The sequence below is a fragment of the Kribbella qitaiheensis genome, assembly GCF_014217565.1.
GTDB lineage: Bacteria > Actinomycetota > Actinomycetes > Propionibacteriales > Kribbellaceae > Kribbella > Kribbella qitaiheensis_A.
The window spans coordinates 741795-799465 of the sequence record NZ_CP043661.1; the positions used below are offsets into that span (position 1 = coordinate 741795).

General features: G+C 68.5%; 47 protein-coding genes and 2 pseudogenes (1 of these 49 only partly in view). 30 read left to right on the forward strand and 19 right to left on the reverse strand.

Going from position 1 to position 57671, the window contains the following annotated elements; all coding sequences use genetic code 11:
- The first annotated feature begins 398 nt into the window (after positions 1–398).
- Positions 399–1514, forward strand: a complete 1116-nt coding sequence (locus F1D05_RS03190; RefSeq protein WP_185445924.1) for a glycoside hydrolase — start codon at positions 399–401, stop codon at positions 1512–1514.
- A 90-nt stretch (positions 1515–1604) separates the two neighbouring features.
- Positions 1605–2240, forward strand: coding sequence for a tetratricopeptide repeat protein (locus F1D05_RS03195; RefSeq protein WP_185445925.1), 636 nt, complete (start codon positions 1605–1607; stop codon positions 2238–2240).
- 146 nt (positions 2241–2386) lie between these two features.
- Here F1D05_RS03195 and F1D05_RS03200 read toward each other — a convergent pair whose 3' ends face one another.
- Complete coding sequence (locus F1D05_RS03200; protein ID WP_185445926.1) at positions 2387–3046, reverse strand: MBL fold metallo-hydrolase; 660 nt, start codon at positions 3044–3046, stop codon at positions 2387–2389.
- Between the two features lie 37 nt (positions 3047–3083).
- Entirely contained in the window at positions 3084–3791 is a 708-nt protein-coding gene (locus F1D05_RS03205; RefSeq protein ID WP_185445927.1) for a maleylpyruvate isomerase family mycothiol-dependent enzyme, read from the reverse strand.
- A gap of 180 nt (positions 3792–3971) precedes the next feature.
- Here F1D05_RS03205 and uvrA point away from each other — a divergent pair, with 180 nt between their 5' ends.
- From uvrA to F1D05_RS03250, 9 genes are all read left to right on the forward strand, one after another.
- Complete coding sequence (uvrA, locus tag F1D05_RS03210; protein ID WP_343066568.1) at positions 3972–8039, forward strand: excinuclease ABC subunit UvrA; 4068 nt, start codon at positions 3972–3974, stop codon at positions 8037–8039.
- A 96-nt stretch (positions 8040–8135) separates the two neighbouring features.
- Complete coding sequence (locus F1D05_RS03220; RefSeq protein ID WP_185445928.1) at positions 8136–8489, forward strand: hypothetical protein; 354 nt, start codon at positions 8136–8138, stop codon at positions 8487–8489.
- A gap of 115 nt (positions 8490–8604) precedes the next feature.
- Positions 8605–8925 (forward strand): hypothetical protein, encoded by a 321-nt coding sequence (locus F1D05_RS03225; RefSeq protein WP_185445929.1) that lies wholly within the window; start codon positions 8605–8607, stop codon positions 8923–8925.
- A 17-nt stretch (positions 8926–8942) separates the two neighbouring features.
- Positions 8943–9251 (forward strand): hypothetical protein, encoded by a 309-nt coding sequence (locus tag F1D05_RS03230; RefSeq protein ID WP_185445930.1) that lies wholly within the window; start codon positions 8943–8945, stop codon positions 9249–9251.
- Positions 9252–9429: 178 nt separating this feature from the next.
- Positions 9430–9846, forward strand: a complete 417-nt coding sequence (locus F1D05_RS03235) for a DUF6507 family protein (RefSeq protein WP_185445931.1) — start codon at positions 9430–9432, stop codon at positions 9844–9846.
- 15 nt (positions 9847–9861) lie between these two features.
- Positions 9862–11037, forward strand: coding sequence for a hypothetical protein (locus F1D05_RS39655; protein ID WP_246486389.1), 1176 nt, complete (start codon positions 9862–9864; stop codon positions 11035–11037).
- A 1174-nt stretch (positions 11038–12211) separates the two neighbouring features.
- Positions 12212–15211 carry a toxin glutamine deamidase domain-containing protein gene (locus tag F1D05_RS03240; protein ID WP_246486821.1) on the forward strand — a complete coding sequence of 1000 codons (3000 nt, stop codon included), beginning with the start codon at positions 12212–12214 and terminating at the stop codon, positions 15209–15211.
- Positions 15211–15684, forward strand: coding sequence for a hypothetical protein (locus F1D05_RS03245; protein ID WP_185445933.1), 474 nt, complete (start codon positions 15211–15213; stop codon positions 15682–15684). Before F1D05_RS03240 ends, F1D05_RS03245 begins: the two co-directional genes overlap by 1 nt.
- 15 nt (positions 15685–15699) lie before the next feature.
- Positions 15700–16044 (forward strand): hypothetical protein, encoded by a 345-nt coding sequence (locus F1D05_RS03250; protein ID WP_185445934.1) that lies wholly within the window; start codon positions 15700–15702, stop codon positions 16042–16044.
- Between the two features lie 23 nt (positions 16045–16067).
- On the opposite strand, the gene F1D05_RS03255 is transcribed toward F1D05_RS03250, so the two are convergent.
- Positions 16068–16958 carry a hypothetical protein gene (locus F1D05_RS03255; protein WP_185445935.1) on the reverse strand — a complete coding sequence of 297 codons (891 nt, stop codon included), beginning with the start codon at positions 16956–16958 and terminating at the stop codon, positions 16068–16070.
- Between the two features lie 101 nt (positions 16959–17059).
- Between F1D05_RS03255 and eccCa the strand changes: the two genes are divergently transcribed.
- The 6 genes from eccCa to F1D05_RS03285 all read left to right on the forward strand — a co-directional run bounded on the left by eccCa (position 17060) and on the right by F1D05_RS03285 (position 26184).
- Positions 17060–21088 carry a type VII secretion protein EccCa gene (gene eccCa, locus F1D05_RS03260; RefSeq protein WP_185445936.1) on the forward strand — a complete coding sequence of 1343 codons (4029 nt, stop codon included), beginning with the start codon at positions 17060–17062 and terminating at the stop codon, positions 21086–21088.
- The gene (locus F1D05_RS03265) at positions 21085–21498 is read left to right on the forward strand and encodes a hypothetical protein (RefSeq protein ID WP_185445937.1); all 414 of its coding nucleotides are present in this window, start codon (positions 21085–21087) and stop codon (positions 21496–21498) included. Before eccCa ends, F1D05_RS03265 begins: the two co-directional genes overlap by 4 nt.
- Positions 21491–22543: a DUF6177 family protein gene (locus F1D05_RS03270; RefSeq protein ID WP_185445938.1), complete on the forward strand. Its 1053-nt coding sequence runs from the start codon at positions 21491–21493 to the stop codon at positions 22541–22543. Before F1D05_RS03265 ends, F1D05_RS03270 begins: the two co-directional genes overlap by 8 nt.
- Positions 22544–22583: 40 nt before the next feature.
- On the forward strand, positions 22584–23909 hold the full coding sequence (gene eccD / locus F1D05_RS03275; RefSeq protein ID WP_185445939.1) for a type VII secretion integral membrane protein EccD: 1326 nt from the start codon (positions 22584–22586) through the stop codon (positions 23907–23909).
- A gap of 9 nt (positions 23910–23918) precedes the next feature.
- Positions 23919–25544 carry a MinD/ParA family ATP-binding protein gene (locus F1D05_RS03280; RefSeq protein ID WP_185445940.1) on the forward strand — a complete coding sequence of 542 codons (1626 nt, stop codon included), beginning with the start codon at positions 23919–23921 and terminating at the stop codon, positions 25542–25544.
- Between the two features lie 118 nt (positions 25545–25662).
- Positions 25663–26184, forward strand: a complete 522-nt coding sequence (locus tag F1D05_RS03285; protein WP_185445941.1) for a Rieske (2Fe-2S) protein — start codon at positions 25663–25665, stop codon at positions 26182–26184.
- A gap of 60 nt (positions 26185–26244) precedes the next feature.
- On the opposite strand, the gene F1D05_RS03290 is transcribed toward F1D05_RS03285, so the two are convergent.
- Positions 26245–27489: a S8 family peptidase gene (locus tag F1D05_RS03290; RefSeq protein ID WP_246486390.1), complete on the reverse strand. Its 1245-nt coding sequence runs from the start codon at positions 27487–27489 to the stop codon at positions 26245–26247.
- 318 nt (positions 27490–27807) lie between these two features.
- Between F1D05_RS03290 and uvrC the strand changes: the two genes are divergently transcribed.
- Genes uvrC through F1D05_RS03305 form a run of 3 tightly spaced genes read left to right on the forward strand, consistent with a single transcriptional unit; the run spans position 27808 to position 31684 of the window.
- A complete protein-coding gene (gene uvrC, locus F1D05_RS03295; RefSeq protein ID WP_185445943.1) occupies positions 27808–29847 on the forward strand; it encodes an excinuclease ABC subunit UvrC in 2040 nt (679 codons plus the stop codon).
- Between the two features lie 21 nt (positions 29848–29868).
- A complete protein-coding gene (rapZ, locus tag F1D05_RS03300) occupies positions 29869–30735 on the forward strand; it encodes an RNase adapter RapZ (RefSeq protein WP_185445944.1) in 867 nt (288 codons plus the stop codon).
- A gap of 7 nt (positions 30736–30742) precedes the next feature.
- Positions 30743–31684: a gluconeogenesis factor YvcK family protein gene (locus F1D05_RS03305; protein WP_185445945.1), complete on the forward strand. Its 942-nt coding sequence runs from the start codon at positions 30743–30745 to the stop codon at positions 31682–31684.
- Position 31685: 1 nt separating this feature from the next.
- On the opposite strand, the gene F1D05_RS03310 is transcribed toward F1D05_RS03305, so the two are convergent.
- Positions 31686–32789, reverse strand: coding sequence for an RNA polymerase sigma factor (locus F1D05_RS03310; RefSeq protein WP_185445946.1), 1104 nt, complete (start codon positions 32787–32789; stop codon positions 31686–31688).
- 223 nt (positions 32790–33012) lie between these two features.
- Here F1D05_RS03310 and whiA point away from each other — a divergent pair, with 223 nt between their 5' ends.
- The 6 genes and pseudogenes from whiA to F1D05_RS03340 all read left to right on the forward strand — a co-directional run bounded on the left by whiA (position 33013) and on the right by F1D05_RS03340 (position 37857).
- A complete protein-coding gene (gene whiA / locus F1D05_RS03315; RefSeq protein WP_132191256.1) occupies positions 33013–33996 on the forward strand; it encodes a DNA-binding protein WhiA in 984 nt (327 codons plus the stop codon).
- A 124-nt stretch (positions 33997–34120) separates the two neighbouring features.
- Positions 34121–35125: a type I glyceraldehyde-3-phosphate dehydrogenase gene (gene gap, locus F1D05_RS03320; RefSeq protein ID WP_185445947.1), complete on the forward strand. Its 1005-nt coding sequence runs from the start codon at positions 34121–34123 to the stop codon at positions 35123–35125.
- 108 nt (positions 35126–35233) lie between these two features.
- Positions 35234–36437 (forward strand): annotated as a pseudogene (locus tag F1D05_RS03325) (phosphoglycerate kinase).
- A 7-nt stretch (positions 36438–36444) separates the two neighbouring features.
- The gene (tpiA, locus tag F1D05_RS03330) at positions 36445–37251 is read left to right on the forward strand and encodes a triose-phosphate isomerase (RefSeq protein ID WP_185445948.1); all 807 of its coding nucleotides are present in this window, start codon (positions 36445–36447) and stop codon (positions 37249–37251) included.
- Positions 37248–37481, forward strand: a complete 234-nt coding sequence (gene secG / locus F1D05_RS03335) for a preprotein translocase subunit SecG (RefSeq protein WP_077013974.1) — start codon at positions 37248–37250, stop codon at positions 37479–37481. Before tpiA ends, secG begins: the two co-directional genes overlap by 4 nt.
- 16 nt (positions 37482–37497) lie before the next feature.
- Positions 37498–37857, forward strand: a complete 360-nt coding sequence (locus F1D05_RS03340) for an RNA polymerase-binding protein RbpA (protein WP_133983682.1) — start codon at positions 37498–37500, stop codon at positions 37855–37857.
- 90 nt (positions 37858–37947) lie between these two features.
- Here the strand turns inward: F1D05_RS03340 and F1D05_RS03345 are convergent, their stop codons facing one another.
- The 8 genes and pseudogenes from F1D05_RS03345 to tkt all read right to left on the reverse strand — a co-directional run bounded on the left by F1D05_RS03345 (position 37948) and on the right by tkt (position 48343).
- The gene (locus F1D05_RS03345) at positions 37948–38754 is read right to left on the reverse strand and encodes an isocitrate lyase/PEP mutase family protein (RefSeq protein ID WP_185445949.1); all 807 of its coding nucleotides are present in this window, start codon (positions 38752–38754) and stop codon (positions 37948–37950) included.
- A gap of 48 nt (positions 38755–38802) precedes the next feature.
- Complete coding sequence (locus F1D05_RS03350) at positions 38803–39705, reverse strand: hypothetical protein (protein WP_185445950.1); 903 nt, start codon at positions 39703–39705, stop codon at positions 38803–38805.
- 82 nt (positions 39706–39787) lie between these two features.
- A complete protein-coding gene (gene pgl, locus F1D05_RS03355) occupies positions 39788–40363 on the reverse strand; it encodes a 6-phosphogluconolactonase (protein WP_281388902.1) in 576 nt (191 codons plus the stop codon).
- 156 nt (positions 40364–40519) lie between these two features.
- On the reverse strand, positions 40520–41728 hold the full coding sequence (locus tag F1D05_RS03360) for a glucose-6-phosphate dehydrogenase assembly protein OpcA (protein ID WP_185445951.1): 1209 nt from the start codon (positions 41726–41728) through the stop codon (positions 40520–40522).
- Positions 41725–43275 carry a glucose-6-phosphate dehydrogenase gene (zwf, locus tag F1D05_RS03365; protein ID WP_185445952.1) on the reverse strand — a complete coding sequence of 517 codons (1551 nt, stop codon included), beginning with the start codon at positions 43273–43275 and terminating at the stop codon, positions 41725–41727. The genes F1D05_RS03360 and zwf overlap by 4 nt, the downstream gene beginning before the upstream one ends.
- 115 nt (positions 43276–43390) lie before the next feature.
- Positions 43391–45004, reverse strand: a complete 1614-nt coding sequence (locus F1D05_RS03370; protein ID WP_185445953.1) for a glucose-6-phosphate isomerase — start codon at positions 45002–45004, stop codon at positions 43391–43393.
- Entirely contained in the window at positions 45001–46122 is a 1122-nt protein-coding gene (tal, locus tag F1D05_RS38635) for a transaldolase (RefSeq protein ID WP_206686293.1), read from the reverse strand. The genes F1D05_RS03370 and tal overlap by 4 nt, the downstream gene beginning before the upstream one ends.
- Before the next feature lie 35 nt (positions 46123–46157).
- Positions 46158–48343 (reverse strand): annotated as a pseudogene (gene tkt / locus F1D05_RS38640) (transketolase).
- Between the two features lie 317 nt (positions 48344–48660).
- Between tkt and F1D05_RS03380 the strand changes: the two are divergent.
- Positions 48661–49650 carry a heme o synthase gene (locus F1D05_RS03380; RefSeq protein WP_428994994.1) on the forward strand — a complete coding sequence of 330 codons (990 nt, stop codon included), beginning with the start codon at positions 48661–48663 and terminating at the stop codon, positions 49648–49650.
- Between the two features lie 299 nt (positions 49651–49949).
- Positions 49950–51038 carry a ScyD/ScyE family protein gene (locus F1D05_RS03385; protein ID WP_185445954.1) on the forward strand — a complete coding sequence of 363 codons (1089 nt, stop codon included), beginning with the start codon at positions 49950–49952 and terminating at the stop codon, positions 51036–51038.
- A 556-nt stretch (positions 51039–51594) separates the two neighbouring features.
- Here F1D05_RS03385 and F1D05_RS03390 read toward each other — a convergent pair.
- The 6 genes from F1D05_RS03390 to F1D05_RS03415 all read right to left on the reverse strand — a co-directional run bounded on the left by F1D05_RS03390 (position 51595) and on the right by F1D05_RS03415 (position 56026).
- On the reverse strand, positions 51595–52176 hold the full coding sequence (locus F1D05_RS03390; RefSeq protein WP_185445955.1) for a dihydrofolate reductase family protein: 582 nt from the start codon (positions 52174–52176) through the stop codon (positions 51595–51597).
- A gap of 66 nt (positions 52177–52242) precedes the next feature.
- A complete protein-coding gene (locus tag F1D05_RS03395) occupies positions 52243–53082 on the reverse strand; it encodes an AraC family transcriptional regulator (RefSeq protein WP_246486391.1) in 840 nt (279 codons plus the stop codon).
- Positions 53083–53226: 144 nt separating this feature from the next.
- The gene (locus F1D05_RS03400) at positions 53227–53547 is read right to left on the reverse strand and encodes a hypothetical protein (protein ID WP_246486392.1); all 321 of its coding nucleotides are present in this window, start codon (positions 53545–53547) and stop codon (positions 53227–53229) included.
- Between the two features lie 7 nt (positions 53548–53554).
- Positions 53555–54481, reverse strand: coding sequence for a COX15/CtaA family protein (locus F1D05_RS03405; protein ID WP_185445956.1), 927 nt, complete (start codon positions 54479–54481; stop codon positions 53555–53557).
- 25 nt (positions 54482–54506) lie between these two features.
- Positions 54507–55286 (reverse strand): ABC transporter permease, encoded by a 780-nt coding sequence (locus F1D05_RS03410; protein ID WP_185445957.1) that lies wholly within the window; start codon positions 55284–55286, stop codon positions 54507–54509.
- Entirely contained in the window at positions 55283–56026 is a 744-nt protein-coding gene (locus F1D05_RS03415; protein ID WP_185445958.1) for an ABC transporter ATP-binding protein, read from the reverse strand. Before F1D05_RS03415 ends, F1D05_RS03410 begins: the two co-directional genes overlap by 4 nt.
- 127 nt (positions 56027–56153) lie before the next feature.
- Between F1D05_RS03415 and F1D05_RS03420 the strand changes: the two genes are divergently transcribed.
- Positions 56154–56891, forward strand: a complete 738-nt coding sequence (locus tag F1D05_RS03420) for a helix-turn-helix transcriptional regulator (RefSeq protein ID WP_428994995.1) — start codon at positions 56154–56156, stop codon at positions 56889–56891.
- Positions 56888–57671: the 5' portion of a Fe-S cluster assembly protein SufB gene (gene sufB / locus F1D05_RS03425; protein ID WP_185445959.1), read on the forward strand. Its footprint extends 629 nt past the window's final position; the window shows 784 of its 1413 coding nt (coding positions 1–784); the start codon lies at positions 56888–56890; the stop codon falls past the right edge of the window. Before F1D05_RS03420 ends, sufB begins: the two co-directional genes overlap by 4 nt.

The following is a 57671-nucleotide window of genomic DNA, read 5'->3' on the forward strand; positions in this document are numbered from 1 at the left end:
CTACTGTCACTGTTAGCAGTTGCCCCACTCTGAAGACCGCCCCCTTTGGAGGAATGCCATGCGTCGTCGCACTGTCCTCGGCTCACTCGTCGCAGCCCCGTTCGCCGGCGCCGTACTGGCCGAGCCGGCGGCCGCGGATGTGACCACCACGATCGACCCACGGACGGACTGGGGTGCCTGGGAAGGCTGGGGCACCTCGCTGTGCTGGTGGGGCAAGGCGCACGGCAACCGTGACGATCTGGCCGATATCTTCTTCACCCGCAACACCGTTCAGTACCAGGGGCAGGCCCTACCCGGCCTCGGCCTGAACATCGCCCGCTACAACGCCGGCGCCTGCTCGACGAAGCCGATCAACGGTGAGTCGATGGTCCGCTCACCCAACATCGGCGACGCGCCAGATGGACGGCTACTGGCTCGATTGGTCCAGCTCCGACCCGTCGTCGGCCAGCTGGAACTGGTACGTCGACAGCGCGCAGCGCAACCTGATGTGGAAGGCCCGCGACCGCGGCGTGAACCGGATCGAGCTGTTCTCGAACTCCCCGATGTGGTGGATGTGCCAGAACCACAACCCGTCGGGCGCGGCCGGCGGTGGCGACAACCTGCAGACCTGGAATCAGCAGCAGCACGCGGTCTACCTCGCCACCGTCGCCCGCTACGCCCACGACCACTGGGGCGTCGACTTCGCATCGGTCGAGCCTTTCAACGAGCCGGACGGTTCGTGGTGGAAGGCCGACGGCAGTCAGGAAGGCTGCCACTTCGAGTCCTCGACCCAGCGGCCGGTGATCAACTACCTGCGATCCGAGCTGAACGCCCGCGATCTCGGCTGGATGCCGATCGCCGCGTCGGACTCCTGGGGCTACGACTCGGCGCTCTCGACCTGGAACAGCTTCGACAGCACCACTCGCGGCAACGTCGCCCGGATCAACGTGCACGGCTACCAGCAAGGCGGTGGCCGCCGAGACCTCCTGTACGCCGCCGCACAGGCAGCCGGGCGACCGATCTGGAACTCGGAGTACGGCGAGGACGACGCGAGCGGGATGAAGGCAGCGAGCAACCTCAACCTGGATTTCCGCTGGTTGCACCCGAAGGCCTGGGTCTACTGGCAGGTGGTTGGCGGCGGCGGCTGGGGACTGATCCAGGATGTCGGCAACGGGACGACGGGACCGGTCAACACGAAGTACTTCGTACTGGCGCAGTACCTGCGACACATCCGGCCGGGCATGCGGATCATTGACGGCGGCAACGGCAACACCGTCGCGGCGTACGACGCGGCCGCGCGGAAGCTCGTCGTCGTCGCGACCAACTACGGCACCGGGCAGTGGCTGAACTTCGACCTCTCGAAGTTCGGTCATCCCTCGACGGACGGAGCCGCGGTGGCGAGGTGGGCGACCGTCACCGGCGGCACCGAGCGATATCAGGCGCATGCGGACACGATTGTCAGCGGCAACCGCTTCTGGTCCTGGTTCGAGCCGAACACGATCCAGACCTTCGAGGTAAAGGACGTATCAATTTGATCGCGCGATCGCGTTGCGTACCGGCTCGGTGATCCGGACACCGACCTAGGATCGCCGCGACGGGGCCGAGCGGATCACGAAGGAGGCAGAGTGGACGACCGGGTCGTGCGGGCGCGCGAACTGTACGAGCAGGCCATTTTTGCCGGGACCGAAGGCGTTCTCGCCAAGGCCGATGCCGAGCTCGACGCCGTCGAGGCGGATCTGGCACTGGCCCGCGGGCGGGTGTTGCACGGGCGATTCGTTGCCTGCGACAAGGAAGATCCGGCCGAGCTGCCTTTGTTTCAGCGATCCGCCGAGCTCTATCGCAAGCTGGGAGACCAGCGCGGCGAGGCCGAGGCCCTCTTCTGGATCGGCTGCTTCTACCAAGTGGTGTGGAAGGACGACGACGGTGCCGTCGACGCGCTGACCCGATCAGCCGACCTGGCCCGCGAATCCGGTGACAAGCTGACCCTCTCGTACGCGCTCCGCCACCTCGGCATCGCCGCGCATCAGGCCGGCCAACTCGATGCCGCCCGGAGCCAGCTCGAAGAGTCGACCGCCCTCCGCCGCGAGCTCAACTTCCTCCCAGGCGTGGCCGCGAACCTGGTCGGCCTCACCTACATAGCCGCCGCCCAAGGCCGCACTGCCGACGCCCAAACCCACGCCGAGGAAGCCACCACCCTCGCCAAAACCGACGGCGCGACAAAAATCCTCACCCAAATCACCGAAGCCCGCAGTCACCTCTAGCCCATGCCGGCTGGGCACGCGAAGTACGAGAACCCACGCCGGGCCGGGCCCCGCAGGACGGGCTGCCGGGCCGGGCCCCGCAGGACGGGCTGCCGGGCCGGGCCCCGCAGGACGGGCTGCCGGGCCGGCGGTCGTGAGCTGCGGACTTACCAGCCGCGTCCGCGCCACTCGGGGAGGCTCGGGCGTTCGGTGCCGAGGGTGGTGTCGGCGCCGTGGCCGGGGTAGACCCAGGTCTCGTCCGGGAGCCGGTCGAAGAGCTTGGTCTCGACGTCGTTGATGAGTGACTCGAAGTTCTTCTTGTCGCCACGGGTGTTGCCGACGCCGCCCGGGAACAGCGAGTCGCCGGTGAACAGGTGCGGCGCGCCGGTCGGGTCGTCGTACAGCAGCGCGATCGAGCCCGGGGTGTGCCCGGCGAGGTGGATCACCTCGAGACCGAGCCGGCCGACCTTGATCCGGTCACCGTCGCCGACCGTCTCATCGGTCTGCACCGGGATGCCCTCGGCGTCCTCCCGGCCCGCGACCGTGGTCGCACCGGTCTTGGCGACCACCTGGGCCAGCGCCTGCCAGTGGTCACCGTGCTGGTGCGTGGTGATGACCCGGGTGATGCCGCCGGAGCCGATCACCGTCAGCAGCGTGTCGGCGTCGTTGGCCGCGTCGATCAGGACCTGCTCGTCGGTCTGCCGGCAGCGCAGCAGGTACGCGTTGTTGTTCATCGGACCCACGGCGACCTTGGAGATCATCAGCTGGGCCAGCTCGTGCGTCTGCACCGGCCCGCCGACGTGGACGTTGCCGTGATACTCCGTCATGCGTTCTCCCATGTCGCTAGCCCGTTCAGTCCTGCCGTCAGCCCCACGCCGGTACGCCGGGAAGCGCGCCGTCCGCCGAGAGCGTGCTCCCGTCGTCGCGACCAAGCACCCAGCTCAGCAGGGCCGCGCTGCCGCCAGTGACGATCCTTGCACCAGCCGGACGCGCAGGCGACGTCCACTCGCTGTCGGAGCTCCGCAGCACGACCGGTATGTCGTCCGGCCACCGCGTGGTCACGTAGGTGAGCAGCACCTCGCGCAGCTCGGCCGGCACGTCGTCGAAGGAGTACCCGATCCCCAGATCGACGTGGTGGACCTCTACCTCGTTCAGGCGCGCCACCACGATCTGGTCCGCAGTACGGACGACTCCGCTCGGCCAGGAGATCTCTGTGAGCCACGCCACTTCGGGCAGGTCCTCGAACCGCTCCCGTAGCCGGGCCTCCGCCGCCACGACATCCTCCACCTGCACTGCGAGGGGCCGCGCGGCCCCAGCGGCGATGTCGTCCTCACGGGCTTCCACGGATGCGTACATTGGTTTGCGGATCCCCGTCAGGGCCCAGTCGCACAAGTTCACCAGCGCGTCGGCGTTCCGGGCGAGGTGGGTCAGCACGTGGCCCACCGTCCAGCCGGGCAGTAGCGACGGCCGGCTCACGTCGGCGTCCGTCAGCCGGGCGAGAGCGTCCAGCAGGCGCCGATCGGCGGAAGGTAACTCCGCCAGCAGGCGGCTCGTTTGCTCGGAGGGAACCATGGGCTGAGAGTATCGAATATGCTTTCGAAAGAGGTCGTGGATCCGGTCCGGATCGCTGATGGAAGTTTTTGTCGGTGGGCCTCGTTAGCATGACCGGGCATGCCCCAGGTGTCGGTTCCGGAAGCCTCCGCGAGGCGTCCGGCCGCCCAGAAACCCTCGAGAACCGCTGAGAGTGAGCTTGTGTCTGACCGTCTGATCGTGCGTGGAGCGCGTGAGCACAACCTGAAAGACGTCTCGCTCGATCTGCCGCGCGACGCCATGATCGTCTTCACCGGGCTGTCCGGGTCCGGCAAGTCCAGCCTGGCCTTCGACACCATCTTCGCCGAGGGCCAGCGGCGCTACGTGGAGTCGCTGTCGGCGTACGCACGGCAGTTCCTCGGGCAGATGGACAAACCGGACGTCGACTTCATCGAGGGCCTGTCGCCGGCCGTCTCGATCGACCAGAAGTCCACCTCGAAGAACCCGCGCTCCACCGTCGGCACGATCACCGAGGTGTACGACTACCTCCGGCTGCTGTTCGCCCGCGCGGGCCGGCCGCACTGCCCGGAGTGTGGCGAGCCGATCGCCAAGCAGACCCCGCAGCAGATCGTCGACCGGGTGCTGGACCTGGACGAGGGCACCCGGTTCCAGGTGCTCGCGCCGGTGGTCCGCGGCCGCAAGGGGGAGTATCTGGACCTCTTCCGGCAGCTGACCGGCCAGGGCTTCAGCCGGGCCCGGGTGGACGGCGAGACGATCCAGCTGACCGACCCGCCGAAGCTGGACAAGCAGAAGAAGCACACCATCGACGTCGTGATCGACCGGCTCGCGGTGAAGGGCTCCGCGAAGCAGCGGCTGACCGACTCGGTCGAGACGGCGCTCGGGTTGTCCAGCGGCATCGTCACGCTCGACTTCGTCGACCTGCCCGAGAACGACCCGCATCGCGAGCGCCGGTTCTCCGAGAAGCTCGCCTGCCCGAACGACCACCCGCTCGCGATCGACGAGCTGGAGCCGCGGTCGTTCTCGTTCAACTCGCCGTACGGCGCCTGCCCGGTCTGCTCGGGTCTCGGCACCCGGATGGAGGTGGACCCGGAGCTGCTCGTCCCGGACCCGTCGAAGTCCCTCGACGAGGGCGCGATCCAGCCCTGGGCCGGCGCCAACGTCTCGCAGTACTTCGAACGGCTGCTCGGCGCGCTGGCCAAGGACCTCAAGATCAAGACCAGTACGCCGTTCGCGGAGCTGCCGGCGAAGGCGAAGAAGTCGCTGCTGACCGGGCACGACCAGCAGGTCCACGTCTCGTACAAGAACCGCTACGGCCGCGAACGCTCGTACTACACGACCTTCGAAGGCGTCATCCCGTACGTCGAGCGCCGGCACGCCGAGGCGTCCAGCGACACCAGCCGGGACCGCTTCGAGGGGTACATGCGCGAGGTCCCGTGCCTGGCCTGCAACGGCGCCCGGCTGAAGCCGATCTCGCTCGCGGTCACGATGGGCGGCAAGAACATCGCCGAGATCGGCGCGATGTCGATCGACGAGGTGCACGCCTTCCTCGCCGACATGGAGCTCTCGCCGCGGGAGAAGCAGATCGCGGAGCGGGTGGTCAAGGAGATCGGCGAGCGGCTGCAGTTCCTGCTCGACGTCGGCCTCGACTACCTGGCGCTGAACCGCCCGGCCGGATCGCTGTCCGGCGGCGAGGCGCAGCGGATCCGGCTCGCGACGCAGATCGGCTCCGGCCTGGTCGGCGTGCTGTACGTGCTGGACGAGCCGTCGATCGGTCTGCACCAGCGGGACAACCGGCGGCTGATCGACACCCTGGTCCGGCTGAAGGACCTGGGCAACACGCTGATCGTGGTCGAGCACGACGAGGACACCATCGACCACGCCGACTGGGTGGTCGACATCGGTCCGGGCGCGGGCGAGCACGGCGGCCAGGTGGTCGTCTCCGGCACGGTCGAGGATCTGCGCAACCACCCGGACTCGATCACCGGCGCGTACATCTCCGGCCGCAGGGAGATCCCGATCCCGGCGGTCCGGCGGCCGCTCACCGAGGGCCGCGAGCTCACCGTGTACGGCGCCCGTGAGCACAACCTGCAGGACATCGACGTGACGATCCCGCTCGGGGTCTTCGTCGCGGTCACCGGTGTCTCGGGGTCGGGCAAGTCCACGCTGGTGAACGACATCCTCTACACGTCGCTGGCGCGCCAGATCTACGGCGCCCGGACCATCCCCGGCCGGCACACCAAGATCTCCGGGATGGAGCACGTCGACAAGGTCATCCACGTCGACCAGTCGCCGATCGGCCGGACCCCGCGCTCCAACCCCGCGACGTACACGGGGGTGTGGGACCACGTCCGCAAGCTGTTCGCGGAGACGCCGGAGGCGAAGGTCCGGGGCTACCAGCAGGGCCGGTTCTCGTTCAACGTCAAGGGCGGCCGCTGCGAGGCCTGCTCCGGTGACGGCACGCTGAAGATCGAGATGAACTTCCTGCCGGACGTCTACGTGCCCTGCGAGGTCTGCCACGGCGCGCGGTACAACCGGGAGACGCTCGAGGTCCACTACAAGAGCAAGACGGTCGCGGACATCCTGGACATGCCGATCGAGGAGGCCGCCGAGTTCTTCGCGGCGATCCCGGCGATCGCCCGGCACCTGACCACGCTGAACGAGGTCGGCCTCGGCTACGTGCGGCTCGGTCAGCCGGCGCCGACGCTGTCCGGCGGTGAGGCGCAGCGGGTGAAGCTGGCGTCCGAGCTGCAGAAGCGGTCCACCGGCCGGACGGTGTACGTGCTGGACGAGCCGACCACCGGTCTGCACTTCGAGGACATCCGCAAGCTGCTCGGCGTGCTGGGCAGCCTGGTGGACAAGGGAAACTCGGTGCTGGTGATCGAGCACAACCTCGACGTGATCAAGACCGCCGACTGGATCGTCGACCTCGGACCGGACGGCGGCCGTCGCGGTGGCACCTTGGTCGCCGAAGGTACTCCGGAGGAGGTCGCGACCAACCCGGCGTCGTACACGGGCGAGTTCCTGGCCGAGATCCTGCAAGGGCCGGGCCGCAAAGCCCAGCGCGAAGCAGGCGATCACCTCGGCCATGAAGGTGCCGGTGAAGAAGTCGGCGGCGAAAAGGTCAGCAGCGGCGGCGGTCAAGAAGGCGGCCGCCAAGAAGACGGATGCCAAGAAGACCGCTGCGGCGAACAGCACTGCGGCGAAGAGCACTGTCGCGAAGACGGCGGCCAAGAAGGCACCCGCCAAGAAGGTCGCGGCAAGGCGGGCCGCCGGATAGACCTCGACTGGCTCGAAGAGTCCTGGCAGCGGTCAGGAGCACCCGGTACGGCCGTGGCGCTCCTGACCGGCGGTCGGCTGCGAACCGAGCTCTATCTCGGCACGGCTGCCACCGGGCGACGGTTGACCTCGGCAACGACTTTCGACAGCGCGTCGCTGACCAAGCCGTTGTTCGCCTGGTACGTGCTCGAACTGGCGGCCGCGGACGAGCTGGACCTGTACGCACCGATCACGATCGACTACGCCACGATCGGCGCGGCACCCGACCCTCGCCTCGGACGGATCACTCCGGCCATGGTCATCTCGCACCAGACCGGCCTGCCGAACTGGCGACCCGACGGCGAGCAGCTCCGACTGGTGGCGACGCCGGGGGAGCAGGTCGTGTACTCCGGCGAGGGCTTCCAGCTTCTCCTGAAAGCGCTCCAGAACACGCGCGGCCCGGACACGGTCGCTGCGGAACTGCGGGATCTCCTGGATCGGTTCTCGATGACCAGCAGTTCGTTCCTCGATCCGCCGGCGGGGTCAGGGCGGCTCGAGGACGGCTCCGGGCAGCTCGCTGATCCCGATGGTGCTGGGCCTGGTCATCTCCGTGTCGCCGCGCCCGCGGTAGGTCACGATGCCTCCGGCCAGGGGTTCGTCAGGCAACCGCGCGACCGGATCGGCGCCTACGGCACGCTCGACGTCACCCTTCCCGACTACGCCCGCTTCCTGGAATCCGCTTTCTGGGGCTGGGATTCGGTCTCCGCCCGCGCGATCCGCGCTCGCCTGACCGGCCCGTACGGCGTACCGAACGGCGGCCGGACGCTCGGCTGGGGATGCTGGTCGCGAGCAGACGGGACGATCGTGCTCCACCAGAACGGCGACAACCCGGGCTTCAAGCATCTGGCCGTGGTGGCTCCCGCGACCGGGGAGGCAATAGTTGCCTTGACCAACGGTGAGGGCGGAGTGGCGCTCACCGACGAACTGGCCGCGAGATTCCGTAGTACGAGCTGACCAACGGCCCACCTTCCGGCACACACCGCAGGGGGTGGGCAGCGGCGAACCCCCGAGCGTTTAGATTAGGCGCGTTGTTCGTCTCGGAGTGAAGGGGTGCATGTGGCGCGCCAGTACGACACCCAGCTGATCGAGTCGGTGGCGGTCCGCCGGCGACGGCTGCGGGAGGCCTGGCTGTTCGGCTCGGCGCGATCGCGCAACACCCTCGACGAGGGTGTGACGAAGCTGTTCGCCAGCGCGGCGATCGCGGCCGTGGTCTGCGCGGGCTGCGTCGGCTACTCCTTCATCCAGGGCCAACGGGGCAAGGGCTCCGGCGGCCCGGTCGCTCCGAGTACGGGCGTCTCCGGCCCGGTCACGCCCGGTACGCCGCTGCCCAGCGGTGCGCCGTCCGGCACCCAGTCCGGTCGTCCGGCGGACACGCCGAGCGCACCTGTTTCCAAGACTTCCTGACCTTGAAACAAAGGGAACCGGGGGCGACCCCGGCCGCGTCTATCGTGGGGCAGGTCGAGAGCAGACACCAAAAATCTTCGGAGGGACAGCTGCTGTGAGTGGCAACCGTTGGAGCATGGGCAAGGACACTCTGAGCACCCTGGCCAAGAAGACCGGCACGGGTACGCAGGACCTCGGCGGCCTGGTCAAGCAGCTCGCCGCGGCAGCGGAGCCGCTGGAGGGCAAGCTGCAGGGTGGCGGCAAGGACGCGTTCATGGCCTTCAAGGGCCGGGTCGACAAGATCGCCGCGGACCTGAACGCCGGCATGTCCGCGATCGCCCAGGGACAGACGGGGATGGACAAGGCCGTCCGCACGGCCGAGACCGACATGACCCAGGCCGCCAAGAAGTCAGAAGGCGCGGCGAACTTCGACGCCGCCAAATTCGGCAATCGCTGAGACGGGGAGTAGCTGATATGTCAGGTCGTACCGGATTCGACAGCACCGCCAGCGGTGAGACCCAGGGCAAGATCACGAAGTTGTCCGCTCAGATCGAGACGCTGCTGTCGCAGCACAAGGCGAACGTCAAGGCCATGCGCGCCGACGCCACCATGACCAAGGTGATGGACGACTACGACGCGGTCGAGGCGAAGTTCGACAAGGCCGCCGCCGAGGTGCATACCATCATCAAGTCGCTGTCCGACACTCTGAAGCAGTACGACGGCATCGGCGAGACCGCGCACAGCGCCGCCTCCACCGCAGTACGAGGTATGACCGGCGGCTGATCCGCCGCCAGTTCCGGGACCGGACGACCAGCGCGCCTGGCGCGCTGGTCCTGTTCCGTGCCGCCCCGGCGCTTCCCACTGGGAAGGCCGGCGCCGGCGGAAGCAGGCCGACCTTGCCGGCGGCCGCAGATCACCCACATCGTTGAGCCCGGTTCGCGCGGGCGTCGAGAGGTCGAGAATGGTCAAGTGGAGCATCGAGGGCGTCGCCGCGATGGGCAGTCTGAAGGACGTCCAGACCCGTGCGCGTGACTTCGAGGGCATCGGGGAAACGCTGGGTACGTCCTTGCAGGACGCCGCTACCAAGTCCTCGATGAACGGCAAGGGTGGCGTGATCGCGCAGGCGATCAGCGAGTTCGCCGACAAGTGGAAGAACTCGCTGCCCGGCATGGTCAAGCGCACCGGTGACGTGCTGCAGGGAACGGCGAACGCCGTCACCGCGCTCGAGAACGGGCAGACGGAGATGGCCCGGGCCGCCCAGCGCGGCATCCAGCTCGCCGAGGGTGTCGACCCGCGCGCCATCATCAACTCCGCTGCCGCGGCCGCCGCTGCCGAAGCCAAAGCCGCAGAGCCCAAGCCGCCGCACAACGTGGTCTGAGACGGGAGCCGACAGATGATCAAGGTCGAAGGTATCCCGAGCTTCCAGGGCAACTTGCAAGGCGTGATCGACGCCGCCGGCAAAATGGTGACCGTCGGCAACCAGATCGTCGGGATCGCGGAGGATCTCGAGTCCAAGTTCCGCAACGGCATGAACGCGCACTACATCGACGGTCCCGAGAAGCACCTGCTGGTGGACGCGATGCTGCCGGTGAAGAACGAGGGCAAGCTGTTCGGCCCCGAGCTCGGCAAGGTCGCGGCCGCACTGAAGGTGTTCGTCGACGAGGTCCGCGGCAACGTCGACAAGCTGAACGGCGTGAAGGGCCGGGCCGAGGCGTGGAAGCGCAAGGTCGGCGACACGCCCGAGGACGAGATCGACGACAACGAGGACTGGGTCAAGGAAGAGAACCAGCTCCACAAGGACATCTCGGACTCGATGCAAGCCATCACCGAGGCCGAGAACCGCTGCGCGAACAAGATCGCGGCCCTGTACGGCGGCCGCAAGTGGGACGAGAAGAGCGGTCACCGCGACGGCGACCCCGAACCGCCGGCGTCCGACGAGGAGAAAGAGCCGCCGTGGGGTAAGCCGCTGGAGTACGACGCGCCTTGGTACGAGGACGTCGGCAACTTCGCGCTCGGTGTCCTGAAGGGTGTCTTCGTCGACGGCATCCTCGGCACCCTGGACGCGCTGACCACGCTGATCCCGATCCAGCCGCTGCTGAAGTCGATGGGTGTGAACAGCATCTTCGGCCACGAACTGCAGGGCTGGAAGGAGTGCGGGCAGGCGTGGAAGGGCGTCGGTCTGACGCTCGCTTCCGCTGCCATGTACGCCGTTCCCGGCGCGGGCCGCGTTCATGCACACGGTCTTCCCGGAGACCGCGGCGTACCTGGACAATGTCGGAATCACCGTGCTGAAGGGCATGGTCGCGTGGGACATGTGGGGCGAGGACCCGGGCCGCGCGCTCGGCCAGGTCGGCTTCAACGTGATCACGACGGTCGGTACAGGTGGTGCCGGCGGTGCTGTGCGCGCCACGGCGATGGCCGGCAAGTACGGCGCGGTCGCGGCGAAGGTTGCCAAGGGCGCCGAACTGGCCGTGAACGTCACCGGCAAGTTCGTTCGGCCCGGCCAGGCAGCAATGGACCTTGCGCTCAAACTGCCAAAGGTCAGCGACCTGGTCATCAAGGTCGGTAACGCCCCGGTGATCGGCAATCTCGCCAAGCTCGGCGGCCTGGACATCCCGAAGGTCGGCAAGGGCATCGACCTCCCCACCGCCCACGTAGGCGCCGACGCCCCCAACATCCCGAACCACACCCCCGTCTCAGTAGGCGGCGGCGACCACACCCCCAGTACGTCGACCACATCCCACGCGGATGCTCCGTCGACACCAAGCCACACAGACACCGGCGGCGGCAACCACACCCCATCCTCCCCAGGCGACTCCACCCCGGCTTCGCACTCGGACACTCCGGCCTCGCACTCCGACACCCCGGCCTCGCACTCGGACACCCCGGCTACGCACTCCGACACTCCGGCCTCGCACTCGGATACTCCGGCTACGCACTCCGACACTCCGGCCTCGCACTCCGACACTCCGGCTACGCACTCCGACAACCCCGCCCCGCACAGCGACACCCCGGCCTCGCACAGCGATGCACCGACGCAGCCGCACGACTCCACCACTCCAAGCCACGCAGACGGGCAAACAACCCCAACGCATTCGCCGGACGGCCCGACCACGCACAGCCCGGATAGTCCGACCACGCATTCGCCGGACGGCCCGACGACGCACAGCCCGGATAGTCCGACCACGCATTCGCCGGACGGCCCGACGACGCACAGCCCGGATAGTCCGACCACGCATTCGCCGGACGGCCCGACGACGCACAGCCCGGATAGTCCGACCACGCATTCGCCGGACGGCCCGACGACGCACAGCCCGGACAGCCCGACCACGCATTCGCCGGACGGCCCGACGACGCACAGCCCGGACAGCCCGACCACGCATTCGCCGGACAGCCCGACGACCCATACGCCGGCTCATCATGATCCGGCTGGGCATCAGCCTGGTCAGGTGGAGCCGCGGTTGCATCCGGATGGTCCGCCCGCTCCGCACGATCCGAACAGGATTCACGACCGTCTCAACCCGGACAGCCCGTCGCGTCCACACGAGCCGAGCACCATCGACTCGCGGCTGCACCCCGACGGCCCGCCCGCGCCGCACGACCCGAACCGGATCGGCGACCGCCTGAACCCGGACAGCCCGTCGCGTCCGCACGACCCGGACACGATGACGCGCACCCCGGACGCCCCCGCCCCGACCCGGGGCGCGGACACCCCGCCGGTGGTTCCGCCGGTCATGCCGGGGATGCACGGACCGGGACACACGCCTGGAACGCACTCTCCTGGCGGGCACCGTCCGGACGGCCGCCACCGGGACGGAGACGGCCCCGACCGTACGCCGAACGATCCGCGGCGCGACCCGTCCCAGCGTCCCCGCGACCCGAACGCGGACCAGCCGCGCACCGGCGCGGACCAGCCACACGGCACGACCCCGCACCAGCCCAACGCGCCGCACCAGCCGAACGCGCCGCATCAACCGAACGCGCCGCACCAGCCCAACGCACCGCATCAACCCAATGCACCACAGCCGCCCGTGCCGCATCAGCCGCCGCAGGGGCCTTCGGGTGCGCCTGGCCAGCACCGGCACGACGTCGAGCCGAACCGGTACCACACCGGGGATCAAGACGGCTCGCTCACCGACCGGCACCAACGGGACGTCGGTGACCCGCCGGTCCGGAACGTCAAGAAGTGGATCAAGTCCGCCAACCCGTTCTTCAAGACCAAGCACCCGGCGTTCCGCAACAACTGCGGTGACTCCAGCCGTTCCTTCGCCGACACCCTGCAGGGCCGCGAGCCGCGGTTGGCCAACGGTGACTTCAGGATCCCGCCGGGCGAACGCCGGGAGATGTACGAGAACACCGGTATCCAGCCGGAGGCGATCCAGGTGCCCGGGGCGAAGAACTCCCGGGAGTACACCGACGGTGCGCTGAAGGCGATCGAGGACAGCCTGGCCGGCAAGCCGCCGGGTACCGTCGCGGTCGTCGGCGGCGCGTGGCACCGGGGTCCGCTGCCGGACGGCAGTCTGCCGCCGGGCAGTGGTCACTGGTTCAATGCCTTCGTCGACCAGAAGGGCCGGGTCCGCTGGGCCGATGCCCAGAGTGGGAAGACCGGCGCGTGGCCGCCGAAGTACGGCAACGGCAAGGCGACCTTCGACGAGCTCGAGGTGATAACCCGCGAGCCAGGCGGCTCATGGACCTCGCCCGCGGCCCCCGGACACCCGGTCAACGCCACCCCGCCACCCCCGCACCAGCCGGGTCCGTACAACCCCCCGGCCCCGCAACACCCGGTACCGAACAACCCTTACCAGCCAGGCCCGCACAACCCGACCCCGCAACAGCCGGTACAGCACAACCCGTACCAGCCGGGCCCGCACAATCCGACCCCGCAACAGCCGGTACAGCACAACCCGTACCAGCCAGGTCCCCACAACCCGACCCCGCAACAGCCGGTACAGCACAACCCGTACCAACCGGGTCCCCACAACCCGACCCCACAGCAGCCGGTACAGCACAACCCGTACCAGCCAGGCCCCCACAACCCGACCCCGCAACAGCCGGTACCGAACAACCCGTACCAGCCGCAGACCCCGCCGATGCCGCAGCACCCACCTGCGCCGCATCAGCCGCCCACCCCGCAGCACACGCCAACGCAGCCGACGCAACACGCGCCCACCCAGCCGAACCAGCCCGGTCCGCAGCACACGCCGACCCAGCACGCGCCGGATGCACCGCATCCGCACGAGGACGGCAAGGTGCCGGGCGAGGGTGAGATCAACCAGCGTCTGAACCCGGAGCACGCTCCGAGTACGCCGGATGCACCGCACCCGCACCAAGACGGCAAGGTCCCGGGTGAAGGTGACATCAATCAGCGCCTGAACCCGGAGCATGGTCCGACCTCGCCGGAAGCGCGCTCGCCTCAGGCGGATCCGGCTCATCCGCAGGCGGATCCTGCGCACCCGCACGCTGATCCGGCTCACCCGCAGGCGGATCCTGCGCACCCGCAGGCGGACCCAGCACACCCGCAGGCGGACCCAGCACACCCGCACGCGGATCCGGCGCACCCTCAGTCGCACCAGCCGGCTGACGGCGTACCGGCAGCGCACGACCGCGCCCCGGACCCGTCAACCCGGCGGGACAACCCGCCGCCGCCGGACGCCCACGCCCCGCACGATCCCAACCGAATCGAAAACGCCCTCCACCCGGACGGCCCACCGGCTCCGCATGCGCCGCATGATCCGAATCGGATCGAGAACGCCCTGCACCCGGACGGTCCGCCGGCTCCGCATGCGCCGCGTGATCCGAATCGGATTGAGAATGCGTTGCATCCGGACGGTCCGCCGGCTGCGCATGTGCCGCGTGATCCGAATCGGATTGAGAATGCGTTGCATCCGGACGGTCCGCCGGCTCCGCATGCGCCGCGTGATCCGAATCGGATCGAGAACGCCCTGCACCCGGACGGTCCGCCGGCTCCGCATGCGCCGCGTGATCCGAATCGGATTGATCGTCGGCTTAACCCTGAGCGGCCGGTTGATCCGCGGGAGAACTACCGGGTTGAGCAGCGTGCGGAGACTCCGCATGCGCCTGAGAGGCCGGTTGATCCGCGGGAGAACTATCGGGTTGAGCAGCGGCCGGAGAGTCCGCATGCAGCCGAGCGGCCGGTTGAGCCGCGGGACGGGCAGCAAGGTGGGCGGGCTGATGACAGTTTTGGGTCCTCGGAGGAGTGGGAGGCTGGTGATCCGGCATTCGGGGAGACCAAGCGGGACGGGTTCGATCCGGGCTTCCACCACAAGCCGCTCGGTGACGACTTCGGGCCCGGCGTGCATGACCCGGATGGTGCGTTCCAGGACAAGGAACGCGCGATCGCGGACAAGTTCGCCGAGGAGAAGGGCTGGCGGGTGGACGGCCGGCTCGAGGACCACACGGTCGAGGGGCTGAAGAACCCCGAGTGCATGGTCCGCAAGGACCCGGGCGACGCGGGCCGGATCACCGAGTTCAAGACGCTCGACCCGCCGAAGCAGGGATCGAACCCGGTCAACGCGGTGAAGCGGAACATCAACGATGCCAGCCATCAGGTGCCGCCGAACGGCGAGGTCGTGATCGACACCCGCAACATCCCCGGGCTGACCGAAGAAGACGTCCTGCGGGCCTACAAGAAGGCACTCGGCCAGCCGAAGGGCGCCGTCGCCGCGGAGGTCCATATCATCCTCGGCGACGGACGCATCGTGACCTATCGGAAGGAAGGCTGATGGCCGACCGGGAGATTCTCTTCCTGAAGACCGCGGCATCGGTCGAGGACGAAGCCAACCTGCTGCAGGAGATGCTCGAGCTCGAGCCGATCCCGCATCAGGCCGGTGCGGCCGACGACGAGTTCGGCCTGCGCGGCCCGGCCAGGACTGTGGACGGGACGCTCGGCTTCGAGGTACGAGCCAACTCGTACTCCGAGGAAGACCCGGATCCCGAGGACGTCCAGGCGTTCGACGGTTATCCGGTCGAGATCGACATCTGGCTGGGCGGTCGTGGCCCGGCGCAGCAGCAGGAGGGCAGGCTGGTCTTCGATCTGCTGGTCGAGGGCCGGCCGGACGTGCCGATGCTGCTCTGCCACACTCTGGACCGGCTGATCGCCGCGTACCTGCCGGGCCGTGGCGTGTACGAGTTCCCGCCTGATACCTCAGTGGACGCGCCGCATGCGGACCGCTGGAAGGAATGGGTGGCGGAGTGAACGGAAGGACAAGACATGCCTGAGAGCGTTGACCAGGAGCTGCTGGATCGCGCGTATGTGCGGCTGGCCGAGTACCACAACGAGGATCTGCCGGAGGGCATCCCCGCGGCCACCCCGGAGGCGTTCGCGGGCTACCAGGTCACGCCGTACGAGGAGTGGTTGATCTTCAACGCCCCGGACGGTTTCACCAACCAGACCTTCCTGGTCAGTGATCAGATGGTCTACGAGACGCCGGGCTGGGAATCGTACGAGGACGCGCTCGCCGAGGCCCGTGCGCTGAAGGCCGCGGGCGCGACCCGTCGCCCGGAAGAACCGGACGACGACGAAGATGATGACGACGAGGACGAGGACGAGGACTGACCAGTAGTCAGCCGAAAGGCTGGCTAGCGGTTCAGCCAGCGGCGCCAAGCGGGAGTGCGTAGCGGCTTCGGCAGGGTGACGGCGGGGGAGCGGTCCAGGTCAACGGGGACTTCGGCGAGGAGTTCGCCGACCAGCCAGTAGATGCTTGCTGTGCAAGGGTCCGCGGCGTCTGCGTTGGTCTTCGCCACCCAGCGGGCGAACTCGTCGGCTCTGGTCTGCATGTCCGCGCGCCGGTCGACCGGACACGCGGCGAGCAGATCAGTGGCCGGTACTGCGAGCAGCAGCCCGCGTCCGCTGCCAGCTCGTGGCATCAGGCGTTCGTGATCGACCAGAGCCATCCCGACGGACTGGTCGCCGGCCCGGTGCAACACGGACCAAGGCGCATCGGCGACGGGCTGGAACGTCAACCCGGTCAGGCCGTTCAGCGTCAGGTCGAGCCCGGACGGCCGGTCGGGCAGATGCAGTCCGTGCATCACCTGCCGTACCTGGGTCAGCCGCTGCCAGTCCGAACCGCTCTGGATGCCGAACACGATCTCGAAGTACCGGCCGAACGGAACGCTCAGCCCGGCCAGCACGCTGCCGGAAGGATCCGACCAGCCGCGAGGCCGCAGCGTGACCCGTTGGCGCGCGGCGACTTCGCCGTACAGGTGCTCGTCGGTGGCGATGCCGATCTCGTCGACGACGGCGCGGAGCCAGTCGTCGACCGTACGCGGCCACAGGTGATTCGGTTGCTCACGGCATCGGTCGATCAGTTCGACCAGTCCGACCTCGGCACTGGACGACAACCCGCCGCGACTCCAGCGCAGCTTGACGAGTGGGCCCGCCGGGTCGAGTTCGGCGTCCGGCAGCAGTACCGGGAGAAGATCGGCGACCAGGTCCAGCACCTGCCTGCCGTCGAACGGTGTATCGGTCATCAGTGATGAGCTCCGCCTCTACTAGAGTCGCGTGCAGCATGCCATCTGAGGCGTTCACACAGTTCAGTCGAGGGGCCGAGCGGCTCAGCTGAGGAGAGAAAGTGTCGACCCGACTTGTGCACCGCCCGGCGCGGAGCACCAGGAGCATCGACACCGGGCAACCGCGGGTGATCGAAACCCCGCCGCCCGGCGCGCGCGGCAAGGCCGGCGGCAACGCGATGCAGGCGTTGATGCCGGCGGTCGGCGTGCTCGGTTCGGTCGGAATGATGAGCACGATGCGGACCGGCACGTCGGCGGTGATCGGCGTGGGCGTGTTGTTCCTCACGTTGATCGGGACCTTCGGGATGGCGTTCTCGTCCCGCGGCCGGGCCGGCAAGGAGAGCCGCGAACAGCGCAACCGGTACCTCGACTACCTGGAACGGCTCCGCGAGGACTTCGGCAAGATGGAACGCTCCAGCCGCAAGACCGCGCTGGCGCTGAACCCGCCGGCCGATGCGCTGGTGGACTGCGTCCGCGACCCGGCCCGGCTGTGGGAGCGGCGTCGCGGCGACTCCGACTTCCTGCTGGTCCGGTGCGCGACCGGGCGGATGCCGGTGGTGCCCGCGACGCTGGCGGCTTCCGGTTCGATGATGGACCCGCCGGACCCGTTCATGATGGCGGAGGCGGAGGCGCTGGCCCGCCGGTTCGCGTTGATGCCCGACATGCCGTTGACGATCCCGCTGGATCTGGCCGGCAACGTCAGCATCGTTGGCGACCGCGACGGCGTAGTACGGATTGCCAGGGCTCTGATGCTGCAGGCCGCGGTGTTCCATGCGCCGGAGGACCTGGAGATGGCGGCGTGTTTCCCGCCGGCTTCCGTCGAGCAGTGGCAGTGGATCGGCTGGCTGCCGCATGCCGTCGACGCGGACCGTCGCGAAGGTCCGCATCCGTTCCGCCGGATCGCCCAGAAGCCGGATGAGCTGGCTGGTCTGATCAGCGAGGACGTGGCTTCGCGCGCAACGCTGGCGAGCGAGGCGAAGCGCGGCTCGCTCGGCAACGGCGACGCGCGCCGGATGATCCAGCGCATGCTCGTCCTGCACGACACGTACGGCGAGGTTGCCACCGAGGTGGTCACCAACGACGAGACGCTGTCCGTGGGAGACGTGGGTGTGACAGTCCTGCACCTGGTGTCCGACCGGATGCAGGAGCCGAGCAACGTCGCGATCCGGATCACCGTGCAGGAAGGCCAGGTGCTGGTCGAGGACCTGCGCGGCGGCGGCTACATGACCGCAGAGGGGCAGCTGGACGACACCCCGCTGGCCACGGCCGAAGGCCTCGCCCGGTCGCTGGCACCGTTGCGGCTGTCCGAGGAGTCGCTCGAAGAGGACGCCTCGCTCAAAACCATCGACTTCATGAACCTGTTGCAGATCGACGACCCCGGCAACGTGGACCTGGACCGGATGTGGACGCCTCGCAACGAGCGCGCGTTCCTGCGGGTGCCGCTTGGTCTGGACAGCGCCGGTCAGCCGGTCGTGCTCGACCTGAAGGAGTCGGCGCAGCTGGGGATGGGGCCGCACGGTCTCTGCATCGGCGCGACCGGTTCCGGCAAGTCCGAAGTACTGCGAACGCTGGTGATGGGCCTGCTCGCGACGCACTCGCCGGAAGACCTGGCGATGGTGCTGATCGACTACAAGGGTGGTGCGACCTTCGCGCCGTTCGAAGGCGTACCGCACGTGGCCGGCATCATCACGAACCTGGTCGACGACCCGAGCCTGACCGAGCGGGCGTATGCCAGCCTCGCCGGTGAGGTGCAAAGGCGCCAGCAGATGCTGAAGGACGCGGGTAACGTCGCCAACATCACCGACTACCGGTTGCTCCGCAAGCAACAGCCGGACCTTCCGGCGTACCCGCACCTGTTCGTGCTGATCGACGAGTTCGGCGAGCTGCTCACGGCGCGGCCGGACTTCATCGACCTGTTCCTCTCGATCGGCCGCATCGGCCGGTCGATCGGGGTGCACCTGCTGCTGGCCAGCCAGCGGGTCGAGGGCGGCAAGCTGCGCGGTCTGGAGACCTACCTTTCGTACCGGCTCGGTCTGCGGACGTTCTCCGCCGAGGAGAGCCAGACCGTGCTGAACACGCCTGACGCGTTCCACTTGCCGCCGCTGCCGGGCTTCGGGTATCTGAAGGTCGACACGTCCGTGTACCAGCGCTTCCGCGCGGCGTACGTGTCCGGTCCGTACAAGGGCGCTCTGGCCGCTGCTGAGGAGAAGGACAGCGACGGTCCCGCCGTCCGGCCGTACCTCGTCACGCCGTACCAGCAGCCGGATCTGGCAAAGCTGGCTGCTGAGGACGAGAAGGACGAGGACAAGAACGACTCGACCGAGCGGACCACCGGGCCGACTGTGCTCGGTGTGTTCGTCGAGCAGGTGAAGCCGTCGTCGGCGCCGGTGCCGCAGGTGTGGCTGCCGCCGCTGCCGAAGGTCTGCACGCTGGACCAGGTCGGTGGTCCGGTGGACATCGGTCAGCGTGGGCTGCAGTTCGCAGTACCGGCGCCGCCGATGTCTCCCGCGATCGGTGTCATCGACGACCCCCGCAAGCAGACGCAGAGCGTCATGCGACTCGACCTGACCCAGGCAGGTGGACACTGCGCCTTGGTCGGTGGTCCGCAATCGGGCAAGACCACCTTCCTGCGATCGCTGGTGACCTCACTGGCGCACAGTTACACACCGCAGGAAGTCGCGGTCTACGCGATCGACCTGGCCGGTGGTGGTCTGCAGCCGCTCGCCGACCTGCCGCACGTGGGCGGGGTGGCGATCCGGACCGACCGGGAGAAGATCCGCCGGACGCTGGAAGAGGTCCGCGGCATGCTCGACCAGCGCGAGCTGATCTTCCGCGACCGCGGCATCGACACGATGGAACGGCTCCGCTCGATGCACGCGGCGGGCGCCCTACCGGAGTTGCCGGTAGCGGACGTCGTCCTGGTGCTGGACAACTACGGCGCGATCAAGACCACCTTCGAGGACCTCGAGGAGCCGATCGCCGATCTGCTCGGCCGGGGTAGCAGCTACGGCATCCACATCGTCACCACGATGATCCGGTGGACCGACGTACGGATGGCCTCGCAGGCACTGTTCGGCACGGTGCTGGAGCTGCGGCTGAACGACCCGGCCGACTCCAACATCGAACGCCGGCTGCAGGAGACGATGCGGAACGCCGGTCCAGGGCGGGTGCTGATGCCGCGGACCAAGCTGTTCGGCCAGCTCGCGCTGCCGCGGGTCGACAGCCTGTTGCAGGACGACGACCTGAGCGAGGCGATGCAGGGCCAGGCGCTGGCGCTCGCGTCCGCCTGGCAAGGCCCGACCGCGCCCAAGGTCCGGGTGCTGCCGCTGCGGCTGGAGCGCAAGACGCTGCCGAACGCGCAGCAGGAGCCGGTGACCGTGCCGATCGGCATGGACGAGACCCGGATGGCGCCGGTGCTGCTGGACATGTTCGACCGGGACGGCAACCTGGTGATCTTCGGCGACACCAAGTCCGGCAAGACCAACCTGCTGAAGCTGATCATGCAGCAGTTGATCGACCGGTACAGCTCGGACGAGGTCGTGTTCGCGGTGATGGATCCGCGCCGCGGCCTGCGAGGCTTCCTGCCGGAGGCCTACCTCGGCGGCTACGCCACCAGCGGCCGGGTCGGTGCCGGGCTGGCTGCCGGAGTCGCCGGCGAGCTGGAGAAGCGGCTGCCGGACGACTCGAACGAAGGAGCGCCGGTGCCGGTCGCCGGACCGCGCGTGATCGTGGTCGCGGACGACTACGACCTGCTGACCACCGGCGGCCAGGCCCCGATGGATCCGTTCCTGCCCTACATCGCGTCGGGCCGGGACATCAACCTGCACTTCCTGATCGCCCGGCGGGCCGCCGGTGCGAGCAGGGCGATGTACGAACCGTTCCTGACTACCGTGACGGAGTCCGGGACGGCCGGACTGGTGCTGTCCGGCGACCGGACCGAGGGCGCATTGTTCACCGGTGCGACGCCGGGGAACTTCCCGTCCGGCCGTGGATTGTTCGTCCGCCGCGGCGAACGCCCGTTGCTGATCCAGACGGCACTGGCGGACGGAACCGCGAGCACCGAAGACGTAGATGGCGGAGGAGAGCAGTGAGCTACGACGTGGTGGCACTGATCGACGGGCGACCGTCGTACCAGGATGTGCTGGCGGGCATGATGGCCGCCGGGCCGGACTGGCTGGTGCGAGATGTGTCCGACGGCGCGGTACTGCAGCTGTGCAACCCCGACGGGGTGCCGCTTGCCTCGCTGGAGGCGCCGATCCTGATCCAGGTGCCCGGCGAGGTGGAGCGCCTGCTCGGGCCGGAGCTGGCCGGCGTTCCGACACCGGTCTGGTGGGCCGAGGTCCGGGCGAACCCGCAGGAAGGTGGGCCCGAGCTGGCCGACCGGTACGCCGCGGAGCTGGTGAAGCGCCTCGGTGGGCAGGTCTGGAAGCCGGCCCCGCCGCCGTTCGACCCGCCGACCGGACCCGCCGGCGCCGACGTTGCTGGAGGCAACAATGCCTAACCCCGTCGAGCTGAGCCCCGCCATCGATCTGCGGACCGACAAGGTCGTCGTGATCATGCAGGACCGCCCGGTGGTCGGTATGTCCGCCTGGTTGGTGGACGCATTGGCCGCCGCGGAGGCGGCGGGACTCGGCGTGCAGCTGGTCACCCCGGCGACCACGCGGCTGACGTTCGCCGCACGGACGACGCTGCTCAGCGGGTTCAACTCGCGCTGGGTGGTGACCGAGCCGAGCGGCGAGGGCGCTTACGACGGGCTGGGCGGCTCGAAGCTCAAGTGGGACGGCCAGATGTTCCAGGCGGTCGCGGCCGGCGAGCAGGACAAGGTCGACATGAGTCCGACCTTCGTCGCCGTCGATCTCGACCTTCCGTCGCAGCTGATCATCACCGCCCGGGTGCGCTACCAGGCCCTCGAGACGACGGTCGTCGGCCGGGCGGCCGAGCAGCTGTTCAAGGACCTGACCGGTGACGAACCGGCCGGCTGGGGGACCGCCGAGCCGGTGTCGCAGCCGTGGAACGTCAGCCAGCTCACGGCGTACTGCCGGCGCCGGGCCCCGAAGCCGACCTGGCTGTCGGTCGTCGGCGGCAAGGACGGCCTGAGCGCCATGGGTGCGGTGGAGATCCACCGCCGGCCGGCCGGCCTGGAGGAGGTCATCAACCTCGCGGTCGCGACCCCCGGCGGCCTGCCGACGCCGGCAGCGGTCCAGGAGATCGCCGACCGGCTCGCGAACACCTTCACGCTGGTGTCGTTCTTCGCCCAAGGCGCCCGCGGTGGAACCGACACGAACGCGATGCCGCACTGGGTCGGGGTACCGGCACCGATGGCGATGGCCGTCGGTAACGACGCGCTCCGGGGCGAGGGGATGGCCAAGGCGCTGGACCTGACCGGTGTCGCGGAGATCACGCCGGTGAAGATCGGCCCGACCGCCTCGCCGGTGGTCTGGTACCCGATCGGCGACGGCAAGAACCAGCTGGACTGGAACATCTACAGCGCGCTGCTCGGCCGGCTGCTACCGCCGGGGACGCCGACCGGCGTACCGGGTCGCTGAGTAGAAGAACTGCTGAAATGACGATCAGAGAGGTGTACAGGTGGCTGCGGTCTACAGCCGGGTGACCATCATCGGCCGGCAACGCCAGATGGACGCCGTACTGCCGGTGGACGAGCCGCTGGGCAGGTTGATGCCGGACCTGTTGCGGATGCTCGGCGAGCCGGTCGATCCGTCCCCTCGGCGCCGGTACCTGACCACGCCGACCGGCCAGACGGTCTCGCTCGAGCTCACCCTGGGCTCGGCGCAGATCGGCGACGGTTCCGTCCTGCGGCTCGCGGCCGAGGGCGAGGTGCCGCCGCCGCCGACCGTGTACGACGTGGTCGAGGAGACGGTGGACGACCTCGAGCGGCGGGGCACCATCTTCCAGCGCAAGCATCGGCACTGGGCCGCGGGCGCCGCTCTGATCTTCGCCCTGCTGGCCGGTGCGATCGCGCTGGCCAGGGCGGTCGACGGTGACGTGGCTGCCTTCGTGTTGCTGGTCGTGGCGATCATCACCGGTCTCGGTGGTGTCGTGCTCGGTCGGTCCGGTCAGAAGACGATCGCGATCACCTTGCTGATCGTGACACCGGTCCTGCTCGCGATCGTGGCCTGGACCCTCGGCAGCTCCGAGGACTGGTCGGCGCCGATGCGGGCCGGGATCGTCGCGCTCGGACTGGCGCTCGGGCCGCTGCTGTTCGCGATGGCAGGGCTGGCCGGTGGCGGTCTGGTCGGTGGCGGTACGGCGATGATCTTCGCGGTGATCTGGATCATCGGGGTGGCAGCCGGAGTGTCCAGCGAGAAGCTGAGCGCGCTGGTGGCTGTGGTGGCGGTTCTGCTGCTCGGCGTGCTGCCGCGCCTGGCGCTGTCGATGTCCGGGCTGACCGCGCTGGACGACAGGCGATCGAGCGGCAACGAGATCGGCCGCCCGGATGTCGAGTCGGCGCTGAACGCCGCGCATGTGGGTCTGGCGCTCTCCGCGACGGCTATCGCGCTGTGGTCCGCTGCTGCGGGCGTAGTACTGGCGCTGCACGGTTCCGCTTGGACTGTGGCCATTGCTGCCCTGCTGGCGTTCCTTCTTTGCGCGCGGTCGAGGCTGTACCCGCTGGCAGCGGAGGTGCTCGGGCTGTTCGCAGCGGCCGGCGTTGTGGTCGCCGCGCTGGTCCAGGATCTGTCCCAGCGATCGGTGGGTGGCACACTTGTGGCAGTCGGGCTACTGGTGGTGGTGGCGATGGTCGGTGCGTTCGGCCTGAGCTGGACACCGCAGGATCACGTGCAGGTCCGGCTCGGACAGGTCCTGGACCAGGTGCAGGTGCTGGCCGTCGTAGCGCTGGTACCGCTGACCCTCGGAGCGTTCGGGGTGTTCAGTGGGCTGCTCAAAGTCTTCTGATCGGATGGTATGACCGGGCCGAACTGGCAGGCGGACATGATGAACCGCCTCGACGACGATTCCGCGGCGGGTGCTCAACCCGCCGCCCCGGTTGTCCCTACACCCGAGCCGGTCGCGCCTGAGCCTGCTCCGACGATGCCGCCGCCCCCTCCGCCTACGGGCGAAGGGTGGGCCGGGCATCAGCAGCAGGCACCGCAGTACCAGCAGCCTGGGTATCAGCAGTACCCGCCGCCGCAGCAGTATCAGCAGCAGCCGCAATACCCGCAGCAGCAGCCGCCGGCGCAGTACCCGGCCCAGCAGTACCAGCAGCCGCAGTACGAGCAGCAGCAACCGCCGTACGGGCCGCCGCCGCAGGTGCCGCCTGCGCCGTACCAGCAGCCTTACGCCGAGCAGTACCCGCCGCAGCAGCAGTACCAGGCCCCGCAGTACTACGACCCGCAGCAGCAGCAAGGCTGGCAGCAGCCTGCTCCTCAACAGCAGCAATGGGAACCCCAGCAGCACTGGGAGCAGCCACCGCAGCAGTGGGAGCAGCCGCCTGCACAGCAGCAGTGGGAGCAACCTCCGGCACCGCTGGAGCAATCGCAGCAGTGGGTGCAGCCGCCGCCACCGCAGCAGCCGCCCCTGCAGTGGGAGCAGCCTCAGCAGCAGTGGGATCAACCGGTGCAGCAGTGGGAGCAGCCTGCGGCCGGTGACGGCAGCTGGAACGTCCCCCAGGAGCAGGAGACCGGCGGCTGGAACGAGCCCGCACCCGACGGCGGTCCGGGATCGCACGCCTACACACCTGCCTACCAGGACCCGCTGGCAGGACCGTTGCCTGCGGCAAGCGGTTCGGTAGGGCTGCAGCACGAGGATCCCTCCGGCGGCTTCCTCCGCAAGATCGGCCGGTTCGCGGCGGAGGCGGCGTACATCGCCGGTGCCTCCGGCCGGATGCAGCGCGACGTCGAGAACATCGCGATCATCCGCCGCCCGATCGGTATCGGCCGGATGATCGGAATCATCGGACCCGTCCCGCAGAGCGGTACGTCGACCGTCACCGCGTTGCTCGCGGACGCGATCTCGTCGCAGCGCGGCGACCTGGTGCTTGCCGTAGACGCCTTCCCGCAGGAGGGCAAGCTGACTCATCGGCTCGACCAGGGCATCGCGAACACGCCTGGTTCACGGGTCCAGTTGGCCAGAGCCGAGCCGACCGCCGACGCGATCAGCGACGTACTGGCGGCCCGGAACGTCGGCGGCGCCAACCAGATCCCGCTGTCACTGGTGGACTGCCCCGCAGGGCTGTTCGAGGAGGCCACCGGGTACGTCGCGGGCGCCGCGCACGCCGTCGCGCTCGTCATCCCGTCGTCCCGCGACGATGCGCTGACCAGCATCAACCTGCTCGACCAGCTGACCACGGATGGTCAGCAGGTGCTGGTCGACAGGGGACTGGTGATCATCGCCGAGAACGTTGCCGACGACCCCGAACCGGTCCGCTGGCTGCAGTCGGCTATCGCGGACCGCGGGCTCGGCTATGTCGTGCTCCCGTACGACGCGCATCTGGCCCGCGCCTGGCCGCTCCAGCCTGAACGGCTCGACCCGGCCACCCGCCGCGCGGTGCTCGAACTCGCGGCTCGCCTGGTTCAACGCGCCACTCGCTGAACCGTTCGGCCGTTCTGCTCGTTCCATCGGTTGTGGCCCGCATTTGGGCCGATCGGATAGAACAGCATGTAGCAAAGCGTTCAACTACTTTCCAGCAGGCTCTTGGAGGTCCAGATTCATGAGCGACGACAGTACGGCTGAACTCACCCGGGCGATCGACACGCTGCGGGACCGGCGAGCGGTGCTTCGCGGTGCCGCGGTGGCAGGTCTCGCCGGGGTGGGGGTGCCGCTGCTCGCGGCGTGCGGTGACGACGGCGATGCCGGCGGCGCGGCGTCCACTCCCACCTCCGCGCCCAGTTCGGCGCCGACCTCGGCGCCGTCGTCCAGCGCCCCGCCGAGCGGCGGGGGACCGGTGCTCGGTCCGGTCTCCGACGTGCCGGTCGGTGGTGGCAAGGTCTTCAACGACGCGAAGATCGTGGTGACCCAGCCGACCGCTGGTCAGTTCAAGGCTTTCACCGCGGTCTGCACGCACGCGGGCTGCCTGGTGGCGAAGGTCGAGAACAACACCATCGACTGCCCGTGCCACGGCAGCAAGTACAGCGTCACCGACGGCAGCGTCGTGGGCGGCCCCGCGCCGGCGCCGCTCGCGGCCGTCAACGTCACCGTCGACGGCGGCAACATCGTCGGCCCTGCCGCCTGACGTTCACACGCGAAAGCCCTCGGTCAGGTGGTGGCCGGGGGCTTCGCTTGCCGTGAAGTGTCAGCGCCGTGCGGCGGCCGGGTCGACCTTGCCGACGAAGAGCAGCTTGTTCGGCGAGTCGGTGCCCGGGTCGTCGACCTTGTCCGAGGTCGCCGCGCCGACCAGCGCCGTGGCCACGTCAGCCGGCTTCGCGTCCGGGTGGGCGCTCAGGTAGAGGGCGATTCCGCCGGCCACATGCGGCGTCGCCATCGACGTACCGCTCATCTTGGCCGTCGCGTCCGGTGCCGTGATGCCGACCGACTCGATGTCGACGCCCGGACCGAAGACGTCCACACACTTGCCGAAGTTGGAGAAGGTCGCCTTGGCATCCTTGTCGTCGGTGGCGCCGACCGTGATCGCGTCCGGCTGGTCGGCCGGCGAGCTGCCACAGGCGTCGGAGCCATCGTTGCCGGCAGCAACGGCATAGGTGACTCCGGAGTCGATCGAGGCCTTCACCGCCGCGTCGAGGGCCGCGTCGGTGCCGCCACCCAGGCTCATGTTGGCCACGGCGGGCTTCTTGGCGTTCTTGGTGACCCAGTCGATGCCGCCGACGACACTCTCGGTCGTCCCCGACCCGTTGCAGTCGAGCACCCTGACCGCGATGATCTTGGCACCCTTGGCCAGGCCGAAGTTCGTACCGGCGATGGTGCCGGCGACGTGGCTGCCGTGGCCCATGCAGTCGACGCCGTTCTGGCCGTCGCCGACCGTGTCGGTGCCGACCGACGCGCGCCCGCCGAAGTCCTTGTGCTCGGCATAGATACCGGTGTCGATCACGTAGACGTTCACGTTGTCAGCCGTCGCGGACGGCTCGAACTTCTTGTCCAGCGGCAGATCCCGCTGGTCGGTCCGGTCCAGACCCCACGCCGGGTCGTCCTGGTTCGCGGTCACCTTCTGGTTCTGCTGTACGAACGCGACCCGGGTGTCACCGGCCATCTTCGTCGCCTGCTCCTCGGTCATGTTCGCCGAGAAACCCTTGATGGACGAGCTGAACTGCCGCCGTACCTTGACGTCGTACGACGTCGCCAGGCTTTGGGTGGTCGCCCGCGTCGCCGCGGCCGAACGGTTGCCGGCGAAGACCACCACATAGCTGCCGGGGATCGCGGTCGGGCTGCCCGCGCCGCGGATAGTGGCGCCGGCCTTGGCCGGTGGGGCCTCACTGGCGGATGCGGTGGTCACCAGGCCGGTCACAGCCAGGCCGGTAGCGGCGGCGACGCCTAGTGCCCCGTGTCGGAAGTTCCGTTGCGCTACCGGCGCCCAGGCACGCACCTCGCGGCCTTTCCTCCGCCACCGCGAGGCACGCACCTGATCACCGCTATCGCTAACGGAACTTCCGACACGGGGCACTAGTACTGCGCGTAGCCGACGTGATGTGGCCAATGGGTTCATGGGCGGAACTCCCTCGAGTCAGCGCGCGGCCCGGTTGCCTCACGCTCGGTCGTGCTCAACCACCCTGAGTGACAGGCTAGGTTCCACGCTCATCCCAACCTGGGATCAAACGAGCGATATGGGGCAAGCCGCAACATGACCTTTGCGCGATCGCAAGGTGGGTCCGGACTTGTCGGCGCCGCGAACTAGGCTGACCAGGTGGCTGATCCTTCCTCCTACCGCCCCGCGCCGGGCTCGATTCCAGATTCCCCTGGGGTGTATCGCTTCAGCGATGCCTCCGGCCGGGTGATCTACGTCGGCAAGGCGAAGAACCTGCGCGCCCGGCTGTCGTCGTACTTCCAGGACCTGGTGAACCTGCATCCGCGGACCCAGTCGATGGTGACGACGGCCGCGAAGGTCGACTGGACGGTGGTGGCCAACGAGGTCGAGTCGCTGCAACTGGAGTACTCCTGGATCAAGGAGTACGACCCGCGCTTCAACGTGAAGTACCGCGACGACAAGTCGTACCCGTGGCTCGCGATCTCGATGAACGAGGACTATCCGCGGGTGATGGTCGGCCGCGGTCCGAAGAAGAAGGGCGTCCGGTACTTCGGTCCGTACAGCCACGCCTGGGCGATCCGGGAGACCGTCGACCTACTGCTCCGGGTGTTCCCGATGCGCTCGTGCAGCAAGGGCGTCTTCAACCGGCACCGCCAGATCGGCCGGCCCTGCCTCCTCGGCTACATCGGCAAGTGCGCCGCGCCCTGCACGGGTCAGGTGAGCCAGGAGGAACACCTCAAGATCGTCGAGGACTTCTCGGCGTTCCTGTCCGGCCAGACCGCGACGTACGTGCGCCGGCTGGAGAAGGAGATGAAGGCGGCGGCGGCCGAGCTCGAGTACGAACGGGCCGCCAAGATCCGCGACGACCTGGGCGCGCTGGAGAAGGCGCTCGCGAAGAACGCGGTCGTGCTCGGCGACGGCACGGACACCGATGTCGTGGCGTTGTCGGAGGACCCGCTCGAAGTCGCGGTACAGATCTTCTATGTGCGCGGCGGGCGAATCCGTGGCCAGCGCGGCTGGATCGCCGACAAGGCCGACGGTACGGCGACGACCGCGGACCTGGTCGAGCGATTCATCCAGCAGATGTACGCCGCGGAGTCCGCCGACACGATTCCGCGCGAGATCCTGGTGCCGACGCTGCCGGAGGACCTGGACGCGCTGACCGACTGGCTGTCGGGGCTGCGCGGTTCGCGGGTCGCGATCCGGGTCCCGCAGCGCGGTGACAAGAAGGATCTGATGGCGACGGTGGAGCGGAACGCGCTGCAGACGTTGACCATGCACAAGACCAAGCGGGCCAGCGATCTGACCACTCGCAACCTTGCGCTGGAGGAGATCCAGACCGCGCTCGAGTTGCCGGAGGCGCCGCTCCGGCTGGAGTGCTACGACGTGTCCAACCTGCAGGGCACCGAGGTGGTCGCGTCGATGGTCGTCTTCGAGGACGGGTTGCCGCGCAAGTCGGAGTACAGGCGGTTCATCATCAAGGGTGTCGAGGGGCAGAACGATGTCGCCTCGATCGCGGAGGTGCTGACCCGGCGGTTCAAGCGACTGCTGGACGAGCGGGCCTCGACCCCGGAGGGCGAGGATCCGACCGCGAACCTGATCGACCCGGAGACCGGGCGGGCGAAGAAGTTCGTCTACGCGCCGGGGCTGGTGGTCGTCGACGGTGGTCCGCCCCAGGTGGCGGCGGCCCGGCAGGCGATGGACGAGCTCGGGCTCGGCGACATCCCGGTCTGCGGCCTGGCCAAGCGGCTGGAGGAGGTCTGGCTCCCCGACGACGAGGACCCGGTGATCTTCTCCCGTACTTCGGAAGGCCTGTACCTGCTGCAGCGCCTTCGCGACGAGGCCCACCGGTTCGCGATCACGCATCACCGTAACCGGCGGTCCAAGTCGATGGTTGAGAGTGTGCTGGACGAGGTACCGGGGCTGGGCGAGGTCCGCCGCAAGACGCTGTTGCGGCACTTCGGTTCGCTGCGGAAGCTTCGCCAGGCGTCGGTCGACGAGGTCGCCGAGCTGCCCGGATTCGGACGTCGGACCGCCGAGTCCGTTGTACTCGCGGTGAACTCGGCGGCAACCAAGGCCGACTCCGGGCGTGCTCCTTCGGTGAACACGGCCACCGGCGAGATACTGGACGAGGACGTCATGCCGGCCGGCGTGACTGACGGGGATCTGGCCGCGGCCGATCGCCCGGACGGGGATTGAACCGGGGAGAACTGAGAACTGATGGACGAGTCGAGCGGCAACCTCATCATCGTGTCCGGGATGTCCGGCGCGGGACGGAGTTCGGTCGCGGACGTACTGGAGGACCTCGGCTGGTTCGTGGTCGACAACCTGCCACCGATGTTCCTGACCACCATCGTCGAGCAGGTCGTCGGCACCGGGGCCTCGCCCCGGCTGGCGATCGTCGTCGACGTCCGGACCGGCTCGTTCTTCGACGAGCTCGGGTCGGCGCTGGAGGATCTGCGGACGAAGGGGTACCGGCCGCTGACCTTGTTCCTGGAGGCGTCCGACGACGTCATCGTGCGGCGGCAGGAGAGCGTCCGGCGGCCGCACCCGTTGCAGGGTGACGGCCGGCTACTGACCGGGATCGAGCGCGAACGCGAACTGCTGGGCGACATCCGGGCCGGCGCCGACCTGGTGATCGACACCTCGAACCTGAACATCCACCAGCTCGCGGCGCGGATCGTGAACGCCTTCGGTGACGAGGAGAAGATCGAGCTGCGGGCCACCGTGGTGTCGTTCGGCTTCAAGTACGGCATCCCGGTCGACGCCGACGTGGTGGCGGACATGCGGTTCGTGCCGAACCCGTTCTGGCAGCCCGACCTGCGCCCGATGACCGGCCAGGACAAGGCTGTGTCAGACTTCGTGCTCGGTCATCCGCTGGCCCAGCAGTTCCTGCAGAATTATGTGGACGTGCTGGACACGCTGCGGACCGGCTATCTGAACGAGGGCAAGCGGTTCGTCACGGTCGCGATCGGCTGCACCGGTGGGAAGCACCGGAGCGTCGCGATGGCCGAGGAGATCGCGAAGAGGCTGCGGGAGAAGGGTTCACCGACCTTGGTCGTGCACAGGGATCTGGGGCGGGAGTGACTGCTTAGTGTCACGAGCTCCACGGGTCGTCGCGCTGGGTGGTGGGCACGGCCTGGCCGCCTCACTGTCCGCCCTGCGCCACGTCACGGACCAGCTGACCGCGGTCGTCACCGTGGCGGACAACGGTGGCTCCTCCGGGCGGCTCCGGCGCGAGCTCGGCGTGCTGCCGCCGGGTGATCTCCGGATGGCGCTGGCCGCCTTGTGCCGCGACGACGAGTGGGGCCGGACGTGGGCGAGCGTGCTCCAGCACCGGTTCCGCAGCGACGGCGAGCTGCACGACCACGCGGTCGGCAATCTGCTGATCGTCGCGTTGTGGGAGCTGCTCGGCGAGGCTGTCGACGGGCTCGACTGGGTGGGCAGACTCCTTGGCGCTCAAGGTCGCGTGCTGCCGATGTCGGCTGTGCCGCTGGACATCACCGCGCGGGTGATCGGCCTGGATCCGCTTTATCCCGAGGTGATCACCGAGATCCGCGGTCAGGCGGAGGTGGCGACGACCGAAGGCAAGGTGGTCGACGTCGCGCTCGACCCGGCCGATCCGCCGGCCTGCCCGGAAGCGCTGGTCGCGATCGCCGAGGCCGACTGGGTCGTGGTCGGGCCCGGGTCCTGGTTCACCTCGGTGATCCCGAACCTGCTGGTGCCGGCGCTGGCTCAAGGTTTGCAGGCGACGAACGCGCGCCGGGTGGTGACGCTGAACCTGGGCGAACAGAAGGGTGAGACCGATGGCTTCTCACCGGAGACGCATCTCGAGGTGCTCGCCGCACACGCCCCCGAACTCCGCATCGACGTGGTCCTCGCCGACTCCGGTCACGTCCCCGACCCGGCCTCGTTACGCCGTACGGCGAACTCCCTGGGCGCGGAGCTGGTGATCGCCGACATCGCTGACGACCACCAGCACCTCCACCACGACCCCACCAAACTCGCCAAGACCTACCGCGAGATCTTCGAGTAGGTCACGTCGGGAACACCGGCTGGTGCGGCTCGATGTGGTCGAGCTTGCAGTGCGCGTTCTGGGTGCAGACCGGTGGCTTGGGCGCCGGGTTGTCCGGGTTCGAATCGAACCTGGCGATCTCTTTGCCGTTGATGCCGTAGTAGATCGCCCAGATCGGCTTGTTCGGCAGGTAGTTGACGTGCTCGCGCGTGACCCACAGGAACCAGCCGTTCTTGGTGGTGGCCACGGATCGGGTGCCGTCCGGTAGCGCGAAGACGATCTTGTCCACATCTGCGGGCACCTGGCCCCACGCGCCGTTGGGCCACGTCGTCACGCGGTAAGGCTGCTCCGCGAACCACTTGGTCGCTTCGCGGTTGTACGTGTCGTGAGGTGCGCCCTTGCCGCTGTTGTAAGCGCAGAAGGTGTACCGCTGGCGGTCGGGGGAGAGCAGGATCGCCCTGAACCACTGGGCCTGTCCCTGGCTGACCTCGACGGACCAGTTGGTCACGGCATCCGTGCCACCACCGGCCTTGTTCCCGGTCCCGTCGCGGACAGAGGAGTCCTGGGCATTGCACAGCGCGCGGATCTGCGCGGTGGTGAAGTTGGTCGCGGCCGGTGGTTGCTCCACCCAGGTGATCTGCGTGGCGGCCTTGGCGGTGACCGTGCTGGTCGGGCCGGAGGCGGGCTGCATCCCTCCGCCGTTGTTCCTCGCCACGTCACCGCCGGTCCATACAGCGACGGCGGTCACGAAAGCGCCGGCGGTGACCGCACCGGCTGTCACCACCCCGGCCCGCCGAAGACGCTGCCCGCGCCGGCCACGCCGGTTGTCGATGGCGCTTTGCTGATCGGCGACCGGCTGCCCCGGCAACTCGTCGATCAGGTGCTCGCGACGCCAAGGTCGCTTGGCCTGGTCGAGCACCACCGACACGACCGCTTTGTGGGCGTAGGTGTTCAGCCCGCCGCTGTGGTCCAGCCGGGACCACGCCTTGTAGACCCGCACCAACGCGTCCTGGGCCGCATCCTCGGCCCGATGCCAGTCGCCGCACATCAGATAGGCGGTCCGCCGCAACCGGCGTACGGCCGCCGTGGTGAACTCGGTGAAATCTGGTTCGTCGCGTCTTCGCATCCATTGCTCCTCTCGGTTCTTCGAGGGAGGAACGACATCGGCGGCCGAAAAGGTTGCTGCCGGGCCGTAACCGGTACAGGGGTCGGAGAGTTGGACCCATGCGGCCACGAGAGCCTTTGACGGCTCTCGGCTGGGCGGGTTCTGTGGTTGTTTGTACTGACAGCCCTTTGTAGTTTGTCCGTCGAACATGAGGGTCTTTGACAGCAGTGGGAGGATTCACTACATGGCGATGACAGCACAGGTGAAGTCCGAGTTGACCAGTATCCAGGTCACAAAACCCTGCTGCCGCAAGGCCGAGGTCTCTTCCGTACTACGGTTCGCCGGCGGTCTGCACCTCGTCTCCGGCCGGATCGTGGTCGAGGCCGAGCTGGACAGCGGCGCGGCGGCCCGTCGGCTTCGCAAGGACATCGCAGAGATCTTCGGGCACCCGTCGGACGTGGTGGTGATCTCCCCGTCCGGGATCCGCAAGCAGACGAAGTACGTAGTACGGGTTGTTCGTGACGGTGATGCGCTGGCGCGTCAGACCGGGCTCGTGGACAACCGCGGCCGTCCGGTGCGCGGACTTCCCCCAGCAGTCGTCTCAGGCGCCTCCTGCGACGCCGTGGCGGCTTGGCGCGGTGCCTTCCTCGCGCACGGCTCCCTGACCGAGCCCGGCCGTTCCTCGTCGCTCGAGGTGACCTGCCCTGGTCCGGAGGCGGCACTTGCCCTGGTCGGTGCGGCTCGTCGGCTGGGAATCGGTTCGAAGGCCCGCGAGGTCCGCAATGTGGACCGCGTTGTGATCCGCGACGGCGACGCGATCGGCGCGCTGCTGACCCGGCTCGGGGCGCACGAGTCTGTGCTCGCCTGGGAAGAGCGCCGGATGCGCCGCGAAGTACGGGCGACGGCGAACAGGCTGGCCAACTTCGACGACGCGAACCTGCGCCGGTCCGCACGGGCGGCCGTCGCTGCCGGTGCACGGGTCGAGCGCGCGCTGGAGATCCTTGGCGACGACGTGCCGGATCACCTGCAGGTGGCGGGAAAACTGCGGCTGGAGCACAAGCAGGCCAGCCTCGAGGAGCTCGGTCAGCTGCACGAGCCGGCACTGACCAAGGACGCGGTGGCGGGCCGGATCCGCCGGCTGCTGGCGATGGCCGACAAGCGCGCCGCCGACCTCAACATCCCCAACACCGAGGCCAACCTCACCCCGGACATGCTCGATCCGGCCTGAGCATGGTCCGATGCCGGTCCCGGTGGTCTGCTGTGGATAGCACCAGTGGGCCGGGTGGGCACTTGGGCTAGTGTTTCGGGTGTAGCGGCAGTGCTCGAAAGCTAGTTTGAGGAGACGTAGTCCCGTGACCGTTCGCGTAGGTATCAACGGCTTCGGCCGGATCGGCCGTAACTTCTTCCGCGCCGTTCAGGCGTCCGGTGCCGACATCGAGGTCGTCGCCGTCAATGATTTGACCGACAACCAGACCCTCGCCCACCTGCTGAAGTACGACTCGATCCTGGGCCGTTTCCCGGGCGACGTGACCGCGACCGACACCGACATCAGCGTCGGCGGCCACACCTTCAAGGCGTTCGCCGAGCGGGACCCCGCCAACCTCAAGTGGTCTGATGTGGGCGCCGACGTGGTGATCGAGTCCACCGGCTTCTTCACCGACGCCACCAAGGCCAAGACGCACGCCGACAACGGCGCCAAGAAGGTCATCATCTCCGCCCCGGCGAAGAACGAGGACCTGACCATCGTGATGGGCGTCAACCACGAGCTGTACGACGCCGACCAGCACACGGTCATCTCCAACGCGTCCTGCACGACGAACTGCCTCGCCCCGATGGCCAAGGCCATCCACGACGAGTTCGTCATCCAGCAGGGCCTGATGACCACGATCCACGCGTACACCCAGGACCAGAACCTGCAGGACGGCCCGCACAGCGACCTGCGTCGCGCCCGCGCCGCGGCCATCAACATCGTGCCGACCTCGACCGGTGCCGCGAAGGCGATCGGCCTGGTCCTGCCCGAGCTCAAGGGCAAGCTGGACGGCTACGCGCTGCGCGTCCCGGTCCCGACCGGCTCGGCCACCGACCTGACCATCACCGTCGGCCGTGAGACCTCGGTCGAAGAGGTCAACGCCGCCGTCAAGGCAGCTGCCGAGGGTGCGCTCAAGGGCTACCTGCGGTACACCGAGGACCCGATCGTGTCGAGCGACATCGTCACCGACCCGGCCTCCTGCATCTTCGACGCCGGCCTCACCAAGGTGCTCGGCAACCAGGTGAAGGTCGTCGGCTGGTACGACAACGAGTGGGGTTACTCCAACCGCCTCGTCGACCTGGTCAACTACGTCGGCGCCTCGCTCTGACGTTTCACCCCTGACGTCGCGTCCGGAAAATCTCGGCCTGGTGAGCGAGGTTCTCCGGACGCTGGCGATTTCAGCCGAAGGGCAACCTGAACTGTGGAGACCATCACTGTGAAGACGATCGATGGCCTCGGTGACGTCGCGGGCCTGCGGGTGCTGGTGCGCTCCGACCTGAACGTCCCGATTGACGGCGACAAGATCGGCGACGACGGCCGGATCCGCGCCAGCGTCCCGACCCTGGTCAAGCTGGCCAAGGGCCGGCGCCAAGGTGATCGTGACCGCCCACCTCGGCCGGCCCAAGGGCAAGCCGAATCCGGAGTTCACACTGGCCCCGGTGGCCAAGCGGCTCGGTGAGCTGCTGGAGTCCGACGGCATCAAGGTGCACTTCGCCACCGACGTGACCGGCGACAGCGCGCAGGAAGCCGTCCAGGAGCTGGACGAGGGCGAGGTCCTGCTGCTCGAGAACGTCCGGTACGACGCCCGCGAGGAGAGCAAGGACGAGGCCGAGCGTGGCGCGCTGGCCGAGGAGCTGGCCGGCCTGGCCGACCTGTTCGTCAGCGACGGCTTCGGTGTCGTGCACCGCAAGCAGGCCAGCGTGTACGACGTGGCCCGCAAGCTCCCGCACGCGGCCGGCGGCCTGGTGCTCGCCGAGGTCGAGGTGCTGAAGAAGCTCACCGAGGAGCCGGCCCGCCCGTACGTCGTAGTACTGGGTGGCGCGAAGGTCTCGGACAAGCTCGCCGTGATCGACAACCTGATCGCCAAGGCGGACAAGCTGCTGATCGGTGGCGGCATGGTCTTCACCTTCCTGAAGGCCCAGGGCTACGAGGTCGGCAAGAGCCTGCTCGAGGAAGACCAGCTGGATGCGGTCAGGGGCTACCTGGAGAGTGCCAAGGCCAAGGGCGTCGAGATCGTGCTGCCGACCGACATCGTGGTCGCGCCCGAGTTCAAGGCGGACTCGCCTGCCACCGTCGTCGCCGCGGACTCGATCCCGGCCGACCAGCTCGGCCTGGACATCGGTCCGGACTCGGGCAAGGCCTTCGCCGCCGAGATCGCCGCGGCCAAGACGGTGTTCTGGAACGGCCCGATGGGTGTCTTCGAGATGGAGGCGTTCGCCGGTGGAACCAAGGCCGTCGCGCAGGCGTTGACCGAGGTGGACGGGCTCAGTGTCGTGGGTGGTGGCGATTCGGCTGCCGCAGTACGGCAACTGGGCTTCGCTGACGATCAGTTCGGGCACATCTCCACCGGTGGTGGCGCGTCGCTCGAATACCTGGAGGGCAAAGAGCTCCCGGGTCTTGCTGTGCTGGAAGAGGACTGACACCAAAATGGCTGATAACGCTGCCCGTACGCCCTTGATGGCGGGCAACTGGAAGATGAACGTCAACCACGTCGAGGCCGTGCACCTGCTGCAGAAGCTGAGCTGGACGCTGCAGGACAAGAAGCACGACTTCGAGCGGGTCGAGGTCGCGGTGCTGCCACCGTTCACCGACATCCGCAGCGTGCAGACGCTCGTCGACGGCGACCGGATGAAGATCGTGTACGGCGCGCAGGACATCTCCGTGCACGACGACGGCGCGTACACCGGCGAGATCTCGGCGGCGATGCTGACGAAGCTGGGCTGCAGCTATGTGCTGGCCGGCCACTCCGAGCGCCGTCAGTACCACGGTGAGGACGACGCGGTAGTCAACGCCAAGGCCACCAAGGCGCTGGCAGCCGGGATCACCCCGATCGTCTGCGTCGGCGAGGGCCTCGAGGTCCGCAAGGCAGACGGCCACGTCGAGCACTGCCTGGCGCAGATCGACGGCGCGCTGGCCGGCCTGAAGCCGGACGACATCCGCAAGGTCGTCATCGCCTACGAGCCGGTCTGGGCGATCGGCACCGGCGAGGTGGCGACTCCGGAGGACGCGCAGGAGGTCTGCGCGGCGATCCGGGGCAGGCTGGAGGAGATTTCACCGGCAGTGGCCGACTCGGTACGGATTCTTTACGGCGGATCGGTGAAGATGGCCAGCGCAGGTGGCATCATGGCCCAGCCGGATGTCGACGGCTGCCTGGTGGGCGGAGCAAGCCTTAAGGTGGACGAGTTCGCCGGTATCTGCCGTTACCTGGATCTTCAGTTAGGCTACTCCTCGTGATTCTCGCTTTTCAGATCGTTGTCGTCATCTGCAGCCTGATCCTGACGCTGCTCGTGCTGCTGCACAAAGGTCGCGGTGGTGGCCTTTCCGACCTGTTCGGTGGAGGGGTCTCGTCCAGCCTGGGCGGGTCCTCGGTCGCCGAGCGGAACCTCGACCGGATCACGATCGGCGTCGGCCTGATCTGGTTCGCGGCCATCGTCGCGCTCGGCCTGCTGTACAAGCTCGGCTGAGAGGGGAGTAGCTCCCATGCCTGGTGGAGGCAGTGCGATTCGAGGTAGCCGGGTCGGTGCCGGACCGATGGGTGAGGCCGAGCGCGGGGACACCGCGCCGCGGCAGCGCGTCGTGTTCTTCTGTGCCAACGGACACGAGACCGCGACCGTCTTCGCGGTCGAGGCAGCGGTCCCGGAGGCCTGGGACTGTCCGAGGTGCGGTCTGCCGACCAGCACCGACGTCAACAACCCGCCGCCGCCCACCAAGATCGAGCCGTACAAGACGCACCTCGCCTACGTGAAGGAGCGTCGCAGCGAGTCCGAAGCAGCCGAGATCCTCGAAGAGGCCCTCGAAAAGCTCCGCGCCCGCCGAGCCCGCGGCGAAGTCATCTTCTGAGCACCGCCAAAGCCCGGGCAGTCCTGCGAGGGACCGCCCGGGCTTTGTCGTGCCTTCAGCCCGTACTGCGGGTCGCGGGCGGGCGCGCGCTTATGGGTAGCGGGCGAACAGCTCGTTCAGCTCGCGCTGGGGGATCTGGTCGGCTGAGAATCCCAGCGTCCCTTGAGTCAGTAGCTCCTTCGCGCTGCGGCGGACGAAGCCGAGGGCGGCGCGGGCGATCGAGCCGCCCAGACTGATCCGGATGACGCCGGCACCCAGCACCTCGCCCGCCGTGAGGGTGGAGGTGCCGAGACCGAGGACGACATTGAGCGGGCCGTCGATCTCCTTCACCAGGGTGGCGATCGTCTCCAAGTCGTTCACGCCCGGCACGTAGAGGCAGTCCGCGCCGGCTTCGCGGTAGCGATTGGCCCGCTCGATGGAGTCCGCGAGTGAGGTCGGTGCGCTGAGAAGCTGGCCATCCGTCCGCGCGGTCAGCACGAAATCCGGGCCGGCCGCCTCCCGTGCGGCAATGATCCGCTCGACCGACAGCTCCTCGTCGTACAGGGTGTGGCCGTCGTAGTCCTCGATGTTGCCGCCCGCGAGTCCCGCAGCACGGGCGAGGATGATCGTCTCGGCGACCTGCTCCGGGCGCGCGCCGTACCCGTCTTCAAGGTCGCCGTTCACCGGGAGGACGGTCGCCGCGGTGATCTGCTGGACCCGCTCGAACATCTGCTCCCGGGAGACCGCGGGCGCGCCGTCCGGCAACGTGTGATCGCCCTTGCCGAGGGAGAAGGCGATCCCCGCGCTGGTGGTCGCGAGGGCCGTGAAGCCCGCCTCCGCGAGTATCACCGCGCTGCCCGCATCCCAGGCGTTCGGCATCACGAACCCGGCGGTGTGCAGCTCACGAAACGTCGTCATGTCCGCCATCTTGTCAGCAGGACCGTTCGGCCGCCGCCGAACGATGGATCAGAACGCCTTGACCATCCTGGCCACCGCAGCCTGTGCCTTGGGTCCGTTGATCAGGTCGCGGTCGCCCTCGGTGCCGGGGGTGTTCCAGTAGAGGTAGAAGGTCGGCAGAGTGAACGTCGAGCTCGCCTTCAGCCCCTTGAGCAGAGAGGTCTCCCGGTCGATGTCCTTGGCCCGCTGCTGGTCGCTCTTGGTCCCCTTGAAGCCGCGCTCGGTCAGACCCCACTTGGTGTCCGCGCCGGGAGTCTTGCGGATCAGTTCGTCGTACCACCGCTCGTGGGACTTGTGCTCGGGCAGGATCGCGGTCGACGGCTGCGTGCCGCCGCTGTAGGTGTCCACGCCGTAGAAGTCGGCGGCCACCCGCCACGGCGCCGGGTTCTTGGTCGAGGCACGGGAGCTGCCCCATTGGTAGGCCATCGCGCAGTACCCGACCTTCACCTTCGGGTTGGCCGCCTTCATCACGTCCCGGACCCGCTTGAATGCCTTGGCGAAAGCCGGGCCGGACATGTTGTCCTCCGGCTCGTGATACCAGATGAAATAAGTTTCAGGTTTGTCCGCGAGCCATTTCGCCAGGTCGCGGAACCGTGCGTCGTAAGTGCCGTTCCCGGTCTTGATCGGGTCGGTCTTGATGCTCACGAAGGGGATCAGGCCTGCCGCCCAGGACTTCTTGGCGACCGCGTCGTACTTCGTCCGGAGGTCGGTCCGCGGGCTCTGCACGCCGTCGACGAACTCCCTGGTGGCCTCCACGCCGGGATAGCGCTGCTTGAGCTCTCCCGGTGAGACACCATCGTGGACACCCATCAGAATCGGTGTCGCCGCCTGCACCGGACTCGCCCCGACGGTCACTCCGACCGCCGCGGCGAGCCCCAGCCCGGTCACGCTCGCGATGATTTTCTTCAGCATTCACCGCATGTTAGCGGGCAATATCTTTCAATGCACGATGCAAGTTAGTAATGAATATTCTTGCAAGAAACAAATTCTTCGTTCAACTTTTTCCGGCGGCCGGCAGACCCTTCGCGGCGGCGTCGTCGATCAGCCAAAGCGTCCGGTCGAGACCCTTGGGCGTTGAAGCCGGGAGGTCGGCGGCAGCCGAGACGGCCTGAGCCACCGCGTCCGCCTTGTCCTCGCCGGAGACCACGAACCACACCTCGCGCGACCGGCCGAGTGTCGGGAACGTCAGCGATACCCGGGTCGGCGGCGGCTTGGGGGAGTCGTGGACCGCGACTGCCCACCGATCCTGCTCCGCGAGCTCGGGATACCCCGGGAACAGGGACGCGACGTGCCCGTCCGGCCCCACACCCAGCATCAGCACGTCGAACGTCCGGACTCCGCTGGCCGCAATCTCGGCTGCGTAGGCGTCAGCCGCCGCCTCAGCCCCTTGCCCGCTGTCAGCAGCCATCGGGTGAACCCGGGCCGGATCGACGTCGACGTGGGACAGGAGTGCGTCCCACGCCTGGGTCTCGTTGCGCTCCGGGTCGCCCTGCGGCAGGAAGCGCTCGTCGCCCCACCAGAACTCGACCCGGCGCCAGTCGATCGCGTTCCGGGCCGGGGACTCGGCCACGGGCCCGGTAGACCACGGCCGCGACGCGACCGCCGGTGAGGACCACCTGCGCGATCCCACCGCCGGCCTGTACGTCGATCAGCCGGGTGATCAGCCTGGCCGCGACGGCGTGGGCCAGGCCCTCGGCGTCGCGGTTGCGGAGGACCTCAGGCGAAATCATGACCGCCCAGCCACCTTCTTCGCCGTGGTCTTGCGCGCCGGCGCCTTCTTGGTCGCGACCGACTTGCGCGCCGACTTCGCCGCCGCGCTCGCCTTCTTCGCCACTGTCTTCTTAGCGGCGGGCTTCTTGGCGGCGGCCTTCTTCGTAGCAGCCGCCTTCCGGCCACGCCCGGATGCCTTCGCCTCGAGCGAAGGCGAGGCCGCCTTGCCCGTCACGTTCGACGTACGGGCCGCAGCCTTCTCCGCTGCCGTCTGGGTGGAGCGACGATCGACGTCGCTGACGACCTTCGCCGAGGCGGGCATCTTCTCCCGCTTGACCATGCACGCCAGCGTCTGGGCGTACACGTCGTCGGGGTCGAGCCGCCTGAGCTCCTCGCTCAGCAACTCGGAGGTGTTCCGCCGCTTCAGCGCGACCGGCCGGTCCGGCTGGCCAGGAATGCTGAACGTCGCCACCGAGCCGTCCGGCCGGGTCAACGAGATCGGGCCGGCCGGAGTGAACATCCGTACCGCGGTGATGCCGGGCCCGCGCGAGTTGCGCTGCTCCACCGGGACGCCGAGCCGGCAGTGCAACCAGGCGGCCATCAGATCGGCACTTGCGTTGCCCTTGGCCGACACCACCTCGGCACCGGTCACCTTCGTCGGGAACTGGTCCAGCGCGGCCGCCATCAAGGCTCGCCACGGCGTCAACCGGCTCCACGCGAAGTCCGTGTCGCCCGGCGCGTAGCCCTCGGCCCGGACGTTGAAGTCGACCGAGCCCCGCCGGGTCGCGGCCGCGTCCGTGACCCGGCGACGGCCCAATGAGCCGAGGGGGTCCTCGTTCGGCACCTTCGGCCCGCCACCCGGCCACCAGACGATGACGGGGGAGTCGGGCAGCAGCAGCGGTGTGATGACGGACTCGGGCACCTTGGCGAGCTCGCCGTGCAGCCGCAGCAGCACCGCCTCGCCGGGAATGCCTTCGCCGACCCGTACTTCGGCGTCCAGGCCACCCGTACCCCGGCCGGGCCGGAGGATCGCCACGAGCACCCGCGACGGGTGTTCGCGGCCGGCCTCGTTCGCCGCCTTCATCGCGTCGTGGTGCGACGCTTCGTCGACGACCACGACGATGGTGCCGACCATGCCCATCGCGGGCGAGCCGGCGTTGCGGCGGGCCTTCAGCAACGCCGACGCGATCCCGCTCGACGTCGTGTCGGTGAGGTCGATGATCATGGCCGCCTCCAGGCGCGTCCGTCGCGGGCGAGCATCTCGTGGGCGGAGTCAGGTCCCCAGGCACCGGAGGCGTACTGCTCCGGCTTGCCGTGCTCGGCCCAGTAGTTGATCACCGGGTCGAGGATCTTCCAGCCGAGCTCCACCTCGGTGTGCTGCGGGAACAGCGGCGGGTCGCCGAGCAGGACGTCGAGGATGAGCCGCTCGTAGGCCTCGGGGGAGGACTCGGTGAAGGACCCGCCGTAGGCGAAGTCCATGTTCACGTCGCGGATCTCCATCATCGTGCCGGGCACCTTCGCCCCGAACCGCATCGTGATGCCCTCGTCCGGCTGGATCCGCATCACCAGGGCGTTCTGGCCGAGTTCCTCGGTCTCCGTCTTGGTGAACGGCAGGTGCGGCGCGCGCTTGAACATCACGGCCACCTCGGTGACGCGCCGGCCGAGTCGCTTGCCGGTCCGCAGGTAGAACGGAACGCCTGCCCAGCGGCGGGTGTCCACGTCCACGCGCAGCGCGGCGAAGGTCTCGGTCGCAGACGAAGCCGGGATGCCGTCTTCCTGCAGGTAGCCCTTCACCTTCGTGCCACCGGCCCAGCCCGCGGCGTACTGACCGCGAGCCGTGTGCAGGTCAAGGCGCTCCGGCAGCTTGACGGCCGCCAGCACCTTCTTCTTCTCCTGGCGCAGCGACCAGGCGTCGAAGCTGACCGGCTCTTCCATCGCGATCAACGCGAGCAGCTGGAGCAGGTGGTTCTGGATCACGTCGCGGGCAGCGCCGATGCCGTCGTAGTACCCGGCCCGGCCGCCGATGCCGATGTCCTCGGCCATCGTGATCTGCACGTGGTCGACGTAGTGGCTGTTCCAGACCGGCTCGAACATGGCGTTGGCGAACCGCAGCGCCAGCATGTTCTGGACGGTCTCCTTGCCCAGGTAGTGGTCGATCCGGAAGACCGCCTCGGGCGGGAAGACCGACTCGACCACCTGGTTCAGCTCACGAGCGCTCTTCAGGTCGTGCCCGAACGGCTTCTCGATCACCACCCGGCGCCACGAGCCCGGGTTCTCCTTGGTCAGGCCGTGCTCGTTCAGCTGCTGCACGACCTGCGGGAAGAGTCCCGGCGGGATGGACAGGTAGAACGCGTGGTTGCCGCCCGTACCGCGGTTGACGTCGAGCTCGTCCACCGTCTCGCGCAGCCGCTCGAAGGCGGCGTCGTCGGTCAGGTCGCCAGGGACGAACCGGAAGCCCTCGGCCAGTTGCTGCCAGACCTCCTCGCGGAACGGGGTCCGGGCGTGCTCCTTGACGGAGTCGTGCACGATCTGCGCGAAGTCCTGGTTGCTGAAGTCACGCCGGGCGAAGCCGACCAACGCGAAACCGGGCGGCAACAGGCCCCGGTTCGCCAGGTCGTACACCGCCGGCATCAGCTTCTTGCGGGCCAGGTCGCCGGTGACGCCGAAGATCACCAGGCTGCACGGCCCGGCGATCCGGGGGAGCCGCCGGTCCTGGGGATCCCGCAGCGGGTTCACCGGACCGGTGGTCTCCTCGTCGAACTCGATGGTCATCGGGCCTCCCGGTCCGGACTGAGGAGTGGAAGGAGCGAAGCGACTGGAGGGACGAGGGAAGACCGGGAGCCAAGGCCCGATGACCCGCCGCGCCGGAGGCGCGGCCTCAGTACAGTCATGCGCCGCCGTCCTCCGATTTGTCAGGTGCGTCGAGTAGGGAGATCAGCTGCTCCACACCGGCGGCGGGATCGGTGAGGTGCAGCCGCAGTACGGGCCGGCCCCGGTCGGCCAGGACGCCGGCGTCGCCCGCGGCCTGCGCCGTGATCAGCGTGCCGAACGAGAACGGGCGGTCCGGGATCTCGACGTCGGCCGATTCCGACGACGTGATCTGCAGGAACACGCCCTGTTGGTGGCCACCCTTGTGGTACTGACCGGTGGAGTGCAGGAACCGCGGTCCCCAGCCGAAGGTGACCGGGCGTCCGGTGCGCTTGCTCAGCGCCGGCCGGATGGCCATCAGGTTCTCGTCGCGCTCCGAGTCCAGATACGCCATGACAGCGAGGTACCCGTCTTCGCCGAGGTTACCAAGGAGCGAATCGAGTGCACCCTGCACCGAGTCGACGCCGTCCAGCAGACCGTCGGTCCCACGGACCTCCACAGCACCGTCGGTGAAGGCAGCAGCCTCCGCCTCGGGCTGGGCGTCCAGCAGACCACGAGCCGCCTTCTTGGCGCTCTCCACGTCCGGCTGGTCGAACGGGTTGATCCCGAGCAGGTAACCGGCCACAGCGGTGGCGGTCTCCCACAACAGCATCTGCCCGCCGAGCGAACCCGACGTCAGTGCGGTCGGTACGTCGCTGGTCGCTTTGTCGGCCAGCAGCGCGTTGACGATGTCGGCCGCGTTGCTGTGCAGCTCAGGTGCGTGCAGACCCTTCACCGCGACCGGCAGCACACCGGTGCCGTTCTTTCCGGTGCTCTCGGCAATCAACTGCTCCGCCCAGTCCGGGAACCCGACGATGTCGGAGCCGTCGGCGGTGATGATCGCCTTGTCCCGGTCGCCGCTTGCGGCCAGTACTGCGCCCAGCAGGAGCGCCGGGTTGTCCGCGGAGTCGTCCTGCAGCGCCGGAGCCGCCTCAGCGGCCTGGTCCAGCAGTTCGGCCACATCGGCGCCGGCCAGACCAGAAGGCACCAGACCGAAGGCGGTGAGCGCGCTGTAGCGCCCACCGACGTTCGGGTCGGCCAGGAAGGTCTTGCGGTAGCCCTCGTCGGCCGAGAGCTTCTCGAACGGCGAGCCCGGGTCGGTGACGACGACGACCCGCGAGGAGGCGTCGATCCCGGCGTCGGTGAACGCCTTCACGAACACGCGACGCTGGCTATCGGTCTCGACCGTGCCGCCCGACTTGCTCGAGACGACGATCACCGTGCGCTGCAGGTCGCCGGCCAGCGCCCGGGCGATCACGCTCGGGTTGGTCGAGTCCAGCACGACGAGGTCGACGCCCGCCGTACGGGTGATGACCTCGGGGGCCAGTGACGAGCCGCCCATGCCCGCGAGCACGATCCTGTCCAGGCCCTCGGCACGCAGCTCGGCCAGCAGCGCCTCGATCTCGGCCAGCAGCGGCCGCGAGGTGTCGTGCAGGTCGACCCAGTTCAGCCGGATCGCCGACTCGGACTCGGCCTCCGGACCCCAGATGGTGGCGTCCTTGGCCGCGATCCGGGAGGCGATCTTCTCGGCGACCAGGCGGTCGACAGTCGCCGCCCAGTCGCCGTTCTGTGCCGCTACTGAGGGAGTGCTCACTTCGTGGCCGCCTTGAGGGCTGCCGTGACGGTGTCCTGCAGCTCGGACCAGGACGCGTCGAACTTGCTGACGCCCTCGTCCTCGAGCAGCTGCACGACCTCGTCGTAGGAGATCCCCAGCTTCTCCAGGTCGGCGATCACCTTACGGTCGCCGTCGTAGTCGCCGGTGACGGCGTCGCCGCGGACGTCGCCGTGGTCGGCGAACGCGTCCATCGTTGCCTGCGGCATCGTGTTGACGACGTTGGAGACGACCAGCTCCTCGACGTACAGGGTGTCCTTGTACGCCGGGTCCTTGACGCCCGTGGACGCCCAGAGCGGCCGCTGCGCCTTGCCGCCGGCGGTCTCGATCTCGCGCCAGCGGTCCGAGGAGAAGATCTCCTCGTACAGCTCGTAGGCGAGCCGCGCGTTGGCGATCGCGGCCTTGCCCTTCAGGGCCTTCGCTGCGTCTTCAGAGGCGGTGCCGATGAATGCGTCCAACCGCTTGTCGATCTCGGTGTCCACCCGGCTGACGAAGAACGAGGCGACGCTGGCCAGCTTGGTCACGTCGTGACCGTTGTCGAGCGCCTTCTCCAGGCCGGTCAGGAACGCGTCCGCGACGGCCTTGTACCGTTCGAGGGAGAAGATCAGCGTCACGTTCACACTGATGCCCGCGGCAAGCGTCTCGGTGATCGCCGGGATGCCTTCCTTGGTGGCCGGGATCTTGACGAAGACGTTCTCCCGGCCGACGGTCTCCCACAGCTCCTTGGCCTGGCCGACCGTCTTGGCGGTGTCCCGGGCGAAGCCGGGCTCGACCTCGATCGAGACCCGGCCGTCGACACCGTCGGTGTCGTCGTAGACCGGCTTGAACAGGTCCGCGGCGTTCCGGACGTCGTCGGTGGTGATCACCCGGATCGCCTGATCGGTCGAGACACCGTCGGCCGCGAGCCGCTCCACCTGCTCGGCGTACGCGCCGGCGTCGGAGATGGCCTTGGCGAAGATCGTCGGGTTGGTGGTCACCCCGCTGACGTGCTGGTCGTGGATCAGGGTCGCCAGGCTGCCGCTGGTCAGCCGCTGCCGGGACAGGTCGTCGAGCCAGATGGATACCCCGGCGTCGGCGAGGTCTTTCAAACGATCGGTCATGTCCGAAGCCCTCCGAAATGTTCTGTTGTGGATGTTCAGTTTTTTGCCGCGGCGTAGGTGTCGGCAGGTCCGACCGGCCCGGAGGCCGCGCGTCCCGCCGGTACCCCGCTGCCACCGAGCTCGGGCCGCCGTGGCGATGCTGTCCTTCGCGGCCTGTACGACGGCGTCGGCCGTGATCCCGAACTCCGTGTACAGCTTCTGGTAGTCGGCCGAAGCGCCGTAGTGCTCCAGGCTCACGCTGCGCCCGGCGTCGCCGATGATCTCGCGCCAGCCGAGCTTGATCCCGGCCTCGACCGAGACGCGGGCCCGGACGGCGGTCGGGATGACCGAGTCGCGGTAGGCGTCGTCCTGCTCGTCGAACCACTCGCGCGACACCATCGAGACGACGCGGGCCTTGATGCCCTCGGCGGCCAGCGTCTTGCTCGCCTCGACGGCCAGCTGCAGCTCGGAGCCGGTGCCGATGAGGATCACATCCGGCGTACCGTCCGTGTCGAGCAGCGTGTAGCCGCCCTTGTGCACGTTCTCCGTGGTCGCGTAGCCGTCCGTACCGCGGGGGTAGGTCGGCACGTTCTGCCGGGTCAGCACCAGGCCGGCCGGGCGGTCGGTGTGCTGGAGGATGGTGGCCCAGGCAGCCGCCGTCTCGTTCGCGTCGGCGGGGCGGACCACGTCGAGGCCCGGGATCGCGCGCAGCGCGGCCAGGTGCTCCACCGGCTGGTGCGTCGGTCCGTCCTCGCCGAGGCCGATCGAGTCGTGCGTCCAGACGTACGTCACGGGCAGCTTCATCAGCGCGGCCAGCCGGACCGACGGGCGCATGTAGTCGCTGAAGACGAGGAACGTGCCGCCGTACGGGCGGGTGCCGCCGTGCAGCGCGATGCCGTTCAGCACCGAGCCCATGCCGTGCTCACGGATCCCGAAGTGCAGGACCCGGCCGTACTCGTTGCCCTGGAACTCCTTGGTGGCGTGCTCCGCCGGGATGAACGACGGCTGGCCCTTCGGCGTCGTGTTGTTCGAGCCGGCCAGGTCGGCCGAGCCGCCCCACAGCTCGGGCAGCTCCGGCGCGATCTTGGTGAGCACCTCGCCGGAGGCCGCGCGGGTGGCGACACCCTTCGCGTCGGCGTCCCAGCTCGGCAGCGCGTCCAGCCAGCCCTTCGGCAGCTCGCGCTTGCTGAGCCGCTCGAACAGCTCGGACCGCTCGGGCGTCGCCGTCTTCCAGGCGTCGAACTTCTTGGTCCACTCGGCCTGCTCGGCCTGACCGCGCTCGACGGCCTTGCGGGTGTGCTCGATGACGTCGGGGGCGACGTCGAAGCTCTTCTCCGGGTCGAGGCCGAGGACCTTCTTGGTCGCGGCGACCTCGTCAGCGCCCGCGGCCGAGCCGTGGATCTTGCCGGTGTTCTGCGCGTTCGGGGCCGGCCAGCCGATGATCGTGTGCAGCCGGATGAAGGTCGGCTTGTCGGTGACCGCGTGGCCCGCCTCGATCGCGTCGTACAGGGCCTGCACGTCTTCTTCGTAGCCGGTGCCGCCGTTGGTCCAGTCGACGTCGTGGACGTCCCAGCCGTACGCCGCGTAGCGGGCGGCGACGTCCTCGGAGAACGCGATGTCGGTGTCGTCCTCGATGGAGATCTTGTTGGCGTCGTAGATCAGCGTCAGGTTGCCGAGCTTCTGGTGCCCGGCGAGCGAGGAGGCCTCCGACGAGACGCCCTCCTCCAGGTCACCGTCCGACGCGATCGCGTAGATGCGGTGGTCGAACGGGCTCTCGCCGGCAGCGGTGTCCGGGTCGAACAGGCCCGCGCTCGCGGCGGGCGGCCATCGCCATCCCGACCGCGTTGCCGACGCCCTGGCCGAGCGGGCCGGTGGTCGTCTCGACACCGGGGGTGTGGCTGTACTCCGGGTGGCCCGGCGTCGCGCTGCCCCAGGTGCGCAGCGACTTGAGGTCGTCCAGCTCCAGGCCGAAGCCGGCCAGGTACAGCTGGATGTACAGCGTGAGGCTCGAGTGCCCGGCGGACAGCACGAACCGGTCGCGACCGGCCCAGTGCGGGTCGGCGGGGTTGTGCCGCATCACCTTCTGGAACAGCAGGTAGGCGGCCGGGGCGAGGCTCATCGCCGTACCGGGGTGGCCGTTGCCGACCTTCTCCACAGCATCCAGCGCGAGCACGCGTACGGTGTCGACCGCATTCTTGTCGAGCTCGGTCCAGTCAAGCTTGGGGCTGGTCTTCTCCGTCACGCCGGCGGCGCTCCTCTCAATGGCTGCGAACAGTCCGTTTGGTCGGTGTCAGAGGGGCCGGCCGGACCCGTAGGTCCCATGCCGTGAGCGCCCCCGCGCTGCACCGTGAGCGAGCCTACTCGCCAAGTCGTCCCCGACCCTTCACACCTCGCCAACCGGACTCGCAGGTTGCTTGTTCCCGAACGTCTCGGACGTCACATCGGTACCCACGACGACACCTGTCCAAGGGCCGGTTAGGGCTCTCCTACGGCCCGTCGTAGACTGTCGAATCGTCAGCGCCGGTACCCCGGCGTCAACCCACTCAGTTCGAGGTGTTCGTGACGGCCGTCGACCCGCGTCCAGCCGCGACGACGTCGTACCCGGCGCCGCTGCCGACCGACCCAGCCCTGGAGATCGATCAGTCTCTGGTGCCGGCGGGCCCGTCGGTGCGCGACGTGATCAAGGCGTACGTCGGTCTGACCAAGCCACGCATCATCGAGCTCCTGCTGATCACGACCGTGCCGGTGATGTTCCTGGCCGCGGGTGGCGTGCCAGGGCTCGGTGTGGTCGCGGCGACCCTGCTCGGCGGCATCCTCGCCGCGGGCAGCGCCAACACGATCAACTGCGTGCTCGACCGCGACATCGACGAGCAGATGCGCCGGACCCGGCGGCGGCCGCTGCCGCGCCACGCGGTCAGCCCGCGCTCGGCGACGGTGTTCGGCATCGTGCTGGGGATCCTGGCCACCATCGAGCTCGGCCTGCTGGTCAACTGGCTGTCCTCGCTGCTGGCGCTGGCGGCGAACGCCTTCTACGTCTTCGGCTACACGATGGTGCTGAAGCGGCGGACCGTGCAGAACATCGTCTGGGGCGGGATCGCGGGCTGCTTCCCGACCCTGATCGGCTGGACCTCGGTCACGAACTCCCTTGCCTGGACCCCGTTGGTGCTGTTCGCCGTGGTGTTCTTCTGGACGCCGCCGCACACCTGGGCACTGGCCATGCGGTACCGCGAGGACTACGCCTCGGTCGACGTGCCGATGCTGCCCGTCGTCGCGACGCCCGTCCAGACGGCCCGGCAGATCCTTGCCTACAGCATCGTCATGGTGCTCACCTCGATCGCCTTGTGGCCGGTCGGTGGCACGGGCTTCGTGTACCCGCTCGCGGCCGTAGTACTGGGTGTCGTCTTCCTGCGTGAGGCGTTTGCCCTGCTGGCACGGGCGAACACCGGCGCCGACGGACCCGCGCTGCGCCCGATGCGGTTGTTCCACTTCTCCAACATCTACCTGGCGCTCCTCTTCATCGCCGCAGCCATCGACCCCCTCCTGCGCTAGACATCGGCCAACAGCCCTTTCCTTCCCTACCGCTCCCTGCGTCTCGCGTGGTCCGCTAGTTGCTAGGGGCATCGAGCGGAATCGCCCGGCAAAGTTCGGGTTGTGCCTGCGGTGGCACAGATAGTTGCCTCGGCGCTCGTTTCTTTCGGTGAACAGTTGGTGGCTGGGAGTCGTCCCGTTGACCTGGCCGGGTCCGAGTGCTGCCATTGGACAGGTCCGCGGAGTGGCTCCAGCTGGGGCGGACGGCGCGTCAGGGGGATGTAGTGGGGGTCAGAAAAGCACGTATAGCAGCGGTTTCGGTGGTGGCGTTGCTCGGTACGACGTTGTCGGTCGGGCCGGCCGAGGCGGGGGTGGGGCACAGCAGCCTTCGACCCGTGGTGACCGGGTTGGACGGGCCTCGCGGGGTCGCTGTCAGCGCTGACGGCCGGAAGGTCGTCTACAGCGTGACCGACGGGTCGGTGTACGAGGCATCCGCGACGGGGCTGAACAAACACATCCGCAAGCTCGGCCAGGTGCCGGGAGGCTTCCCGCCCGCGATCGACACCAATGTCTGGGGCGTGACGTACGCGCTCACCGGTGGTGGCGGGCCGGAAGGCGACAGCCCGCGAGGCGGTGCGACGCTCTTCAAGTTACGGCCGGGTAAGTCCGCGCAGGTGGTCGCCGACATCGCGGCGTACCAGGCTCATGATCCGGATCCGTACGATCTGGAGAACTTTCCGACGGACACGAACCCGTTCGGGGTGGCTGCGCTGCGTGACGGCACCGTGCTGGTGTCGGACGCCGCCGGGAACGACCTGCTGAGGGTCTGGCCGAACGGCCACATCAAGACGATCGCCAGGATCAAGCCGCGCCTCGTCAAGGTGCCGTCAGGTCTGCCCGCCATGGACCCGGAGGGCAACCCGTTGCCGCCGGCCGGCACCCCAGTCATGGCCGAGGGCGTCGCCACTTCGGTGACGGTCGGCACGGACGGCTACTACTACCTCGGTGAGCTGCGGGGCTTCCCGGCCACGCCTGGTACGTCGGAGATCTGGCGGATCAAGCCGGGATCGGTCGGTGCCGTTTGCGACCCGGCCCATCCGTACCGGGGCAACTGCCAGCGGTACGCCGACGGCTACACCTCGATCGTCGATCTGGGTGCTGGTCCAGGAAACAAGATCTACGTGGTCGAACTGGCCAAGGCGAGCTGGCTGCAGTTCGAGCTCAACGGCGCGACCGATGGCGCCCTGTTCGTGCAGTACCGCGGTGGTCACCAACGCGGCGGCTTCAGGCACGAGCTGGCCAAGGGCAAACTCACCCTCCCGGGCGGCGTTGGCGTCAGCAAGAGCGGAGCGGTCTACGTAGCGTCCCCGATCTTCGGCCCAGGCTCCATCGCAAGGGTCCTGCACTAGCAGGACAAACCCGGGGCGCCCGCTTTCACCAACCGGACCAGGCGCTCCGGGTGCTTCACCTGCAGGCCGTCGAAGCGTGATCCCCCCGGTGGGTTCGCCGCCGGATTACCTACGCGAGGGTTGGCCGCCTGACTGGTGGGTTCGGACAGGACGTGGGGACCGCGGACATGCTATTTCTTGTCCGCGGTCCCGAGACGGTGTCCGAGGTCCCCGTGCGCGGACGTATGCATCCAGGCGGAGCCCGACTTGGCCAAGTAGTCCGGGCGCCCCGGGTGCTGGTACTACGTGGAAGTGCGCCCCACGCAGCTCCTCCGTCGCCGCTCCCACCCACCCGGTTCCGCTGCACCTACGTCGCGGCTCGTGGTCTGGTACGGGTCCATTGGGGTTTGCGCACAAGCGAGCAGTCCCCGATGCGGTTGTGCCGTAACCGCTCGCCGTCACTCGCCGACGAGGCCGCAACGGGCCACTTTGTGCATCGGATCAGCACCTGCCGCGCGAGGCAATGCTCGGGCCGTGCACAGCCCCGTCCGCCTTCGGCGACGTCGCGCGGTTTCGGTCAACGGCACACCTGATAGCGCAGGTGAAGCACCCGGTTGCTCTGGAGCACCACGTCAGGATCCTCCAACAGGTGCTGCGCCTGGACGGACCCGAAGTAGCGCTTGCCGGACCCGAACACGACGGGTACGACGTCCATGCGCACCTCGTCGATCAGGCCCGCGGCAAGCACCTGGCCACCGACGTCGCCGGCGGCGATCTCGACCATGCGATCACCTGCAAGCTCCTGCGCCTTGGCCACGGCTGCCTCGACGCCGTCGACAAAGTGAAACGGCGCCTCGAGGTCCCAGCCCTCGGGCTCCGGCCGGTGCGTCACGACGACCACGTGGTCGATCCCGCCCGGCGGTTTCCCGTCCCAGCCGTCCGTCAGGTCGAAGACGTGGCGGCCGACCACTGTCACCCCGATCTGGTCCCAGTACGGCCGGGTGTAGTCGTAGGACGTCTGCGACACCTTCACCTCGCCGCTCTCGTCCAACGGGACGTCACCGCTGGACAACCAGTCGAACAGCGGTCCGGGCTGGTCATTCTCGTCCGCGACGAAGCCGTCCACCGACACCGAGCTGTACATGACCACCTTGCCCACGGGGCTCTCCTCTGCTTTGGGGTGCCCCCAAATTAGCGTGTCGTGAGCTGTCGCTCTTGTAAGAAATCAATCGGCCGGCAGCGGCCAGCCGTCCATCACGTGGCCGGGATGCTCGCGCAGGAACCGCCGCCGGACTTCGACGTACCGGGTCGGCGTGAGCCCGGTGAACGCCCGGAACTCGTGGCCGAAGTGGGCCTGGTCGAAGTAGCCTGCGCCACCGGCGAGGTCGCCCCAGTCGATCGGTCCGGCGGGGTTGATCGCGAACACGGTGGCGGCGAAGCGGTAGGTGCGGGCCAGCCGCTTCGGCGTGACGCCGATGAGCTCCTTGAACCGCTGTGCCAGCTGAGTGCTGCTGACACCGGCTGCCGCGCTCAGGTCGCCGATCGCCAACGCCCCGCTCGTCGCCGCGATGACGCTGCTCGTATGGCGGACCAGCCCCAGGCCGGTGGTCTCGCACAGCCGTCGCATCAGCTCCTCCTCGAGCAGCGTCAGCATCTCGTGCGGTCCGTCCGCCGTGGCCAGCCGGTCTCGCAGCTCAGCAATGGCGGGCCGGCCCCAAACCTGCTCTATTGTCACCGGCCGGTCACACAGCTCGACCGCGGGCATCGGCAGGAACGGCGCCGGTCCCCACGGCTTGAAGTGCACGCCGACGGACCGGGTCCGGAGTGGGTAGCCGAACTCCAGCACGCGGGTGGGCATGGTGACCACGCAGCCGTCGGCGTACTCGGCCGTCTCGATGTCGGTGCCGGCGCGGATGCGGAACGGCGCCCCGAGGTTGACGATGAGCAGCGCCGCGGGCATCGGCGGCAGCAACAGCCGGGCGTACGGCGGCGCACCCTCCAGGTAGTAAAGATCGTCGATCAGCCCGTCCAGCGGCGGTCGCGGCACTCTGGACACGTACTCCACGCCCACAGCATCGCCGACGCCCCGCCGGCATCGCGCGCCGGGATGGTCCAGCCGCGCTGCCGCCAGCATCGAGCCGACGCCGAGACCAGCGTCTCCAGCGCCAGGTTGATCAGGTCCGGCGGGGTCGCGCGGGCGTCGTGTTAGTTAGTAGTGGCGGCGGGCGAGGTGGACATGGATCTCGGCGTTGAGTTCCACCGTTTCGGGGAGGACCTGGAGGGTTCGGCGGAAGACCTGCTCCCGGTCGGCGGGCTGGAGCATCACGTGCGCCGAGACCGTCGACAGTTGTCCGATGTAGTCGTCGGCGCTGATCGTCAGGCGCCGTTCGATCACCGACTGCCGGACGTCGGTGAACCACTCGGACTGCTGGAGCTCCGTGCCGGGCCATCGCATCGGGCGATCCGCAGGTGTGCCGTCGGGCGACGGGACGCCGTCGTCCTCCAGGTACGGCGCACGTGCCGCGCGCACGGCCGGTTCAGGTGGCTGGGGTGCCGCGTTCGCCGTAGACGGCCGTGACCAGGGCGATCAGTACGCCGGCGAAGAACATGTGGATGAGGACGAGGACCCAGGGGAGGCCGGTGAAGTATTGGGTGAAGCCGACTCCACCCTGGAGGAGTTCCATTGCGAGTAGCCAGGCAGCGAGGTTGCGTAGTGCTCGGGAGGTCGCAGTCACGCGCGTTGCGATCACCAGGCCGATGGTCACGCCCAGGAGGCCGAAGACGACGTCGGCGTGGAGTTGGCTGATCACGGTGGGGTCGAAGCCGTTCCGGCCGGTCTGTGGGTCGCCGGAGTGCGGGCCGGCGCCGGTGACAACGGTGCCTAGGGCAACGGCCAGCCAGACCGCCACCACACAAGCGGTTGCGAGTGCGCGGACCACCGGGGGAGTGTGTGGGTAGGGACTGGTCCGGGAGCGGCGCATCATCGAGACCGTCAGCGTGATGATGATCGGTGAGACCAGGAAGTGCCCCGACACGATCCAGGGGTTCAGCCCGGTCAGCACGCTGACTCCACCGATGATCGCCTGCAGCGGGATCCCCAGCGCGGCGGCAGTCGCCAGCCGACGCAAGTCCGTACGTCGTGGCCGGTACCGCATCACCACCAGCCAGGTGAGGATCGCGATCACCCCGACCACGAACCCGAGCATCCGGTTGGTGAACTCGATCGCCCCGTGAATCCCGAGCGCCCCGTGCGGCACGTACGACTCATCCGTACAAGACGGCCAGGTCGGACACCCCAGCCCGGACCCGGTCAGCCGGACCAGCCCGCCGGTCACCACGATGGCGATGTTGGCCACCACAGACGCCCAGCCCCACCGCCGAACCACGTCCAGGCTCGGCTCAGGCACCAGCCGCCAGAATCCAGTAACAGGCTCGCCCTCGCGAGCAGCAGTCTCCGTGGTCACCGGCACACTCTAGAGAAGGTCCCCGTCAGTCCCAGCGGAAGGTCCGGGAGACCAGGTAGGCGAGGACAGCGGACCAGAGGGCGAGGGAGAGGGCGGCGGCCCATGGGATCACGCCTTCGATGGTGGAGTTCGCGAGGCCGTTGGCCAGGGCTGCGCTGGGGAGTAGGCGTACTACGGATTGCATGCCGGACGGGTATTCGGTGACCGGCGTCATCAGGCCGCCGCCTACCAGGAGTAGTAGGTAGAGCAGGTTCGCGGCGGCGAGGGTGGCTTCGGCGCGGAGGAGGCCGGACATGAGGAGGCCTAGGGACGCGAAGGCTGCGGTGCCGCAGATGATCATCAGTAGGACGCCGATGACTGCGGTGACGCCTCCGACGGGCTTCCAGCCCAGGGCGAAGCCGGTGCCGGCCAGTACGGCGAGCTGGATCACCTGGATCACCAGGACGGAGCCGATCTTGCCCGCGAGCAGGCCGGTCCGGGACAGGGGAGAGGCACCGAGGCGCTTGATCACGCCGTACCGGCGTTCGAAGCCGGTCGCGATCGCCAGTGAGGTGAAGGAGGTCGACAGCACTGCCAGTGCGAGCACGCGCGGTACTGCGAGGTCGACAGACCGCCCCTCGCCAAGTGGCAGCCGGTCGCCCAGCCCTGTCCCACCCAGCAGCAGCAACAGCCCCAGTGGGACCACCAGTGCCAGCAGCAACTGCTCGCCGTTGCGCACGAGGAGCCGGAACTCCATCCGGGCGTGGGACAGCACCTTCCGCGGCCACGGCGCAGAACCCGGCTGCGGCGCGTACGTCGTACTCATTGAATCTCCTTGGCCGAGTCAGCAGCCTTGGCCGGCTTGGCAGTCAGCGCCAGGTAGACGTCCTCGAGCGACTTCGTCCCGTGCTCGGTCAGTACGTCGGGAGTGCCGGACGCGATCAGCTTGCCGGCGGACACGACGTGCACCTGGTCGGACAACTGCTCGGCCTCGTCCATCGCATGCGTGGTCAGCACGACGGTCACCCCGTCATCGCGCAGATCCCGGATCAGCTGCCAGATCTCGCGGCGACCATGCGGGTCCAGCCCGGTCGTCGGCTCGTCCAGAAACACGATCTCGGGCCGTCCCACGATCGCCAGCGCCAGCGACAACCGCTGCTTCTGCCCGCCCGACAGACGCCTGTACGGCGTACGCCCGCACGTTCCCAGGTCGAGCCGCTCGACCAACGAAGGCAGATCCAGCGGATGGGCGTGCAACCCGGCGACGTACCGGAGCATCTCCAGCGCGCGGACGCCGGACCAGCTGCCGCCCTCCTGGAGCATCACCCCGATCCGCGGCATCAGCTCGTCGTGGTCCGCGATCGGGTCCAGCCCGAGTACCCGGACCTGACCGGAGTCGGGCCGGCGGAAACCCTCGCAGCTCTCCACCGTGGTGGTCTTGCCGGCCCCGTTGGGGCCGAGCACGGACGTCACTGTTCCGCCGGTTACGGTGAGAGTGAGGCCGTCGACCGCGGTCTTCTCGCCGTACCGGACGACGAGGTTCTCGATCTCGACTGCGACTGGCACGTGTGCAGTGTAGGAAACGCCGCGGCGTGACGCTGCTCACGGTCACCCCAGAGGTCAGGCGGGCCGCCGTGAACCGGTTAGGGCAGCCTTATTTGAAGCGCCCTGGCAATTAGGTGACACTGATGTTGTGAAAACTTCCGCGACGACCAGCCAGGTGCCCTCGGGCGCAGCTGTCGCGCGGGACGAGTCCACCCGGGACCGGGTCGCCCGCTCGATCCTGACCAACGGCCCGTCCAGCGCCGCGGTGCTCGCGGAGCGCCTGGAGCTGACCCCGGCGGCGGTTCGCCGGCACCTCGACCACCTGCTCGAAGAGGGGCTGGCCGAGGCACGCGAGGAGCGGGTCTACGGCCCGCGCGGCCGCGGCCGCCCCGCGAAGGTCTTCGTGTTGACCGACTCCGGCCGGCATGCGTTCCACCAGGCGTACGACGACCTGGCGACCACCGCGCTGCGGTTCATCGCCGAAGCCGGCGGGGACGCTGCGGTCACCGAGTTCGCCCGGCGCCGCGTCGCCGAGGTGGAAGTGCGGTATCGCGACCTGCTCGACGCGGCACCCGAAGGTCAGAACGTGGAAGTGCTCGCCCAGGCGCTCAGCGCCGACGGCTACGCCGCTTCCACCCTGCAAGCCGGTGCCGGCGAGCAGCTTTGCCAGCACCACTGCCCGGTCGCGCACGTGGCCGAGCAGTTCCCCCAGTTGTGCGAAGCCGAGACCGAGGTGTTTTCCCGCCTGCTCGGCAAGCACGTCCAGCGACTCGCCACCATCGCTCACGGTGACGGTGTCTGCACGACACATATTCCTGGCGACGCCGTGAAAAGCCAGCCAGTTTCCCCTATATCCGACAGCGAATCTGCGAGGACTGCACGATGACGCAAACCGCTCACCCGGAGCTCGATGGGCTCGGTACGTACAAGTTCGGCTGGTCCGACAGTGACGCTGCCGGATCCGTCGCCAAGCGCGGCATCAGTGCCGAGGTGGTGCAAGGCATCTCGACGCTGAAGAGCGAGCCCGAGTGGATGCTCGACCTGCGGATGAAGGGCCTGAAGCTCTTCGACCGCAAGCCGATGCCGTCGTGGGGTGCGGACCTGTCCGGCATCGACTTCGACAACATCAAGTACTTCGTCCGCTCCACCGAGAAGCAGGCGACGAGCTGGGAAGAGCTGCCCGAGGACATCAAGAACACCTACGACCGCCTCGGCATCCCGGAGGCCGAGAAGCAGCGCCTCGTGGCCGGCGTCGCCGCGCAGTACGAGTCGGAGGTCGTCTACCACCAGATCCGCGAGGACCTGGAGGAGCAGGGTGTCATCTTCGTCGACACCGACACCGGCCTGAAGGAGTACCCGGAGCTCTTCCAGGAGTACTTCGGCTCAGTCATCCCGGTCGGCGACAACAAGTTCGCCGCGCTGAACACGGCGGTCTGGTCCGGCGGCTCGTTCATCTACGTGCCCAAGGGCGTGAAGGTGGACATCCCGCTGCAGGCCTACTTCCGGATCAACACCGAGAACATGGGCCAGTTCGAGCGGACGCTGATCATCGTCGACGAGGACGCCTACGTCCACTACGTCGAGGGCTGCACCGCGCCGATCTACAAGTCGGACTCGCTGCACTCCGCGGTCGTCGAGATCATCGTGAAGAAGGGCGCCCGCTGCC

What these genes read in the sequence shown, in the direction of transcription:
- F1D05_RS03190 (WP_185445924.1), top strand. Translation starts at nt 399, where the DNA reads ATGGACGGCTACTGGCTCGATTGGTCCAGCTCCGACCCGTCGTCGGCC.
- F1D05_RS03200 (WP_185445926.1), bottom strand. Translation starts at nt 3,046, where the DNA reads ATGACGGAGTATCACGGCAACGTCCACGTCGGCGGGCCGGTGCAGACG.
- F1D05_RS03205 (WP_185445927.1), bottom strand. Translation starts at nt 3,791, where the DNA reads ATGGTTCCCTCCGAGCAAACGAGCCGCCTGCTGGCGGAGTTACCTTCC.
- F1D05_RS03225 (WP_185445929.1), top strand. Translation starts at nt 8,605, where the DNA reads ATGGGCAAGGACACTCTGAGCACCCTGGCCAAGAAGACCGGCACGGGT.
- F1D05_RS03230 (WP_185445930.1), top strand. Translation starts at nt 8,943, where the DNA reads ATGTCAGGTCGTACCGGATTCGACAGCACCGCCAGCGGTGAGACCCAG.
- F1D05_RS03235 (WP_185445931.1), top strand. Translation starts at nt 9,430, where the DNA reads ATGGTCAAGTGGAGCATCGAGGGCGTCGCCGCGATGGGCAGTCTGAAG.
- F1D05_RS39655 (WP_246486389.1), top strand. Translation starts at nt 9,862, where the DNA reads ATGATCAAGGTCGAAGGTATCCCGAGCTTCCAGGGCAACTTGCAAGGC.
- F1D05_RS03240 (WP_246486821.1), top strand. Translation starts at nt 12,212, where the DNA reads ATGCACGGACCGGGACACACGCCTGGAACGCACTCTCCTGGCGGGCAC.
- F1D05_RS03245 (WP_185445933.1), top strand. Translation starts at nt 15,211, where the DNA reads ATGGCCGACCGGGAGATTCTCTTCCTGAAGACCGCGGCATCGGTCGAG.
- F1D05_RS03250 (WP_185445934.1), top strand. Translation starts at nt 15,700, where the DNA reads ATGCCTGAGAGCGTTGACCAGGAGCTGCTGGATCGCGCGTATGTGCGG.
- F1D05_RS03255 (WP_185445935.1), bottom strand. Translation starts at nt 16,958, where the DNA reads ATGACCGATACACCGTTCGACGGCAGGCAGGTGCTGGACCTGGTCGCC.
- F1D05_RS03270 (WP_185445938.1), top strand. Translation starts at nt 21,491, where the DNA reads ATGCCTAACCCCGTCGAGCTGAGCCCCGCCATCGATCTGCGGACCGAC.
- F1D05_RS03280 (WP_185445940.1), top strand. Translation starts at nt 23,919, where the DNA reads ATGACCGGGCCGAACTGGCAGGCGGACATGATGAACCGCCTCGACGAC.
- F1D05_RS03285 (WP_185445941.1), top strand. Translation starts at nt 25,663, where the DNA reads ATGAGCGACGACAGTACGGCTGAACTCACCCGGGCGATCGACACGCTG.
- rapZ (WP_185445944.1), top strand. Translation starts at nt 29,869, where the DNA reads ATGGACGAGTCGAGCGGCAACCTCATCATCGTGTCCGGGATGTCCGGC.
- F1D05_RS03310 (WP_185445946.1), bottom strand. Translation starts at nt 32,789, where the DNA reads ATGCGAAGACGCGACGAACCAGATTTCACCGAGTTCACCACGGCGGCC.
- whiA (WP_132191256.1), top strand. Translation starts at nt 33,013, where the DNA reads ATGGCGATGACAGCACAGGTGAAGTCCGAGTTGACCAGTATCCAGGTC.
- tpiA (WP_185445948.1), top strand. Translation starts at nt 36,445, where the DNA reads ATGGCTGATAACGCTGCCCGTACGCCCTTGATGGCGGGCAACTGGAAG.
- F1D05_RS03340 (WP_133983682.1), top strand. Translation starts at nt 37,498, where the DNA reads ATGCCTGGTGGAGGCAGTGCGATTCGAGGTAGCCGGGTCGGTGCCGGA.
- F1D05_RS03345 (WP_185445949.1), bottom strand. Translation starts at nt 38,754, where the DNA reads ATGACGACGTTTCGTGAGCTGCACACCGCCGGGTTCGTGATGCCGAAC.
- F1D05_RS03350 (WP_185445950.1), bottom strand. Translation starts at nt 39,705, where the DNA reads ATGCTGAAGAAAATCATCGCGAGCGTGACCGGGCTGGGGCTCGCCGCG.
- F1D05_RS03360 (WP_185445951.1), bottom strand. Translation starts at nt 41,728, where the DNA reads ATGATCATCGACCTCACCGACACGACGTCGAGCGGGATCGCGTCGGCG.
- zwf (WP_185445952.1), bottom strand. Translation starts at nt 43,275, where the DNA reads ATGACCATCGAGTTCGACGAGGAGACCACCGGTCCGGTGAACCCGCTG.
- tal (WP_206686293.1), bottom strand. Translation starts at nt 46,122, where the DNA reads ATGACCGATCGTTTGAAAGACCTCGCCGACGCCGGGGTATCCATCTGG.
- F1D05_RS03410 (WP_185445957.1), bottom strand. Translation starts at nt 55,286, where the DNA reads ATGAGTACGACGTACGCGCCGCAGCCGGGTTCTGCGCCGTGGCCGCGG.